The sequence below is a fragment of the Streptomyces sp. NPDC097595 genome (genome assembly GCF_044761525.1).
In the GTDB taxonomy this organism is placed as follows: Bacteria; Actinomycetota; Actinomycetes; order Streptomycetales; family Streptomycetaceae; genus Streptomyces; species Streptomyces drozdowiczii_A.
Map to the genome: position 1 here is coordinate 453,462 of NZ_JBIWCN010000002.1, position 57,671 is coordinate 511,132.

Genomic DNA, 57,671 nt, shown 5'->3' on the forward strand with positions numbered 1-57,671 from the left:
GCTCGGCCCGGACGACGCCTACGACGTCGTCATCCGCATCGGCGACCCCGCGTCCCTGCACGACTTCGACCTGTATGGCGGCACCACCGACCCGGACGAGGCCGCGGCGGCCCTCGCCGAGGGGCTGGCCGGGGACATCCCCGCCCTGGAGACCCGGCGCGCCGCGACTGCCCTCGGACAGCTGCTCGGCCCGTTCCGCACGGTCCACGGCCGCTTCCCCTCCGTACCCGAACTCCGCGAACTCCTCGAAGGCTCCGCCGCCGCGCTCGACGCGCTGCGCGAGGCCCTGGCGGCCGGCGGACACCAGGCGATGCTGCGCGAGCTGGAGGCCAGGGCCCGCCAGGCGGGCGGCGGCGCCGACCCGGCCGCCGTCCTGGCCGACCGGATCGCCGCGCTCGACCGGCCCGCCTTCGCGGGATTCTTCGCCACCGGCGAGGACGCCCGGCCGTTCTCGCTTCGCTCCCTGGGCCGGCACCCGCTCCGGGTCCGCGTCGACCTGCCGGAGCGCGCGCACGCCGAGGCGTCCCGCATCCTGGCCCGCCTGGTGCTCGCCCAGTTCAACGCCGTCACCGCGGCCCGCACCGACCGCTCGCTGTTCGTCTGCCTCGTCCTGGACGACGCCACCCACACCGTCACCGCCGACACCGTCCGGGGCATCCGCCGCCTCCGGTCCGTCAACGCCGGGGCGGTCCTCGCCCTGCGCACCCTGGACGACGTGCCGGAGGGGCTGCACACGGCGCTGCTCGGGGCGTTCGGCTGCACCATGGCCTTCCCCGGCCTCACCACCTGGGACGGCAAGCGCTTCGCGGAGGCGTGGGGGAAGGAGTGGGTGGAGGTCCGCGAGGTCGCCCAGCACGGCGTCTTCGCCGACCAGCCGCTCACCCGCGCCCTGCACTCCCTGCGCAAGATGGCCACCGGCAAGGCCGTCACCACGGACGCGGTGACCGTCCGCCAGGTCGAACGGGAACGCTGGTCCGCCTCCGCACTCGCCTACGAGCTGCCGCACGGCCACGCGGTGCTCTCCCTGACCACCGTGGACGGCGCGCACATGCCCCCGCTGCTCGTGCGGCTGGCCGGCTGAGGCGGGGGAGGCGGCAGAGGCGCGCGGGACGCGAGTGGCAGCGGTGACAGAGACTCTGCCACCCTGGCAGAATCGAAGTGAGCCGTTCATACGGGACGGCGAAATCGCCCCCTGCCGAAGGCCCTCACCCCCATGCCGCCCACGCTCGCCTCGCTCGTCCAGCACTCGGCGCTCAAACTCACGGTGCGCGCGGGGGCGGACCGCCTCGGCACACCGGTGCGCTGGGCGCACGCCAGCGAGCTGACCGACCCCGTCCCCTATATGGAGGGCGGCGAACTGCTGCTGGTCACCGCGACCAACCTGGACGCGGAGAACCCGGAGGCGATGGGCCGTTACGTGCGCCGGCTCGCCGATGCCGGGGTCGCCGGGCTCGGCTTCGCCGTCGGCGTCAACTACGACGAGGTGCCCCGGCCCCTGATCGGCGCCGCCGAGGAAGCCGGGCTGCCGCTGCTCGAAGTGCCCCGCCGCACCCCGTTCATCGCCATCGCCAAGGCCGTCTCCTCGCAGATCGCGGCCGACCAGTACCGCGCGGTCACCGCCGGCTTCGAGGCGCAGCGGGAGCTCACCAGCGCGGCGCTCGCCGGGGACGGCCCCGCCGCCCTCCTCACCCGCCTCGCCGCCCACGTCAACGGCTGGGCCGCCCTCTACGACACCGCGGGGGCCGTCGTGGCCGCCGCCCCCGACTGGGCGGCCCGCCGCGCCGCCCGGCTCACCCCCGAGGTGGAGCGGCTGCGCGCCCGCCCCGCCCCGGCCAGCATGGTCGTCGGCGACACCGACGACCGCGTCGAGCTCCAGTCCCTGGGCACCGGCCGCCGGGTCCGCGGCGCCCTCGCCGTCGGCACCGGGGCGGCCCTCGGCACCGCCGAGCGGTACGCCGTGCACTCGGCGGTCGCCCTGCTCACCCTGACCACCGCCCGCTCCCGCGCCCTCCAGGGCGCCGAGCAGCGCCTCGGTGCGGCGGTGCTGCGGATGCTCCTCGCCGGCCAGCCCGACCACGCCCGCGCGGTCGCCGGGGACCTCTACGGCGGACTGCTCGACGCCCCCTTCCGGCTGCTCATCGCCGAGGGCCAGGACCCCTCGGCCACGGCGCTCCTGGCCGACGCGCTGGACACCGCCGCGGACCGGTCCGGGGAGACCCTGCTGATGGTGCCCGAGGGCGAACGCCTCCTGGTGCTGGCCGCCGACGGCGGCGCGGCGGTGACCGCCTGCCAGGCGTACGCCGAGGCGCAGGACGCGCTGACCCCGCGCGAGCCGGCCGCCGCCCGGGAGAGCGATGTCGTGGTGGGCATGTCCGCACCGGCGGGCCCGGTCGCGGTGTCCGCCGCGTACAAGCAGGCCGAGCAGGCCCTCTCGGTGGCCCGCCGCCGGGGCCGGGCCCTGGTCGAGCACGCCGAGCTGGCCACCGGGTCCGTGCTGCCGCTGCTCGCCGACGACGCGGTGCGGGCCTTCGCGGACGGGATGCTCCGCGCGCTGTACGAGCACGACGCCAAGGGCCGGGGCGATCTGGTCGCGTCGGTGCGCGCCTGGCTCTCGCACCACGGGCAGTGGGACGCGGCCGCCGCCGACCTGGGGGTCCACCGGCACACCCTGCGGTACCGGATGCGGCGGGTGGAGGAGATCCTCGGGCGCTCGCTGGACGACCCGGACGTCCGGATGGAGATCTGGCTCGCCCTGAAGGTCACCGCATCCCCTGGCCAATAAGGCGCACCAGGGCCGCTGTCCGCTCCACCCAGGACAAACGCCAGGCGGTCGTCCCGGCCCTACCGTGGGGGCGGACACACCCCACGCCATCGAAGGGCCGGAACCCCATGACCTCCACCCACGCCTTCTGGCTGGCCGGCCGCCAGGCCACCGGCGAGGAAAGCTTCGACGTCACCAACTCCTGGGACGGGCGCCTCGTCGGGACGGTCTCCGTTCCGACCGAGGCCCAGGTCGAGGAGGCCGTCGCCGCCGCGCACGCCGTGCGCGAGGAGTTCGCCGCGACCCCGGCCCACGTCCGCGCCGCCGCGCTCGACCACGTGGCCCGCCGGCTGGCCGAGCGCACCGAGGAGATCGCCCAGCTGATCTCCGCCGAGAACGGCAAGCCCGTCAAGTGGGCGCGCGGCGAGGTCGGGCGGGCCGTGTCCGTCTTCCGCTTCGCCTCCGAGGAGGCCCGCCGGTTCAACAGCGGCGAGGCCCAGCGCCTGGACACCGACGCCGGCGGCACCGGCCGCCTCGGCCTCACCCGGCGCTTCCCGCGCGGCACCGTCCTCGGCATCGCGCCCTTCAACTTCCCGCTGAACCTCAGCGCCCACAAGGTCGCCCCGGCCATCGCCGTCGGCGTCCCGATCATCCTCAAGCCGGCCCCGGCGACCCCGGTCTCCTCGCTGGTCCTGGGCGAACTGCTGGCCGAGACGGACCTCCCGGCCGGCTCCTGGTCCGTCCTCACGGTCCCCAACGACCGGATGCCCGCCCTGGTCCAGGACGAGCGGCTGCCCGTGATCTCCTTCACCGGGTCCGCCCCCGTCGGCTACGCGATCATGGACTCGGTGCCCCGTAAGCACTGCACGCTGGAGCTCGGCGGCAACGGCGCCGCCGTCGTGCTCGGCGACTACGCCTCCGACGAGGACCTGGACTGGGCCGCGACCCGCATCGCGACCTTCTCCAACTACCAGGGCGGCCAGTCCTGCATCTCCGTCCAGCGCGTCATCGCCGACGCGGCGGTGTACGACCGGCTGCTGCCCAGGATCGTCGCCGCCGTGGAGGCCCAGGTCACCGGCGACCCTTCCGACCCCACCACCGACGTCGGCCCGCTCGTGGACGAGGCCGCCGCCCGGCGCGTCGAGTCCTGGGTCGACGAGGCCGTCGCGGCGGGCGCCCAGCTCCTCGCGGGCGGCAAGCGCGACGGGTCCACCTACGCCCCGACCGTCCTCGCCGGGCTGCCCGGCGGCGTCACCCTCGCCACCGAGGAGGTCTTCGGGCCGGTCCTGTCCGTGCAGAAGGTGACCGGCGAGGCCGAGGCGTTCGCCGCCGTCAACGCCTCGCAGTACGGGCTCCAGGCGGGCGTGTTCACCCATGACATCCAGGCCGCCTTCCGCGCCCACCGCGCGCTGGAGGTCGGCGGTGTGATCATCGGCGACGTCCCCTCGTACCGCGCCGACCAGATGCCGTACGGCGGAGCCAAGCAGTCCGGCGTGGGCCGCGAGGGCGTCCGCTACGCGATGGACGACTACACCTACGAGCGCGTCCTCGTCCTCACGGGCCTCGCGCTCTGACGCCCACGCGGGCGCATGCCGCACCCGGCGGCGGGCAGTGGAGTGGTGGCCGACCCGATCGGCGCCCCGGGGCTGGTCGGGTCGCCGGTAATCGGGTACATACGGACGAGTAGAACCGGACAGGTACGCACGGCGGACGGACCCCGTCCCGACCGTGCGCCTGCCGGGTCCACCCACCCGACGACGCGGCGAGGTGAGCCCTCATGTCCGCTCCATCCGCACAACAGCCCACGCCCAAGGTGACCGAACGCGAAGCGCGCCAGGTCGCCGAGGACGCCCGGGAACAGGACTGGCGCAAACCCAGCTTCGCCAAGGAACTCTTCCTCGGCCGCTTCCGCCTGGACCTGATCCACCCGCACCCGCAGCCCGCCGGCGAGGACGTCCGGCGCGGCGAGGAATTCCTCGCCCGGCTCCGGGAGTTCTGCGAGACCCGGGTCGACAGCGCTCTCATCGAACGCGAGGCGAAGATCCCCGACGAGGTCGTCAACGGCCTCAAGGAACTCGGCGCGCTCGGTATGAAGATCGACGTCAAGTACGGCGGCCTCGGCCTGACCCAGGTCTATTACAACCGGGCCCTCGCCCTGGCCGGCTCCGCGAGCCCCGCGATCGGCGCCCTGCTCTCCGCCCACCAGTCGATCGGCGTGCCCCAGCCGCTGAAGACCTTCGGCACCCAGGAGCAGAAGGACACCTTCCTGCCCCGCCTCGCCCGTACGGACATCTCCGCGTTCCTCCTCACCGAGCCGGACGTGGGCTCCGACCCGGCGCGGCTCGCCACCACCGCCGTCCGGGACGGGGACGACTACGTCCTCGACGGGGTGAAGCTGTGGACCACCAACGGCGTCGTCGCGGACCTGCTGGTCGTCATGGCACGCGTACCGAAGTCCTCGGAGGGCAAGGGCGGCATCACCGCCTTCGTCGTCGAGGCGGACGCCCCCGGCATCACCGTGGAGCACCGCAACGCCTTCATGGGCCTGCGCGGCATCGAGAACGGCGTCACCCGCTTCCACCAGGTGCGCGTGCCCGCCGCGAACCGCATCGGACCCGAGGGCGCCGGGCTCAAGATCGCGCTCACCACGCTCAACACCGGCCGGCTCTCGCTGCCCGCGATGTGCGTCGGCTCCGGCAAGTGGTGCCTGAAGATCGCCCGCGAGTGGTCCGCCGTCCGCGAGCAGTGGGGCAGGCCGGTCGCCCGGCACGAGGCCGTCGGCTCCAAGATCGCCTTCATCGCCGCGACCACCTTCGCCCTGGAGGCCGTGGTCGACCTGGCCTCGCAGATGGCCGACGAGGACCGCAACGACATCCGCATCGAGGCGGCGCTCGCCAAGCTGTACGGCTCCGAGATGGGCTGCCTGATCGCCGACGAACTCGTCCAGATCCGCGGCGGACGCGGCTTCGAGACCGCCGCCTCCCTCGCCGCCCGGGGCGAACGGGCCGTGCCCGCCGAGCAGATGCTCCGCGACATGCGGATCAACCGGATCTTCGAGGGCTCCACGGAGATCATGCACCTGCTGATCGCCCGCGAGGCCGTCGACGCCCACCTCAAGGTCGCCGGCGACATCATCGACCCCGACAAACCGCTCTCCGCCAAGGCGAAGGCGGGCGCCAACGCGGCCGGCTTCTACGCCAAGTGGCTGCCCAAGCTCGTCGCCGGCCCCGGCCAGCTCCCCACCACCTACGCCGAGTTCAACCCGGCCGGCCACCCGGACCTGGCCACGCATCTGCGGTACGTCGAACGCGCCTCGCGCAAGCTGGCCCGCTCCACGTTCTACGCGATGTCCCGCTGGCAGGGCCGGATGGAGACCAAACAGGGCTTCCTCGGCCGGATCGTGGACATCGGCGCCGAACTCTTCGCGATGAGCGCCGCCTGCGTCCGCGCCGAGCACCTGCGCGCCACGGACGAGCACGGCCGCGAGGCGTACCAGCTCGCCGACGCCTTCTGCCGCCAGGCCCGCATCCGCGTCGAGGAGCTGTTCACCCGGCTCTGGTCCAACACCGACGACCTCGACCGGCGCGTCACCGAGGGCGTCCTGTCCGGCACGTACGGCTGGCTGGAGGAGGGCGTGGTCGACCCGAGCGGCGAGGGCCCCTGGATCGCCGACGCCACCCCAGGACCCTCCACCGAGGAGAACGTCCACCGCCCGATCCGCTGAACCGTCAGGCACCGCGGGGCGCGTCCAGTCGCTGGACGCGCCCCGTCGCACGCCCCGGTTCACGGCAGGATGGACGCCCGTGACCGTCATCCATGTCCCCGGCTCCAAGTCCGTCACCGCGCGCGCCCTCTTCCTGGCCGCCGCCGCGAACGGCCGCAGCACGCTCGTACGCCCGCTGCGCTCCGACGACACCGAGGGCTTCGCGGCCGGTCTGACCGCGCTCGGCTACGAGGTCGAGCAGGAGGCGGACGCCTGGCACATCACCGGCCGCCCCGCCGGGCCCGCCGCCACCGAGGCCGACGTCTACTGCCGTGACGGGGCCACCACCGCCCGCTTCCTGCCCACCCTCGCGGCGGCCGGCGCCCGCGGCAGCTACCGCTTCGACGCCTCAGCGCAGATGCGCCGCCGCCCCCTCGCCCCGCTCACCGAGGCCCTGCGCACCCTCGGCGTCGACCTGCGCCACGAGGAGGCCGAGGGCCACCACCCGCTGCGCATCGAGGCCGCCGGCATCAAGGGCGGCGAACTCACCCTGGACGCCGGGCAGTCCAGCCAGTACCTCACCGCCCTGCTGATGCTCGGCCCGCTCACGGAGACCGGGCTGCGGATCACCGTCACCGACCTCGTCTCCGCGCCCTACATCGAGATCACCCTCGCGATGATGCGCTCCTTCGGCGCCCGGGTCACCCGCAGCGGCCCCGACGGCACCGTCTTCACCGTGGAGCCCGGCGGCTACCGCGCCACCACCTACGCCGTCGAACCCGACGCCTCCACCGCGAGCTACTTCTTCGCCGCCGCCGCCCTCACCGGCCGAGGGATCACCGTCCCCGGACTCGCCGAGGGCGCCCTCCAGGGGGACCTGCGGTTCACCGACGTCCTGCGCCGCATGGGCGCCGACGTCACCATGAAGGACGGCGCCACCACGGTCCGCTCGACCGGCACCCTGAGCGGCCTCACCGTCAACATGCGCGACATCTCCGACACCATGCCCACGCTCGCCGCGATCGCCCCCTTCGCCTCGGGGCCCGTACGCATCGAGGACGTCGGCAACACCCGCGTGAAGGAGTGCGACCGGCTGGAGGCGTGCGCGGACAATCTGCGGCGCATGGGCATCACGGTCACCACGGGCCCCGACTGGATCGAGATCCAGCCGGGCGCGCCCAGGCCCGTCGAGATCGAGACGCACGGCGACCACCGCATCGTCATGTCGTTCGCCGTCGCGGGCCTGCGCACCCCCGGCATCACGTACGACGACCCGGGCTGCGTACGCAAGACGTTCCCCGGCTTCCACGAGGCGTTCGCCGCCGCCACCCGCTGACGGGGGAGCGCGGGGACGGGGGACACGGACGGGTCAACCCGGGACACCCTGTCCCCGCGCACAGGGGGAGCGGCCACAATGGGGCGCATGACCGACAGCCCTGCCCCTCTCGCAGACCCGCACCTCGTCTTCGACGCCGTGGAAGGACGCCGGGATCTCGTCATCCTCGGCTCCACCGGGTCCATCGGCACCCAGGCCATCGACCTGGTGCTGCGCAACCCCGACCTCTTCCGCGTCACCGCGCTGTCCGCGGCCGGCGGCCGGGTCGCCCTCCTCGCCGAGCAGGCCCGCCTGCTGAAGGTGCGCACCGTCGGAGTCGCCTCGCCCGAGGCCGTACCCGCCCTGCGCGAGGCGCTGCGCCAGGAGTACGGGGCAGGCGAGCCGCTCCCCGAGATCCTCGCCGGACCCGACGCGGCGACGGAGCTGGCCGCGAGCGACTGCCACACCGTGCTCAACGGGATCACCGGCTCCATCGGCCTCGCCCCGACCCTGGCCGCCCTGAAGGCGGGCCGCACCCTGGCGCTCGCCAACAAGGAGTCCCTGATCGTCGGCGGCCCCCTGGTGAAGGCGCTGGCCGCCCCGGGGCAGATCATCCCCGTCGACTCGGAGCACGCCGCGCTGTTCCAGGCGCTCGCCGCCGGCACCCGCGCCGATGTGCGCCGGCTCGTCGTCACCGCGTCCGGCGGCCCCTTCCGCGGCCGCACCAGGAGCGAGCTGGACGAGGTCACCCCCGAGCAGGCCCTCGCGCACCCGACCTGGGCCATGGGACCGGTCATCACCGTGAACTCGGCCACCCTGGTCAACAAGGGCCTCGAAGTCATCGAGGCCCACCTGCTCTACGACATCCCCTTCGACCGCATCGAGGTCGTCGTCCACCCCCAGTCGTACGTGCACTCCATGGTCGAGTTCACCGACGGCTCCACGCTCGCCCAGGCCACCCCGCCCGACATGCGCGGCCCGATCGCCATCGGCCTCGGCTGGCCGCTGCGCGTCCCCGACGCGGCGCCCGCCTTCGACTGGGCGAAGGCGTCCACCTGGGAGTTCCTCCCGCTCGACACCGAAGCCTTCCCGTCCGTCGGCCTCGCCCGGCACGTCGGCACGCTCGGCGGCACCGCGCCCGCCGTGTTCAACGCGGCCAACGAGGAGTGCGTCGACGCGTTCCTGTCCGGGAAGCTGCCCTTCAACGGCATCATGGACACGGTCACCGCGGTGGTGGGCGAACACGGCACACCGGAATCGGGAACTTCTCTCACCGTCGCGGACGTACTCGAAGCGGAGACCTGGGCGCGGACCCGGGCCCGGGAACTCTCGGCCAAGGCCATTGCGGAGGCACGCGCATGAGCATGACGACGATCCTGCTGACGATCCTCGGCATCGTGATCTTCGCCTTCGGCCTGCTGTTCTCCATCGCCTGGCACGAGCTCGGCCACCTGTCGACGGCGAAGCTCTTCGGCATCCGCGTCCCCCAGTACATGGTCGGATTCGGCCCGACCATCTGGTCCCGCAAGAAGGGCGACACCGAATACGGCATCAAGGCCATCCCGGCCGGCGGCTACATCCGCATGATCGGGATGTTCCCGCCCGGCGCCGACGGCAAGCTGGAGGCGCGCTCCACCTCGCCCTGGCGGGGCATGATCGAGGACGCCAGATCCGCCGCCTTCGAAGAACTGGAACCGGGCGACGAGAAGCGCCTCTTCTACACGCGCAAGCCGTGGAAGCGCGTGATCGTCATGTTCGCCGGACCCTTCATGAACCTGGTCCTGGCCGTGGTGATCTTCCTCGGTGTCGCCATGTCCTTCGGCTTCCAGACCAACACCACCGAGGTCGCCGGCGTCCAGAAGTGCGTCATCCCGCAGAGCGCCAAGCGTGAGACCTGTGAGAAGTCCGACGCCGTCTCGCCCGCGCAGGCCGCCGGGCTGAAGAAGGGCGACAAGATCGTCGCCTTCGACGGTGAGCGGATGGACTCCTGGGACGCCCTGTCCGACCGCATCCGCGAGACCGTCGGTCCCGCCACCATCACGGTCGAGCGCGACGGGCAGGAGAAGGACCTGCACGCGGTCCTCCTGAAGAACGCCGTCGCCAAGAAGGACTCGCACGGCGAAGCGGTCGCCGGCCAATTCGTCACGGCCGGCTACCTCGGCTTCGCCGCCCAGACGAAGATCCTCCCGCTCTCCTTCGGCGACTCGGTCGTCCGCATGGGCGACATGGTGGAGAACGGCGTCGACTCGATCATCGCCCTGCCCTCCAAGATCCCCGCCCTGTGGGACGCTGCCTTCGGCGACGGCGAACGCGCGGCGGACTCCCCGGTCGGCGTCGTCGGCGCGGCCCGCATCGGCGGCGAGGTGATGACGCTGGACGTCCCGGCGGAGAGCCAGATCGCGATGATGCTGTTCCTGCTGGCCGGCTTCAACCTCTCGCTGTTCCTCTTCAACATGCTCCCGCTGCTCCCGCTCGACGGCGGCCACATCGCGGGGGCCCTGTGGGAGGCCCTGCGCCGGAACACGGCACGAGTCTTCAAGCGCCCCGACCCCGGCCCGTTCGACGTCGCCAAGCTGATGCCCGTCGCCTACGTGGTCGCCGGCGTCTTCATCTGCTTCACCCTGCTCGTCCTCGTCGCCGACGTGGTCAACCCGGTCAAGATCACCTGACCGGGGCGCGTCGGACGCGCCCGGTGCACCGCGAGTGACCGGCGGTGTGCGGGGTGCGTCCGACGGGCCGACATTCCGTACGGGGCCGGACGCGGTGTGCTCCCGGCCGCCCCCGGTGACGTAACCTCGAAGGCCGGAGCCCGCCGATACCGGGACCTCGATCCACACCTTGGGGATGCTCAGCGCATGACTGCGATTTCTCTCGGAATGCCCGCCGTTCCGACCAAGCTCGCCGAACGGCGGGTCAGCCGGAAGATCCAGGTCGGATCGGTGGCGGTCGGCGGGGACGCCCCCGTCTCGGTGCAGTCGATGACGACGACCCGTACGTCCGACATCGGCGCGACGCTTCAGCAGATCGCCGAACTCACCGCCTCCGGCTGCCAGATCGTGCGCGTGGCCTGCCCCACGCAGGACGACGCGGACGCCCTGAAGATCATCGCGTCCAAGTCGCAGATCCCGGTGATCGCGGACATCCACTTCCAGCCGAAGTACGTCTTCGCCGCGATCGACGCCGGCTGCGCGGCGGTGCGCGTGAACCCGGGCAACATCAAGCAGTTCGACGACAAGGTCAAGGAGATCGCGCGCGCCGCGAAGGACGCCGGCACGCCGATCCGGATCGGCGTCAACGCCGGCTCGCTGGACGCCCGGCTGCTGAAGAAGTACGGCAAGGCCACCCCCGAGGCGCTGGTCGAGTCCGCGCTCTGGGAGGCGTCCCTCTTCGAGGAGCACGACTTCCGCGACATCAAGATCTCGGTCAAGCACAACGACCCGGTCGTGATGGTCAACGCCTACCGCCAGCTCGCCGCCCAGTGCGACTACCCGCTGCACCTCGGCGTCACCGAGGCCGGACCCGCCTTCCAGGGGACCATCAAGTCGGCCGTCGCCTTCGGCGCCCTGCTCAGCGAGGGCATCGGCGACACCATCCGCGTCTCGCTCTCCGCACCGCCCGCCGAAGAGGTCAAGGTCGGCATCCAGATCCTGGAGTCGCTGAACCTGCGCCAGCGCCGCCTGGAGATCGTCTCCTGCCCCTCCTGCGGCCGCGCCCAGGTCGACGTCTACAAGCTCGCCGACCAGGTCAGCGCCGGTCTGGAGGGCATGGAGGTCCCGCTGCGCGTCGCCGTCATGGGCTGCGTCGTCAACGGCCCCGGCGAGGCCCGCGAGGCCGACCTCGGCGTCGCCTCCGGCAACGGCAAGGGCCAGATCTTCGTCAAGGGCGAGGTCATCAAGACCGTCCCCGAGTCGAAGATCGTGGAGACCCTCATCGAGGAAGCCATGAAGATCGCCGAGCAGATGGAGAAGGACGGCATCGCCTCCGGCGAGCCCGAGGTCTCCATCAGCTGACCCGTCCCGGCCCGGCAGCGCCCCGCGAGGAACCCCTCGGCGGGGCGCTTCCGCGTGCGGGCCCCCGGCGGGTACGCACAGCTGTTCCCGGGCACGGGCGGCGTCACTCAGGCTCTTCGGTTACAGTGCGGAAATCAGCAGACCGCATGGTGAGGCCCCCTCGTGTTGACGCACACCACTACCCGGGTCCTCGAACCCAGCGACCTCGGCGCCGCGCTCGCCGTCCTGGAGAGCGAGCCCGTGGCCAACGCCTTCGTGACGTCCCGCGTCCAGATCGCCGGACTCGACCCCTGGCGCCTCGGCGGCGAGATGTGGGGCTGGTACGCCGACGGCAGGCTCCGCTCCCTGTGCTATTCGGGCGCCAACCTCGTCCCCATCTGCGCCGGCCCCGAAGCCGTCCGCGCCTTCGCCGAACGCGCCCGCCGGGCCGGCCGCCGCTGCTCCTCGATCGTCGGCCCCGCCGAACCCACCGCCGAGCTCTGGCGCCTCCTCGAACCGGGCTGGGGCCCCGCCCGCGACGTCCGGGCCAACCAGCCCCTCATGGTCACCGAGAGCCCGTCCGCCGACGTGGAGCCCGACCCGCTCGTCCGCCGCGTCCGCAAGGACGAGATGGACATCCTGATGCCCGCCTGCGTGGACATGTTCACCGAGGAGGTCGGCGTCTCCCCGCTCGCCGGCGACGGCGGACTCCTCTACCAGGCCCGCGTCGCCGAACTCATCGGCGCCGGCCGCTCCTTCGCCCGGATCGACGACGGCAAGGTCGTCTTCAAGGCGGAGATCGGCGCCACCACCTCGCAGGCGTGCCAGATCCAGGGCGTGTGGGTCGCCCCCGAATTCCGCGGCCGCGGCCTCTCCGAGACCGGCATGGCCGCCGTACTGCGGTACGCGCTGGCCGACGTCGCCCCGGTCGTCAGCCTGTACGTGAACGACTACAACACCCCCGCGCGCAAGGCGTACCGCCGCATCGGCTTCCGGGAGACCGGCGCCTTCATGAGCGTGCTCTTCTGACCGGCCCCCGTCACGACGGCCGCCCGGACAGTAGGGTCGGCCCATGGCAGCAGATTCCGGGGGCGGCCCCCGCACCACCGGCGTCCGGGTCGGGCCGATCGACCTCGCGGCCCGCGTCGACGAGGCACTGGCCGTCCAGGCCGTGGCCTTCGGCCTGAGCGCCGGAGAGATCGAGGTCCGCCGGCACATCGTGCTCCGGCACCTCGACCACCCGCACGCCCGCGCGCTCGGCGCCCTCACCCCCGAGGGCCGGCTCGTCGGCTTCGTCTACGGCATGCCCAACGACCGCGGCCACTGGTGGTCCACCGTCGTCGAGCCGTACCTCCGCGCCACCGGCAGCGCCCACTGGCTGGACGACGCCTTCGTGATCACCGAGCTCCACGTCCACCCGGACTTCCAGAACCGGGGCATCGGCCGCACCCTGATCACCACCATCACCGACGCCGTCGTCCAGCCCCGCTCGATCCTCTCCGCGATCGACACCGAGAGCCCGGCCCGCGGCCTCTACCGCTCCCTCGGCTACCAGGACCTCGCCCGCCAGGTGCTCTTCCCCAGCGCCCCCAAGCCGTACGCGGTCATGGGAGCGCCCCTGCCACTGCGCCGTACGTGAGGGAATGGATTTCCGCCCGCACGGGCCGCCCCGCTAACCTCGGGCCCATCACCCTTTCCGAGCAGGAGTTCACCATGGCCCAGGTCCAGCGCATGTCCCGATTGATGATCAAGACACTGCGCGACGACCCGGCGGACGCCGAGACGCTCAACCACAAGCTCCTCGTCCGAGCCGGCTACGTACGACGCACCGCTGCCGGAATCTGGTCCTGGCTGCCGCTCGGCAAGAAGGTCCTGGAGAACATCACCCGCGTCGTCCGCGAGGAGATGGACGCCATCGGCGGCCAGGAGGTCCTGCTCCCCGCGCTGCTGCCCAAGGAGGCGTACGACGCGAGCGGCCGGTACGACGAGTACGGCGACCTGCTGTTCAAGCTCAAGGACCGCAAGGGCGCCGACTACCTCCTCGGCCCCACGCACGAGGAGATCTTCACCCAGGTCGTCAAGGACATGTGCTCGTCCTACAAGGACCTGCCGGTCATCCTGTACCAGATCCAGACGAAGTACCGCGACGAGGCCCGCCCCCGCGCCGGTGTGCTGCGCGGCCGCGAGTTCCAGATGAAGGACTCGTACTCCTTCGATACCACCGACGAGGGCCTGGTCGAGTCGTACCAGCTGCACCGCGCCGCGTACATCCGGATCTTCGAGCGGCTCGGCCTGGACCACCGCATCGTCTCCGCCGTCTCCGGTGCCATGGGCGGCTCCGCCTCCGAGGAGTTCCTGGCCCCGGCGCCCGCCGGCGAGGACACCTTTGTGGACTGCCCGAACTGCGACTACGCGGCCAACACCGAGGCCGTGACGTTCAACGCCACCGCCGGCGACGCCTCGGGAGTCGGCCCCGTCGAGGAGCTGGACACCCCCGACACCCCCACCATCGAGACCCTGGCCGCCCACCTCGGCGTGGAGGCCTCCGCCACGCTGAAGAACCTGCTGGTCAAGGTCGACGGCGAGATCGTCGCCGTGGGCGTGCCCGGCGACCGCGAGGTGGACCTCGACAAGCTGGGCGAGCACCTGGCCCCGGCCGTGGTCGAGCTGGTCACCGCCGAGGACTTCGTGGGCCGCCCCGACCTCGTACGGGGCTACGTCGGCCCCCAGGGCCTGGAGAAGGTCCGCTACATCGCCGACCCCCGCGTCGCCGCCGGCACCGCCTGGATCACCGGCGCCAACAAGGAGGGCAAGCACGCGAAGAACGTCGTCGCGGGCCGCGACTTCGAGGTGGACGACTACCTGGACGTCGTCGTGGTCGAGGCCGGCGACCCCTGCCCCAAGTGCGGCACCGGTCTCCAGATGGACCGCGCCATCGAGATCGGCCACATCTTCCAGCTCGGCCGCAAGTTCGCCGACGCCTTCCAGCTCGACGTGCTCGGCCAGCAGGGCAAGCCCGTCCGCGTCACGATGGGCTCGTACGGCATCGGCGTCTCCCGCGCCGTGGCCGCGCTCGCCGAGCAGACCGCCGACGACAAGGGCCTGTGCTGGCCCCGCGAGATCGCCCCGGCCGACGTCCACGTCGTCGCCGCCGGCAAGGCCCTCCAGACCGAACTGGCCCTGGAGGTCTCCGACAAGCTGACCGCCGCCGGGCTGCGCGTCCTGGTGGACGACCGCGCCGGTGTCTCGCCCGGCGTCAAGTTCACCGACTCCGAGCTGATCGGCGTCCCCAAGATCCTGGTCGCCGGCCGCCGCTCGGCCGAAGGCGTCCTGGAGCTGAAGGACCGCCGCACCGGCGAGCGCGAGGAGCTGACGGTCGAGGAGGCCATCGCCCGCCTCTCCGAGCAGGACTGACGCTCTCCACGCGTAAGGGCCCCGCACGGAACGTTCCGTGCGGGGCCCTTACGCATCTCCTACAGCCAGCCCGCGAACTCCAGGGTGACTTCGCCCTCCTGACGGCGCCCGGCCGCCAGCGCCCGGGTGCCCGACTCCACGGCCCGGAACAGCGTCCAGCCGTGCAGCCGCTCCTGGTCCACGTCCAGCGAGTCCGCGAGCTTCTTGACCCTGCGCCGGGCCGTCGTCGCCCCGGCGGACGACGCGATCAGGTCCTCCACCCGGTCCCGGACCAGCCGCGCCAGGTCGTACGCCCGCTCACCGACCAGCGGCTCGGGACCGACCGTCAGCCAGGGCGCCCGCTCACCCGCGAGCACCTTGCTCTGCCGGAAGTTGCCGTGCAGCAGCAGTGTCTCGGGGGAGCCGGAGACCAGCTCATCGCGGACCGCCAGCGCGGCGGTGACCAGGGGTTCGAGCGCGGGATCGGACGCGGCGGCGGCGCGCATGGCGTCCACCCGCCGCCCGGTCCGCTCGGCGACCGTCTCGAAGCCGTGCCCGGCCGGCGGGTCGACCCACAGCCGGCGCACCGTCCCGGCCGCCTCAAGGAGCGCCTTCGCCTCCGGCAGCGACCGCAGCGACATCTCGGGGTGCAGCCGCTCCAGGAGCAGCGCGCCCTCCACGGGCCGCCCGCCGTCCTCGGGGTCGAGCAGCCGCACCGCGCCCCAGCCGTTCCAGTGGACCAGCGCCGCCTGTTCGAGCCCCGGCGCGGCACCGGAGGGGGCCAGCTTCAGGGCGGCCGGGGTGCCCTCGGCCCCCCGGACCAGCAGAACCAGACTGCTGCGCCCGCCGGGGGCCGCGACCCGCTCCACGACCGGGGCGCGGCCGGTCGCGGCCAGCGCCTGCTCGGTCAGTGCGGGAAGCCCCGCGAGCCATTCCCCGGCGGCCGTATCCCCGTACGACTCACCGAGCGCTCGCACCAGACGCTGCGGCGGTTCAAAACCCATACGTGCCGTGTTCCCTTTCAGAGCCTTCTCGTGTGCGCCCTTTTTCAGTGCGCGGTGGCGGCCCCGGCCCGCGTGTCCTGGCCGGCCTCGGCACCGGCCCGCTCCGCGAGCCCGGGAAAGGGTACGCCGCTGCCCCGCCAGCGCGCCGCGCGTACCGCGGCCTCCCGCAACGCGTCCGCCGCGCTGCGCCGCAGCGAGCCGTCGGCGGCCCGGACCAGGTCGGAGTACACGTACCCGACGCGGTCCTCAAGCACTGCGGCGAGCCGGACCGCGGCCGCCGCGTCCGGCACCGCGAACGGCAGAGCGTACGCGGCGTCCGAGGCCACCGGCTCACCGCCCAGGTCCCGGACCGTGCGCACCAGGGCGTCGCGGCGGGCCCGGTGGGCGTGGAACGCGGCGGTGGCCTCGGCCCGGCGCCCCGCCGCGACCCGGCCGCCGGCGACCCCGTAGCCGTAGACGGCGGCGTGCTCGGCGGCCAGCGCCGCCTGGGCCGCTTCCAGCGGGCCGTCGTTCTTGGCGTCGCTCATGCCGGGGTCTCCTTGGCCAGTTCGGTCAGCAGGTAGGCGTGCGCCGCGCAGGCGGCGGCGACCGAGGCCAGCAGCCGGGCCAGCTCCCCGGGCGCCTCCAGGAGCAGCGCGGTGTAGGCGTCCGCCGCGGAGCGCTCGGCCGCTGCCAGCTCCTTGACCGCGGCGGCGGGGGTGGCGGCGCGCGAGCGGGCCATGCCGAGCGCGGGGGCCTTCTCCGGGGAGAGCGCCTTGAGATGGGCGCGGACCGCGTCGCGCAGGGGAGTGAGGGCCGACGCCGTCGTCGGGTGGGCCCGGAGCACGTGCTCGTAACCGGCGAGCAGGGTCGCCGTGGTGCGGCCGGCGCCGGCGCGCAGCGTCTTCTCCGCGCGTACCGAGGAGGAAGCACTGTGCGCGGAGCCCTTGGTGCCCCCGCCCGCGCCGTCCCCGTCGCTTCCGCAGCCGGACAGCACCGCCCCGGCGGCCAGCGCGCCGGTCGCCGCGAGCGCGCCCCTGCGCGTCGTCCCCGTACGCCGCACTTGCTCTCCTTCGGGCTGGACCTGTCTTGACTGGATCTGTCCGGAAGTGATCACCGCCTGTGAGCGTACCCGCGCTCGGGGGACCGGCTGACAGCAACACCCCTTGCGACCGGATACCCTTTGACCAGACACGCGAGATCATCACAACAGCACACGCGGCCGAGGAGTCACCCGGATGAGCACCACCCAGAGCGAGAGGCTGCGCGGGCTGGTCGAACCGCTCGTCAGCGCCGAGCAGCTGGAGCTGGAAGAGATCGAAGTCTCCCGGGCAGGCCGCCGCAGAGTGCTGCGGATCGTCGTGGATTCCGATGAGGGTGTCGAGCTGGACACCTGCGCGGAGCTGAGCCGCGCGATCTCCGCGAAGCTGGACGAGACCGATGTGATGGGCGAGGACGAATACGTCCTGGAGGTCAGTTCGCCCGGCGCCGACCGCCCGCTCTCGGAGCACCGCCATTACGTACGCGCCACCGGGCGCCTCGCCAGGCTGACCCTGGGCGACGGCGGCGAGCTGGTGGCCCGCATCCTCGCCGTGGACGAGGACGGTCTCGACCTGGAGGTGCCGGGCGTCAAGGGCCGCAAGCCCACCGCCCGCCGGATCGCCTTCGACGAGATCGCCAAGGCCCGCGTGGAGCTGGAATTCAACCGCAAGGACAAGAAGGAAGAGGAGGCGTAGCCGTGGACATCGACGTGAAGCTGCTGAAGGGCTTGGCGCAGGACAAGGAGATCCCGTTCGACGTCCTGGTCGAGGCGATCGAGTCGGCCCTCCTCATCGCGTACCACCGCACCGACGGCAGCCACCGCAGGGCGCGCGTGGAGCTGGATGAGCGCGGCCATGTGACCGTGTGGGCCAAGGAGGACCCCGCCGATCTGGAGGAGGGGCAGGAGCCCAAGGAGTTCGACGACACCCCGTCGGGCTTCGGCCGGATCGCCGCTACCACCGCCAAGCAGGTCATCCTCCAGCGTCTGCGCGACGCCGAGGACGACCGCACGTTCGGCGAGTACGCGGGCCACGAGGGCGATGTCGTCACCGGCGTCGTCCAGCAGGGCAAGGACCCGAAGAACGTCCTGGTCGACATCGGCAAGCTGGAGGCCATCCTGCCGGTGCAGGAGCAGGTGCCCGGCGAGGAGTACACCCACGGCCTGCGGCTGCGCACGTACGTGGTGCGCGTCGCCAAGGGCGTGCGCGGCCCCTCCGTCACGCTGTCGCGGACCCACCCCAACCTGGTGAAGAAGCTCTTCGCGCTGGAGGTCCCGGAGATCGCCGACGGTTCCGTCGAGATCTGCGCGATCGCCCGCGAGGCCGGCCACCGCACCAAGATCGCGGTCCGTTCGACCCGTTCCGGCCTCAACGCCAAGGGCGCCTGCATCGGCCCGATGGGCGGACGGGTGCGCAATGTGATGGCCGAGCTGCACGGCGAGAAGATCGACATCGTGGACTGGTCGGACGACCCGGCCGAGATGGTCGCCAACGCGCTGTCCCCCGCGCGGGTGAGCGAGGTCGAGGTCGTTGACCTCGGGGCCCGTTCCGCCCGGGTGACCGTGCCGGACTACCAGCTCTCCCTGGCGATCGGCAAGGAGGGGCAGAACGCCCGCCTGGCCGCCCGGCTCACCGGCTGGCGCATCGACATCCGCCCGGACACCGAGACGGACGCCGAGCGCGACGTCGCCGACCGCGAGCGCGCCGAGCGGGCCCGGGAGCGTTCGGACCGGCGCTGACGCGCCTCCGAGCGGCGTCCGGGGAATAGATCCCGTCGGCCGGCCGCTGAGATCACGACAACGTACGTTCGATTTTTGCCCCAAAGGGGTGAGGTCGGTGCGGGGAGGTAGACTTAAGCGTGTCTGGCCGGACGCTCGCCCGCGCTTGCCCTGAGCGAACCTGTGTGGGTTGCCGGGAGCGGGCGGCCAAGAACGAGTTGCTGCGCATCGTCGCGGACGGGGACCACTGCGTCCCCGATCCTCGCGGTACGCTGCCCGGCCGGGGTGCGTACGTGCATCCCGTCCCCGACTGTCTGGACCTGGCGGTTCGCCGCCGGGCATTCCCCCGGGCCTTCAAGGCCAAGGGGCCGTTCGACCCGACCGCGGTACAGCGGTTCGTCGAGCGGGTGACACCGTAAGAAGTGAACGGCACGGGTCCCCGTGCGGTCAGGTACCTCGCGAGTTGGAAGTAGGTCGAGATTGCGATGAGCACTCGATGAGTACGCGATGAGTACGCCCATGAAGTAGCGACGGTCCGGCGGTAACCGGACCTAAAAGGAGCGAAGTGGCTAAGGTCCGGGTATACGAACTCGCCAAGGAGTTCGGGGTTGAGAGCAAGGTCGTCATGGCCAAGCTCCAAGAACTCGGTGAATTCGTCCGTTCGGCGTCCTCGACGATCGAGGCGCCGGTCGTGCGCAAGTTGACTGACGCACTGCAGGGGCCCGGCGGCAACGCCGGCAAGCCCGCTGCCAAGCCGGGCGCGCCTCGTAAGGCCGCCCCCGCCAAGCCCGCGGCGCCGTCTCCGGCCCCCGCGGCACGTCCCGCTGCCCCGAAGCCCGGCGCCCCGGCCCCCAAGTCGGCCGCCGCCGAGGCCCCGAGCAGCACCCCCTCCGCCCCGTCGGCGCCGGCCCCCGGCCCGCGTCCGGGCCCGAAGCCCGCGCCGAAGGCCCCGGTCACGCCGGTGCCCGCCGCGGAGTTCTCGGCCCCGGCCCCGGCCCCGGCCCAGCCGGCCGCGCCGCAGGCACCGCGCCCCGCCGGCGCGACCCCCGGCCCCCGTCCCGCGCGTCCGGCCCCCGCGGCCGGTCAGCGTGACGGCGGTCAGCGTGACGGCGGTCAGCGTGACGGCGGCCAGCGCGGCGGCGACCGCCCCGCGCGTCCCGCCGGCCAGGGCGCCCCGCGCCCCGGTGGCGCCCGTCCGGCCGGTCCCCGTCCGGGCAACAACCCCTTCACCTCCGGTGGCTCGACGGGCATGTCCCGTCCGCAGGCACCCCGTCCCGGCGGCGCACCGCGTCCCGGTGGCGGCCAGGAGCGCCCCGGCGCCCCGCGTCCGCAGGGTGGCCCCGGTGGCGCCCCGCGTCCGCAGGGCCAGGGTGGCGCGCCGCGTCCGACTCCGGGCGGCATGCCCCGGCCGCAGGCGCCCCGTCCGGGCGGCGGTCCCGGTGGTAACCGACCCAACCCGGGCATGATGCCGCAGCGTCCCGCTGCCGGTCCGCGTCCCGGTGGTGGCCCCGGCGGTGGCCGCGGTCCCGGTGGCGGCGGCGGTCGTCCGGGCGGCGCGGGCCGTCCCGGTGGCGGCGGCTTCGCCGGTCGTCCGGCCGGTCCCGGCGGCGGTGGCGGCGGCTTCGCCGGCCGTCCCGGTGGCGGCGGCGGTGGCGGCGCGGGCCGTCCCGGCGGTGGCGGTGGCTTCGGCGGCCGTCCCGGCTTCGGTGGCCGTCCCGGCGGTCCCGGTGGCCGTGGTGGCACGCAGGGCGCCTTCGGCCGTCCCGGCGGTCCCGCGCGTCGTGGCCGCAAGTCGAAGCGGCAGAGGCGCCAGGAGTACGAGGCCATGCAGGCCCCGTCGGTCGGCGGCGTGATGTTGCCTCGCGGCAACGGACAGGCCGTCCGGCTGTCGCGCGGTGCCTCGCTCACCGACTTCGCCGAGAAGATCAACGCCAACCCGGCTTCGCTGGTCGGCGTCATGATGAACCTCGGCGAGATGGTCACCGCCACGCAGTCCGTCTCCGACGAGACGCTGAAGCTCCTCGCGGACGAGATGAACTTCGTCCTGGAGATCGTCAGCCCGGAGGAGGAGGACCGCGAGCTGCTCGAGTCCTTCGACATCGAGTTCGGCGAGGACGAGGGCGGCGAAGAGGCCCTGGTCTCCCGTCCGCCGGTCGTGACCGTCATGGGTCACGTCGACCACGGTAAGACCCGACTGCTGGACGCGATCCGCAAGACGAACGTCATCGCGGGCGAGGCCGGCGGCATCACGCAGCACATCGGTGCGTACCAGGTCGGTGCCGAGGTCAACGGCGAGGAACGCCGTATCACCTTCATCGACACCCCGGGTCACGAGGCGTTCACCGCCATGCGTGCCCGTGGTGCGAAGTCCACCGACATCGCGATCCTCGTGGTGGCGGCGAACGACGGTGTGATGCCCCAGACGATCGAGGCGCTGAACCACGCCAAGGCGGCCGACGTGCCGATCGTGGTCGCGGTCAACAAGATCGACGTCGAGGGTGCCGACCCGACCAAGGTGCGCGGTCAGCTCACCGAGTTCGGTCTGGTGGCCGAGGAGTACGGCGGCGACACGATGTTCGTCGACATCTCCGCCAAGCAGGGCCTCAACATCGAGGCTCTTCTGGAGGCCGTCGTCCTCACCGCCGACGCCTCGCTCGACCTGCGGGCCAACCCGGAGCAGGACGCGCAGGGCATCGCGATCGAGTCCCACCTCGACCGCGGCCGCGGTGCCGTCGCGACCGTCCTGGTCCAGCGAGGCACCCTGCGGGTCGGCGACACGATGGTGGTCGGCGACGCCTACGGCCGTGTCCGCGCGATGCTCGACGACAAGGGCGAGAACGTCGAGGAAGCGGGTCCGTCGACCCCCGTCCTCGTGCTGGGTCTCACCAACGTCCCGGGCGCCGGCGACAACTTCCTCGTCGTGGACGAGGACCGTACGGCCCGCCAGATCGCCGAGAAGCGTGCCGCCCGCGAGCGCAACGCCAACTTCGCCCGCAAGGGTGTCCGGTTCTCCCTGGAGAACCTGGACGAGGCGCTCAAGGCCGGTCTGGTCCAGGAGCTCAACCTCATCATCAAGGGCGACGCGTCCGGTTCGGTGGAGGCTCTCGAGTCCTCGCTGCTCCAGCTCGACGTCGGCGACGAGGTCGACATCCGGGTCCTGCACCGCGGTGTGGGTGCGGTCACCGAGTCGGACATCGACCTGGCGACCGGCTCCGACGCCATCGTGATCGGCTTCAACGTGCGCGCCGCCGGGCGTGCGCAGCAGATGGCCGACCGCGAGGGTGTGGACGTCCGTTACTACTCGGTCATCTACCAGGCGATCGAGGAGATCGAGGCGGCCCTCAAGGGCATGCTCAAGCCGGAGTACGAAGAGGTCGAGCTCGGTACGGCGGAGATCCGCGAGATCTTCCGCTCGTCCAAGCTGGGCAACATCGCCGGTGTGCTCGTCCGGTCCGGCGAGGTCAAGCGCAACACCAAGGCGCGCCTGCTGCGCGACGGCAAGGTCGTCGCGGAGAACCTCACCATCTCCGGTCTGCGCCGCTTCAAGGACGACGTCACCGAGATCCGCGAAGGCTTCGAGGGCGGTATCAACCTCGGAAACTTCAACGACATCAAGATCGACGACGTCATCGCGACGTACGAGATGCGCGAGAAGCCGCGAGGCTGACCCGTACCTCAACAGTCGGGGCCGGTCGACGGGACCTATTTCCGTCGATCGGCCCCGGCCGTTCCGTGTACGGTTCTTGTGTCCCCGCCGATCATCGGCGGGACACGAACCCGAACCGGCGGGACATCCGGGCATACATGTATGTGGGGACACTGTCCTTCGACCTGCTTCTCGGCGACGTACGGTCGCTGAAGGAGAAGCGTTCCGTGGTCCGTCCGATCGTCGCCGAACTCCAGCGCAAGTACGCGGTGAGCGCGGCGGAGACGGGCGACCAGGACCTCCATCGCAGGGCCGAGATCGGCCTCGCCGTGGTTTCCGGGGACACCCGGCACCTCACAGACGTACTCGACCGGTGCGAGCGCCTTGTCGCCGCCCGGCCGGAAGTGGAGCTGCTGTCCGTACGACGGCGGCTGCACAGCGACGAAGACGATTGAGCAAGGCGAGAAGGAGACGGACCAGTGGCCGACAACGCGCGGGCTAAGAAGCTGGCGGACCTCATCCAGGAGGTGGTCGCCGGGAAACTGCAGCGCGGCATCAAGGACCCGCGCCTGGGGACCCACGTGACGATCACGGACGTCCGGGTCACCGGTGACCTGCGGGAGGCCACGGTCTTCTACACGGTCTACGGCGACGACGAGGAGCGGGCCAGCGCCGCGGCCGGCCTGCAGAGCGCCAAGGGCATCCTGCGCTCGGCGGTCGGCTCGGCGGCGGGGACGAAGTTCACCCCGACGCTCACCTTCGTGGCCGACGCCCTCCCGGAGAACGCCCGGGCCATCGAGGACCTGCTCGACCGGGCACGGGCCTCGGACGCCAAGGTGCGCGAGGCGTCCTCGGGCGCCGCGTACGCCGGCGAAGCGGACCCGTACCGCAAGCCGGAGGACGAGACCGACGAGGACACCGCCTCCGAATGACGCAGAACAGGACGCCTCAGGAAGGGGGCGGGAGCGCAGCGACCCCGGGCAAGGGTGGTGGCGGGCGACGGGAGGGCGGACTTGTCATTGTCGACAAGCCGTCCGGCTTCACTTCGCACGACGTCGTCGCCAAGATGCGCGGCATCGCCCGCACCCGCCGCGTCGGCCACGCCGGCACGCTGGACCCGATGGCGACGGGTGTGCTCGTGCTCGGCGTCGAGAAGGCCACCAAGCTCCTCGGCCACCTCGCGCTGACCGAGAAGGAGTACCTGGGCACGATCCGGCTCGGCCAGAACACCGTCACGGACGACGCGGAGGGCGAGATCACCTCCTCCGCCGATGCCTCCGGGGTGACGCGTGAGGGGATCGACGCCGGGGTCGCCGCCCTGACCGGCGCCATCATGCAGGTGCCGTCCAAGGTCAGCGCCATCAAGATCGACGGCAAGCGGTCCTACGCGCGGGTGCGCGGCGGCGAGGAGTTCGAGATCCCGGCCCGGCCGGTGACCGTCTCGTCCTTCCGCGTCTACGACGTCCGCGAGGCCGTCGCCGAGGACGGTACGCCGGTGCTCGACCTGGTCGTCTCGGTGGTCTGCTCCTCGGGGACGTACATCCGGGCCATCGCCCGTGACCTGGGCGCCGGGCTCGGCGTGGGCGGCCATCTGACCGCCCTGCGGCGGACCCGCGTCGGCCCGTACGGGCTGGACGCCGCGCGCACGCTGGACCAGCACCAGGAGGAGCTGGCCGTGATGCCGGTGGCCGAGGCCGCCGCGTCGGCGTTCCCCCGCTGGGACGTGGACGAGAAGCGCGCGAAGCTGCTGCTGAACGGCGTACGCCTGGACATGCCCGCCTATCCGCCGGGGCCGGTCGCCGTCTTCGGGCCGGACGGGCGGTTCCTGGTGCTGGTCGAGGAGCAGAAGGGCAAGGCCAAGAGCCTCGCCGTCTTCGGCTGACCGGGCCCGGCGCACTCGGAACCTCATCGTGGAGCGGGCGGAGCCCCCTTCGCCCGCTCCACGATCCCCCACCCATTCCTGTCCACCGAACGCCCCGGATTCACCCCAACGGGCAGGCGCTCGGAGTGAATCAGGGGGGTGACGGGGGCGCTTTCGCCCGGAGTGGTCCGCGCGGGGATCTTCGGCGGCCTACCGTCTGACCATGGGATGCGGGGACCGGGCGACGCTGGTACGACTGTGTGATCCGGCCGGCCGGCCGCGAGGGACCGGCTTCGTCGCCGACGACCGGGGCACGGTCGTCACCAGCCACGAGGCGGTCGACGGCCTTCCGCACCTCCTGCTGCACGGCACGGACGGCCGCAGCCACCGCGTCGAGGCCGCCGACATCACCGCCGTCCCCGAATGGGACCTCGCCCTCCTGCCCACCGGCGGCCCCGACACCCTCGGCGTCCGGCCGCTGCCCCTGTGCGTACGGGAGCGCATCGACCCCGGTACGTATGTGACGGTCGCCGCGCACGGCCTGCGCGAGGCGCGCATCCTGGGCCGCACCCCGGTCACGTACACCAGTCGCGGCCGCACCCACCGGATCGACCGGGCCCTGGAACTGGCCCTCGGCACGGACGGCAGCGACGCGCTCCGGCTGGGCGGCGCGGCGGTGGGCGGGCCCGTGCTCGACCCGGACAGCGGGGCCGTCATCGCCGTCCTCGGGCTCGCCCTGCGCGCCTCCCACGCCACCGCCGGCTGCGCGGCACCACTGGCCGGGGCACCCGCCGACGGGCCGCTGGGCGAGCTGCTGCGGCGCAACGCCGCGACCGTCCCCGGCTACGGCCCCGATCTCAACCTCGCCGGGGCCCTCCAGCTCACCGCCATGTCCGTCGGCTCGGCGGGCGGCCCGGGCGAGCGTCACGAGCCGGTGGAGCGGCCCGACATCCGCGCCGAGGCCGAGGCGTTCGCGGCGGCCGGACCTTTCGCGGCGGCCGGACCCGACGAGCCAGCCGTGGTCCTCGCCCTCGTCGGCGAGCCGGGCACCGGCCGCACCACCGAGCTCGCCGCCATCGCCGCGCGCCGGGCGACCGGCCCGGTGCCCGCGCCCACGCTGTGGCTGCGCGGCGCCGACCTCCTCGCGGACGACACCTCCGTCGCCGACGCCGTCGCGCGCACCCTCCAGCAGGCCGGGCGCATCGTCGGCGCGGCCGGGGCCCCGGGCGACATGGCGAGCGCCACACCCGAGCGGGTCGCCCGGCTGGCCGCGGGCTCCGGAGTGCCGCTGCTCGTCCTGCTGGACGCCCCCGAGGAGATGCCGCCCGTCCTGGCCCACCGGCTCGCCGACTGGACCACCGGCACGGTCGGCTGGCTCCGCGAGAACGGTGCCCGGCTCGTCGTCGGCTGCCGCCCCGAGCACTGGGAGACGGCCGGCGCGCTCTGTCCGCCCGAGGCCCTGCACCGGCCCGCCAGGCCCGCCCGGCGGCTCCCCCCGGCGGTCCGCGTCACCGACTTCACCGCCGGCCAGGCCGAACGCGCCCGGGAAGGACTCGGCCTCCCGCCCGACGCCCTCGCCGCCGGCCACGACCGCCACCCGCTGACCCTCCGCCTGCTCGCCGAGGTCCGCGAGGCCCTGCCGCCGGACACACCCGGGCGCCCCGGCACCGAGGAGGTCTTCGCCGCCCACCTCGACCTGATGTGCCTGCGCATCGCCGTCCGCATCGCCGCCGGCAGCCGCCCCGGGCCCACGGCGGTGCGGCGCCTGGCGGCCCGGGTGGCGGGACAGGTCCACGAGGCCGCCCGCCGCTGCCTCGGCCCAGGACAGGGCGAGCTGGACCGGGCCGCCTTCGAGGAGCTGTTCCCCTGGCGTACGGGGTGGGCCCCGGCGGTCCTCACCGAAGGGCTCCTCGTCCCGGCCGGCGCCGGCTACCGCTTCGCCCACGAGGAGGTGGGGGACTGGATCCAGAGCACGCACCTCGATCTGGACGCGGCCCTGCGGGCCCTGGTCCACCGGTGGCACGCGGAGCCGGCGGAGGACGACGGCCGGGTGCCGCGCCCCCGCCGGGCCGGACCGGCCGGGGACGCGCTTCCGGACGGACACCCGCTTCCGGCCGGGGACCCGCTCGCGACCGGACCGCGCAGCCTGCCCGTGCCCCGGCACCGGATCGGCCCGGTGATCCAGGCCCTGCTCCTCCTGGCCCGCCGCCACGGCACGGCCGCCCTCGCCCACCGGCTCGCCGACCTCATCGAGGCGCTGGACCGGCTGCCGGAGGGCGCGGCCGACGACGACCGGGCCCGGCCTCTCTCCGACCCGCGTTGGTGGGCCGCCCGGCTGCTCGGCGAGACACTGCTCCGGGTCCCCGACGCGCGGCCGTATCTCGGGGTGCTGCGGCTGCTCGCCGGGCGCGTCGTGCGGAGTTCCGGTGAGGAGGGCGGTGCGGGTGGGGCGTACGCCGAGTTCGGGCCCTGGTTCTGGCGGGGGCTGCGGCTGCCCGAGGCGGACCGGATGGACCTGTTCCGGCGGCTCGTTCCCGCCGACGGGCCGCCCGGGGACGGGACCACGAGCGGCGAGGCGCGGTTCCTGGAAGCCGTCGACCGGCGGCTCGCCGACCGGCCCCGGACCGTCATGCCGCTTCTGTGCGCCTGGTTCACGGACGACCGGGTGCTCGCCGCGGCCCCGGACACGGCGGTGCGGCCGACCGTCGCCGCCGCCGCGCAGGCGCTGCTGTACGCCCGCCGGGACCTCGCCGTCGACGACCTGGCCGACGCGCTCGTCGCCGCCGGGCATCCCCGGGCCGAGGAGCTGCTCGCCGCGCTCGCCGAGGACGAGCCCGCCGCGCTCGGCCGGGCCGTCGAGCGGTGGGCCGGGGACGAGGACCGGCGCGCCCGCCGGGTCGCCGCCGTCTCGTACGCGACGCTCCTCGCCCCCCGCCTGACCCTCGACGCGGACCGTGACCGGGTGCGCCGGGCCGCGCTCGCGGTGCTGGCCCGCCCGGCCGACAGCGAGCTGCACGGACCGGTCCTCGCCTTCCTCGTCGCGGACCCCCGGACCCGGGCCCGCTATCTCCCGCAGGCCGTCCGGGCCTTCGTCGCCCAGGGCCCGCAGGACGTGCGGGTGCCCGCCGCCGCGCTCGCCGCCGCCCTGCCCACGCACGCGGACATCGTGGTGACCGCCTACCGGGACCGGCTCGCGCGGCCGGACCAGGGCGCGGGCGAGGTGCTGCGGGCCCTGGCCGGGATCGACGCTCCGGAGCTCGCGCTGCACGCCGCCGGACTCGTACGCGCCTACGCCGAGGGCCACCCGGAGGACACGGCGCACACCGCCGCGTATCTCGACCGCCGCCTGGAGCACGGGCCCGCCGCGCGCGCCCTGCTGCTGCCGCTGCTCACCGGGCTGCTCCGGGACCGCGCCGCTGCCGCGCCGGTCCGGGGATCGCTGGCCGCGGTGCTCGCCTCGCCCGGCAGCCCCGCTTCGCAGCCCACCCGCGACGAGCTCCTGGAGGTGCTGCTGGACGCCGAGCAGCGCGGGGGGATCCCGGACCCGGTGGTCCTGGAGGCCCTGCTGCGGGCCGCCGCGGCCGGATGTGCCGGGCGGTCGCCGGTGCGCACCAGGGCGCTGGTGCACCGGACCGGGATGCTCCTCGTGCGTACCCCCGAAGGGGCCGCGCTGTTCGACCGGCGGCTCGTCGCGCTGGTCCGCGAGGTGCCCGGGTTCGGCGCGCTGGTCGCGGGCTGGCTGGCCGAGGCGCCGCAGGAGTGGGCGGCCGTCGTCGGCCCCAGCGCCCGGCGCACGGTGGAGGCGCTGGAGGCTCCGATGACCATGCCGATGCGGGCCGCAGGGCGTGAGCATGGCAGTCTTAGACCTGCGTAATCGAGATATCCACGTACACAGGTTCGGGCGAGGAGCGGTCAGAGTGCAGCGCTGGCGAGGCTTGGAGGACATCCCCCAGGACTGGGGGCGCAGCGTCGTCACCATCGGCTCGTACGACGGGGTGCACCGTGGTCACCAGCTGATCATCGGCCGTGCCGTCGAGCGGGCCCGCGAGCTCGGCGTGCCGTCGGTCGTCGTCACCTTCGACCCGCACCCCAGCGAGGTCGTCCGGCCCGGCAGCCACCCCCCGCTGCTCGCCCCGCACCACCGGCGCGCCGAGCTGATGGCGGAGCTGGGCGTGGACGCGATGCTGATCCTGCCGTTCACCACGGAGTTCTCGCGGCTCGCCCCGGCGGACTTCATCGCCAAGGTGCTCGTGGACAAGCTGCACGCCCAGCTGGTCATCGAGGGCCCCAACTTCCGTTTCGGCCACAAGGCCGCGGGGAACGTCGAGCTGCTGGCCGAGCTGGGCGCCGAGCACGACTACCGCGTCGAGGTCATCGACCTGCGGGTGAGCGGCGCGGCGGGCGGCGGCGAGCCGTTCTCCTCCACGCTGACCCGGCGCCTGGTCGCCGAGGGCGATGTGGCCGGGGCCGCCGAGATCCTGGGCCGCCCGCACCGCGTCGAGGGCGTCGTCGTCCGGGGCGCGCAGCGCGGCCGCGAGCTCGGTTTCCCCACCGCGAACGTCGAAACCCTCCCGCACACCGCGATCCCCGCCGACGGCGTCTACGCGGGCTGGCTGCACGCGAACGGCGAGGCGATGCCCGCCGCGATCTCGGTCGGCACCAACCCGCAGTTCGACGGCACCGAGCGCACGGTGGAGGCGTACGCGATCGACCGCGTCGGCCTCGACCTGTACGGCCTGCACGTGGCCGTGGACTTCCTGGCGTACGTACGCGGGATGCTGAAGTTCGACACGATCGACGACCTGCTGGTGGCGATGGCCGCCGACGTGAAGCGGTGCAGCGAGCTGATCGCCGCCGCCGAGGCCGGACAGGACTGACCGCGCGGGGTTTCCCGGCCGGCCCGGCCGGGAAACCCGTACCGCCCGTCAGACAGTCGGCGCGGTCACCTTCGCCGTGGCCCAGTGGCACGCCACCTGCGTCTCCCCGCCGCCCGACAGGACCGGCAGGTCCTGCGTACGACAGGCGTCCGCGACGCCCGCCCGCTCCGCCTCGCCCGAGGCCAGCACCTGGCAGCGGGCGTGGAAGCGGCAGCCGGACGGCACCCGCGACGGGTCCGGCGGCTCGCCCGTGAGCACCACCGGATCGCCCGGCGCCTCCGGCAGCACCGACAGCAGCGCCTGGGTGTACGGATGGCGCGGAGCCGTCAGGATCTGCTCGACGGCGCCCGTCTCCACGATGCGGCCCAGATACATGACCGCGACCCGGTCCGCGATGTTCCACGCCAGACCGAGATCATGCGTCACGACCAGCGCGGAGAGCCCCAGCTCCTCGCGCAGCCGCAGCAGCAGCGCCAGGATCTCGCCGCGCACCGATGCGTCCAGCGAGGCCACCGGCTCGTCCGCCACGATCAGCTCCGGCTCCAGGACCAGCGCCCCCGCGATCACGACGCGCTGGCGCTGACCGCCCGACAGCTCGTGCGGGTAGCGCAGGAAGAACCGCTCCGGCGGACGCAGCCCGGCCCGGGACAGCGCGTCGTGCACCGCCTGCCGCTCGTCGCCCGCGTAGCCGTGGATGCGCAGCCCCTCGGCCACCGCGTCGTACACCGTGTGACGCGGGTTCAGCGAGCCGCTGGGGTCCTGGAGGACCAGCTGGGCGCGCTTGCGGTACGCCTTGAGGGACCGGCTCCCGTAGTCCAGCGGCTTCCCGTCGAACATGATCCGACCGGCCGTCGGCGGGACCAGCCCCAGCAGGGAGCGGGCCAGCGTCGTCTTGCCGCACCCCGACTCGCCGACCAGGGCCACGATCTCGCCGGGCCGGATGTCCAGGTCGACCCCGTCCACCGCACGCGCCGGTTCGGCGCCGTGCCGGCCGGGGAAGGTGATCCGGAGCCCCTGCGCGCTGAGCAGGTCCACGGGGGTCGTCGTCATGATGTGCTCCTTGCTTCCTCGGCGCCCGGCAGGACCGGCGCCGCCGCCCCCTCCGGACCCACCAGCACGCACGCGGCCTGCCGCCCCGGGCCCGCGTCCCGCAGCTCCTGGTCCTGCGTGGCGCAGGAGTCCAGGGCCAGGGCGCAGCGCGGGTGGAAGGTGCAGCCGGCCGGCAGCGCCGACGGGTCGGGCGGGTCGCCGGGCAGGCCCCGCGGCGCGAACCGGGACGTCGGGTCCCCGATGCGCGGGAAGGCGCCCGACAGGGCCCTGCTGTACGGGTGGTGCGCGCCCTCGTAGACCTCGGAGGCGGGGCCCTCCTCCACGACCCGGCCCGCGTACATCACGGCGAGCCGGTCGCAGGTGTCGGACAGCACCGCGAGGTCGTGGCTGATCATGATCAGGCCGAGGTCCTGCTCGGAGACCAGCTGTTCGATCAGGCGCAGGATCTGGGCCTGGATCATCACGTCCAGGGCCGTCGTCGGCTCGTCGGCGATGATCAGGCCCGGGTCGCAGGCCAGCGCCATCGCGATCATCACACGCTGCCGCTGACCGCCGGACAGCTCGTGCGGATAGGCGTCCACCCGGGCGGCGGGCAGTCCCACCTGCTCCAGCAGCTCACCGGCCCGCTTGCGCGCGGCGGCCTGGGTGACCTTCTTGTGCAGCAGGATCGGCTCGGCGATCTGGTCCCCGATGCGGTGCACGGCGTTCAGCGAGTGCATCGCGCCCTGGAAGACGATGGACGCGCCCGCCCAGCGGACGGCCCTGACCTGGCCCCACTTCATCGCGAGGACGTCCTCGCCGTTCAGCAGGATCTCGCCGGTCACCTTCGTGCCCGCGGGCAGCAGCCGCAGCAGGGCCAGCGCCAGCGTGGACTTGCCGCAGCCGGACTCCCCGGCGATGCCCAGCTTGCGCCCGGCCTCCACCTGGAGGTTCACGCCGCGGACGGCCTGCGCCCCGCCGGCGTACGTCACCGTCAGGTCGCGTACCTCCAGAAGAGGCGTCTTGCGGATGCTCGTCGTGCTCAACGGGCCACCCCCAGCTTGGGATTGAGGACGGACTCGATCGCGCGGCCGCACAGCGTGAACGCCAGGGCCACCAGGGCGATGGCGATGCCGGGCGGTGCCAGGTACCACCAGTCGCCGGCGCTCACCGCCCCAGCGGCGCGCGCGTCCTGGAGCATGCTGCCCCAGGAGGCGATGGTCGGGTCGCCGAGGCCGAGGAAGGCCAGCGTGGCCTCGCTCAGGATCGCGCTGGAGATGGCCAGCGTGGTCTGGGCGAGCACCAGCGGCATCACGTTCGGCAGGACGTGCCGGAGCATGACGTGGCCGTGGCCGCCGCCCAGCGCGCGGGCGCGCTCGATGTACGGGCGGGACTCCACGGCGAGGGTCTGCGCGCGCACCAGGCGTGCGGTGGTCGGCCAGGTCGTGACGCCGATCGCGATGATGATGGTCCACAGGGAGCGGTCCATCACCGAGGCGAGGGCGACCGCGAGGACCAGCGTGGGCATCACCAGGAACCAGTCGGTCACCCGCATCAGCACCGTCGAGTACCAGCCGCGGAAGTGGCCCGCGACGATCCCCACGATCGTGCCGATGGCGACGCACAGGAACGCCGCGAGCAGCCCCACGGTCAGCGAGACGCGCGCGCCCCACACCAGGAGCGCGAGCACACTGCGCCCGAACTGGTCGGTGCCGAGCGGGAACTCGCCGCTCGGCGCTTCGAGCGCGCCGCCGGACGCCTCGGTGACGCTCTCCGAGTCGGCGCCGACGAGCTGGGGCGCGGCCAGGGCGATCAGGGCGATCACGATCAGGCCCGCCAGACCCCACATGCCGCCCTTGTGACGGCGGTACTCCCGCCAGAAGCGGGCCGCGGACTGGCGTTTACGGGCCCGGGCCAGGGCGCGGGCGCTCCGGACGGGCTCGGGCGGGGCCGACGCCGGGGTCGGCGTGGGCATGGAATCGGTCGTGGTCATCGGCCCACCCGGGGATCGAGCAGCGGATACAGCACATCGGCAAGGGTGTTCGCCAGGATCACCGCGGTGGCGAAGACGAAGAACAGGCCCTGGACGAGTGGCAGGTCGGGGGTGCTGAGGCCCTGGTAGAAGAGGGAGCCGAGGCCCGGCCAGGAGAACACGGTCTCGACCAGGATCTGCCCGGCGACCACATGCCCCAGGTTGACGAACATCAGCGTGAAGGTGGGCAGCATCGCGTTGGGCACGGCGTGCTTGCGGCGTACGACGTCGTCCCGCAGCCCCTTGGCGCGGGCGGTCGTCAGATAGTCGCTGCCCATCTCGTCCAGCAGCGAGGACCGCATCACCAGCAGCGTCTGCGCGTATCCGACCGCCACCAGCGTGATCACCGGGAGCACCATGTGATGCGCCACGTCGATGACGTAACCGAATCCGCTCGTGTCGCCCGACGACATCCCGCCCGTCGGGAACATGCCGGGGATCGGGCCGACGCCCACCGAGAAGACGATGATCAGGAGCAGCCCGAGCCAGAACGACGGCACCGAGTACAGGGTGAGCGCGAGCGCGGTGTGGAACCGGTCGCTCGTGGAGCCGTTGCGCCAGGCGGTGCGGGTGCCGAGCCAGAGGCCGATGAGGCTGTAGAGGACGTAGGCGGTGCCGGTGAGCAGCAGCGTCGCCGGGAGCTTCTCGACGATCTTGTCCATGACCGGCGCGTGGTACGCGAACGAGGCACCGAAGTCGCCGGTGAACGCGTCCCCGATGTAACTGGTGAACTGCTGCCACATCGGCTGGTCGAGCCCGAGCTGGTGGCGCAGCGAGTCCAGCTGTTCGGCCGATACGGGCCGCCCGCCCGTCATCTGCTTGACGGGGTCGCTCGGAATGAGCCGGAAGAGGAAGAAGCTGGTGACCAGAACCGCGAACAGCGAGACGACGGCGCCCGCGATCTTGGCGGCCACATATTTCAGATAGGCCGTGGTGTTGCGCGCCCGTGGACCGCGTGCGGCCGAGGGGCCGGCCGGAGGGCCGTCCGTGGCCGCGTCCGCCTGTTGCACGAGCGCCGGAGTGCTGTCAGCTGTCATGGGGAACTCTCGTTACTCGTGTCGTTCCTGGAAAGAACCGGCCGGCGCGGGTCTGGTACCGCACCCGCGCCGGCCGGTTCCTCGCATCCCGTTCGAGAACCTACTCGCGATCGTCCGCGGTGGTGCGGCGGCGCCGCGAGATCAGGAAGCCGCCACCTGCGAGGACCACGACCGCCACCACGATTCCGATGATCACACCGGTGGAGGAGCCGGAGCTGTCGCTGTCCGAGCTGCCGTCGCCGCTCGCCGGCACGGCCGACCACCAGCTCCAGTAGCCGTCCTGGCCGTAGATGTTGCCGGCCGCCTCGGGCATGGTCGTGATCGACTTGATCTGGTCGGTGCGGTACGCCTCGACCGCGTTCGGGTACGCCATCACGTTCATGTACCCGGAGTCGTACAGCCACGACTGCATCTGCCCGACGAGGTCGGCGCGCTTCGCGGGGTCGTACTCGGCGAGCTGCTTCTTGTACAGCTCGTCGTACTTCTTGTCGCAGATGAAGTTGTCCGTGGTCGCGCTGGCCTTGGCCTTCGTCGGCAGGGCCGCGCAGGTGTGGATGCCGAGGACGAAGTCCGGGTCCGGGTTGACCGACCAGCCGTCGAAGGCGAGGTCGTACTCACCGGCGTACCAGGGCACGGAGACGTCGTCCAGGCAGTCGACCTTCAGCCCGATGCCGAGCTTGCCCCACCACTCCTTGAGGTACTTGCCGACCGCCTTGTCGTTCGGGTCGGTGGCGTGGCACAGGAGGCGCAGGTCGAGCGGCTTGCCGTCCTTGCCGACACGCTGGTCGCCCTTGAGCTTGTACCCCGCCTCGTCCAGCAGCTTCGCCGCCTTGTCGGGGTCGTAGTTCAGCGCCTGGTCGGCGGAGGGTTCCCAGGAGTACGCCGAGAAGCGCGGCGGGATGTAGCCCTTGCCCTCGACGGCGTGGCCCTGGAAGACCTTGTCGATGATCGTCTCGCGGTCGATCGACAGGAACAGCGCCTGGCGCACCTTCTGGTCCAGCAGGGCCTTGTTGCCGTTGCCGAACTTCTTGCCGTCCTTGGTCTGCGCGCCGGGGTTGGTGGCCAGTGCGTAGAAGCGGCGGCCGGGGCCCTCGTTGACCTTGATGTTCTTGTCGCCCTTGAGCGAGTTCGCCTGAGCGGGCGTCAGCGCGGGCGAACCGGCGACGAAGGAGACCTCACCCTTGCGCAGGGCGGCGACGGCGGCGTCCTGGTCCTTGTACGTCTTGAAGACCAGCTCGTCGAACTTCGGCTTCCCTCGCCAGAAGTCCGGGTTGGCCTTGAGCTTCACGTACTGGTCGACCTTGTAGTCCGTCAGGATGAACGGGCCGTTGCCGACGACGGGGAACTTCGTGTCGTTGTTGAACTTCGAGAAGTCCCCGACCTTCTCCCACACGTGCTTCGGCACTATCGGCACGTCGAGCGCGGCCATGGTGGCCTGCGGCTCCTTGAGCTCGATGACCAGCTTGGTGGGGCTGGGGGCCGTGACCTTCTTGAAGTTGGTGACGAAGCTGCCGTTGGCCTGGGCCGCGGCCTCGTCGTCCATCATCTTGTTGAACGTCCAGGCGGCGTCCTCGGCGGTCGCCTGCTGCCCGTCGGACCACTTCGAATCGGACCGAATGGTGTACGTCCACGTCAGCTTGTCGGCGGAGGGCTCCCACTTGGTCGCCAGGCCGGGGATGGCGTGGTTGTCCTTGGCGTCGTAGTTCGTCAGGAAGTCGTACATGAGCCGCGAGACGCTGGTGCTCAGCAGCTTCTGGGCGAGGAACGGGCTCAGGGAGTCGACGCTCTGCGCGACCGCGACGGTGAGCGTCTTGTTGCCGCTGTCGGCGGCCTGCGCCTGCTGGGGCGCGGCGCCGAGGGGCATTCCCGGCACGACGGACCCGGCTGCGAGAGCGAGGGCGGCGGCACCGGAGGCCAGGAGCACACGCAGACGTGAGCGTGGCGGGGCGGAGGAGGACGGAACTCTTACGACCATGGTCTGGGACCTCGTGTCATGACTCGCACGGGAAAGGCGTGTTGAACTTCGGTTCGCCGGCTGGTGTTGCGAAGGTTTATCAGCGGTGGTCGAGCCGCGTCAACGGTCGTCGAAACGGCGTGTGGTCTGCGGATATGCCAAAAGGGTCCGCATCGCGGAGGCGATGCGGACCCTCATTGGTTTAGACCTCTGACGCCCTACTGCTGAGGCGCTGGCGGCGACTGCTGCTGCCATCCGGCGGGCGGTACGGGGCCGTGCAGCTCGGGGTGCGCGGGCTGGCCGGGCTGACCTGGCTGGTCGCCCTGCGGATGGGGCTGCGGCTGGCCCTGCTGGTACGGCTGCTGGGCCTGCGGCTGCTGCCAGCTCTGCCCGGCGCCGGGGCCCGGCTGCGGGGGATGGGGCTGCTGCTGGCCGCCGTACGACTGCGGCTGCTGCGGATAGGGCTGACCGGGTTGCTGTGGCGCGTACGGCTGTCCGGGGTACTGGGGGTGGCCGGCGGGGCCGGGCTGCTGCGGCTGCTGGGGTGCGTACGGCTGCTGGCCCGGGGCCTGCTGGCCGGGGATCTGCTGTCCGGGGATCTGCTGGCCCGGCAGCGGCGGGGCGTACTGCGGCGGTGGGCCGCTGCCGTCCGACGTCCAGAGCCCCTGCTGCTGCTGGGCGCGCGCGAAGTCCTCGGCGACCAGGGCGGAGAGGTTGAAGTACGCCTCCCGGGTCTTCGGCCGCATCATGTCGAGGTCGACCTCCGCGCCGGCCGACAGGTGCTCGTCGAACGGCACCGCGACCACCCCGCGGCAGCGCGTCCGGAAGTGCTGCACGATGTCGTCGACCTTGATCATCTTGCCGGTCTCGCGGACGCCGGAGATCACGGTGATGGACCGCTGGACCAGCTCCGCGTACCCGTGCGCCGACAGCCAGTCCAGGGTCGTGGACGCACTGGAGGCGCCGTCGACCGAGGGCGTCGAGACGATGATCAGCTGATCGGCCAGGTCCAGCACACCGCGCATCGCGCTGTACAGCAGACCGGTGCCCGAGTCGGTGAGGATGATCGGGTACTGCTTGCCGAGCACGTCGATCGCGCGCCGGTAGTCCTCGTCGTTGAAGGCCGTGGAGACCGCCGGGTCCACGTCGTTGGCGATGATCTCCAGACCGGAGGGCGCCTGCGAGGTGAACCGCCGGATGTCCATGTACGAGTTGAGGTGCGGGATCGCGTGCACCAGGTCGCGGATGGTCGCCCCGGTCTCGCGGCGCACCCGGCGGCCCAGCGTGCCGGCGTCCGGGTTGGCGTCGATGGCGAGGATCTTGTCCTGCCGCTCGCTGGCCAGGGTCGCGCCGAGCGCGGTGGTGGTCGTGGTCTTGCCGACACCGCCCTTGAGGCTGATCACCGCGATCCGGTAGCAGGACAGCACCGGCGTACGGATGAGCTCCAGCTTGCGCTGCCTCTCCTGCTCCTCCTTCTTGCCGCCCAGCTTGAAGCGCGAGGCGCCCGAGGGGTTACGGCTGCTCCGGGTCTTCTGCTTGCCCCGGATGAGCCGGTCGGAGGTGAGCTCCACGGCCGCCGTGTACCCCAGCGGGGCACCGCCCGAGGAACGCGGATCGCGGGGGGCGGGGGTGGGCCAGGAGCTGCCGGCCCGGGGGTCGACGGGCTGCGGGGGCTGCGGCTGCGGCTGGACCTGCGCGGGGAGGTTCGGGGTGCCGGCGTCGGGCGTGGGGGTGGGTGTGCCTTGGGCCGGGGTGCCTTGGGCCTGGGTGCCTTGGGCCTGGGGCTGGGCGCCCTGCGGGAAGCCGTAGCCGCTTTGGGGCTGAGGCTGGGGCTGGGCCGGCTGGGGCTGCTGCTGTGCGGACCAGGGGGCCTGCGGCTGCGGGGCCTGCGGGACCTGGGGCGCGGGCGGCTGCGGGCGCTGCGCCGGGAGGTTGGCGGCCGGGAGGGGCTGCTGGGGCGCCGGCTGCTGCGGCTGCGGTGTCTGCTGGGGGAAGCCGTAGCCGGACTGCGGGGCGGGGGGCTGGGGCTGCGCCGCCTGGGGCTGAGCGGGCTCGGGCTGCGGGGCCTGCGGCTGCTGCGCGGCCGGCTGGAAGGCGGGCGGCAGCGGCGGGAGACCGCCCTGCGAGGGCGCGGCCGGCGCCCAGGGGGACGACGAGGCGTCCTGCGGCGCGCTGTCCGCCGGTACGTCGCGGGGCGCCGCGTCCGGGGCGGCGTCGCTCACCGGAGCCTTGTCGTCCGGCTCGGGGGAGTCCGTCTCGGCGGGGGCGGCAGGGACCTCGGCGGAGGGCACGGGGTCGGACGGTTCCGCGTCGAATGACTTCAGGCTGTACGGCTCCGAGGACGCGCCGGCCGACGCGTCGTCGTCGCCCTCCTCGCTGTCCCCGGTGGCCGGGGCGTCGCCGGTGTCGTCCGAGGGCTTCGGCGTCGCCGCCGCCTCCTCCTCGGGCTCGAAGTCGAAGACCCTTCCCAGGACGTCGTCCCAGGACTCCTCCTGATCGGCGCCGGTCGTACCCGCCTCCGCGTCGTCCGAAACGGCACCGGCGGCCTCGGACGCGTCGTCGTCGCCGGCACCGGACGGCGCATCGCCGCCCGCCGCCCCGGCGTCCGGCTCCGCCTCGCGCTCCGCGCGGTCCCGCTCCTCGATCTCCCGCTTCAGCGCGGAGGCCGAGAACCGCATGGTGGCGCCGCTGTCGAGGTCGCCGGTGACCGGCGTAGCGGCGTCCGAGGGCTCCGCCGGGGCGGGGGTCCAGTCGGGGTCGAAGCCGCGCTGCGCCGGGGGCGGAGGCAGCGGCACCGGGTCCCCGCTCGGCGGCGGGGGCGATACCGGCGGCGTACCGGCGCCGCCCAGGGAGTCGCCCGGCGCGTTCTGCGTGTACCAGGCGGGCGGGGTGTAGTCGATGGTGAACTCACCCGTCGTCTCGGCGGGCTCCGCGTCGGACGACTCGTCGACGGGCTTGTCCCAGCCCCCGCGCATCTCGTCCCGATCGCCGTTCACTTTGCCTCCTGGTGTGGTCGAGCACCCTTGTGCCGTGGTGGGTGGGGGCCGTTCCCGTAACGCGAACCGCCCGGCTCTCCCCCTGGGACGCACATGGCCTGCCCTCAGGTTCTCCGCCGCGTCCGGACCCAGCCTAAACGCCATGGGGCCCGCCACGGCAGGCCGTACGGTGCCGCGAACGCTGTCCCGTACGTCACGTACTGCACCCAAGTGGACTGCGTGCGACAGGGAGTGAAACCCAAAGCGGTCAAATACGTACAACTGCACCGTGAATCGCGTCCGTCGCACCCTCGGACCGCACAGCGGTGACCCCCAGGCGTACGCGCGTCAGTCCACCCGGCGCGCGGCGCCCAGCAGCCCCGTCTCGGCGTCGGTCGCCCGGGTCGTCACCAGCCGGCTCTCCCGCCGTGTGCACCAGAGGGTGGCCCCGTCCGCCAGGGCGGGCAGTGCGCGGACCGCACCGGCCGGCAACCTCAGGAGTCGCCCGGCCTCCTCCGCCTCGTCGGGCGACACCCGCTGCACGCCCACCAGCGACGCCTTCTCCACAAGACCTGACGCGGCCGGGCCCAGATAAGGCAACAGAGTCAGCACCGACTGCCACGGCCCGGACACGGCCCGACCGGGCGGCGGACGCATGCCGCAGTCCCGTACGACGAGGACCGGCGAGGCCGCCGAGGGGCCCAGCGGCGGCACCCGGCCGACCTCGTGCAACGCGAGGCACCCGCTGTCGCCGCCGGCCCGGGCCAGACCCGCCCAGGCGTGCGTCCGACCCGTCTCCACCGCGATCCGCGCACCCGTCGCAGCCGCCCGCAGCGCGAACACCTGCGCCGTCCACAGCCCGCCGATGAGCGTGATCTCGTACGGGCAAGGGCGGTTGAGGCCCAGCACGGCGGGGAAGCCCTCGTCGTCCTCGCCGATCACCACCCCGTCGTCGCCCACCGGCAGGTGCAGCGAGGCCAGTTGCTCGGGCCCGATGGTGTACCGCCGCCGGCGCGGACCGACCGGCCCGAACCCCAGTCGGCCCCGCACCCGCCCGGGCGCCGCCATCAGCGGGCCCCGCCCAGCGGCAGTGTGGCGAGCACCCCGGGCAGCTGCTCGCGGTCCAGCCGTACGAGCGAGACCCGCACCCCGCGCGCCACCCGTTCCAATTCGCGCCGTGCGGTCCGGAGTTCCTCGCCGGTGCGCGCGCTGATCCGCAGGTGTCCCGCCGCGGCGACCTCCTGCCGGTCGCCCCGCGCCAGCGTCAGGCTGAACGTCGTGGCCAGCGCCGGGGCCGAGGTGAGCAGCGCGACCAGCCGGGGCATCGGCGCATCACCGGAGCGCGGCCACCGCCGCACCCAGTACACGGTGTGCCGGCGCCCGTCGCAGCTCCACGTCCGCGAGGTCTCCCGGGTGCGACGGGCGGGCCGCGCGGACCCCTCGTCACGGGGTGCACCGGTCGCGTCCGCGCAGGCCGCGGTGGTCAGCGCGGCCCCGAGCTCCTGCTCCGTCAGCACCGTCGCACCGAACCCCGCCCCGGCCAGCCGGCCGGACAGCTGGTCGGCCGCCCGCAGCAGGCACCGCTGTGCGCCGATCAGGCCGCCGCCACGGATGCGGACGGCCTCCGGGCAGAGCTCCGGGTCGAGCGTCAGCGTGACCCAGGTCAGCCGCACCGCCGGTGACCCCGTACGGGCCTGAAGGGGTGCGTAGTTGAGCGTGGCGACCGCGTCGCCGGAAAGATGCGGGGCCGGGGCGGGCCGCGTGTGCTGCACGATCCGCGCCGATTCCAGGCGAATGCCGTCGACGTCCATCACCTCCCGGACGAGCCCCGGCGGCAGCGGCCGTGCGGTCCGGTCCGCCCGCAGCACCGTGTCCTCCGCGTCCACCCGCACCACCACCGTGAGGTGCGTACCGTCGCCGACCATGCCCACCGGCCGCCGGTCCCGGTGCGTGAACGAACAGGTGCGCAGGGCCGGTACGCACTCGGCCAGCGGGGCCACCGGGGACTCGGCGGCCGGCATCCGCGAGGCGGCTCTCCGGTTCCGCAGCCGGAACGCGACGACCGTGGCCAGCCAGGCCGGCAGGGAGCGGCGGCGCCTGCGCACGACTGCGAGGACGACGAGCAGCGCGGCCGTCGGCCCCGCAGGACCCAGGAGCGCGGGTCCGACGACCCAGGCGCACAGCAGGACCGCCACCGCGACTTCGAACAGAACCAGCTGTTGCAATCGAAAAGTCCCGATCGGCCCAGCACGCCGGTTCAGCCGCGCTCCACCCCTGTCCGCCATCGTGCCCCGCCCCCGTCCGCGCCGTCCCGGCCCGTTCCGCAACCGTCCCGCCGAGCTCTCCGGCGGAAGCGCACAGCGTACCGTTCCTCGGCCAACCACCAGGTGCAGGCGGCATAGTGGTCGCCGACAGCGGAAGGCCCCGCCGAAGCGCAGGCGGTGGGTGTCCGCAGGTGTGCGGCGCGGGCGGAGAGGGAAGGCGGGCTGGGCCATGGTGACCCGACGGGACGAGCTGAACGCGTACACATTTGCGAAGAGAAGGGCTCTTGGTGCCTTCCTCCAGCCCTCACCGGCAGGCTCGGACGAGGGCGCCCCGCGCCCGCTGCGCGCCGTCCTCCCCGGTGTGCTCACCGGCGCCCTGCTGCTCGCTGGGTTCGGCGCGTACGGCATGTTCCGCCCGGTCGCGCCCAAGGGCTGGGACCGTCCCGGTGCCAAGGTCGTCGTCGGCCGGACGTCGACCACGCGCTATGTCGTGCTCACCACCGGCCGGGGCGCCCATCGCCGTACCCGGCTGCACCCCGTCCTGAACCTCGCGTCCGCCCGGCTGCTGCTCGACCCCGGCGACTACGGCGTCGTCCAGGTCGCCGACGACGTCCTCGACGCGGGCGGGCCCCCGCGCGGACCGGTCATCGGCATCCCGTACGCCCCCGACCGGCTTCCCGGCGAGCGGGACGCGGGCACCGCCAAGCGGTGGGCCGTGTGCGTACGGCCGGGAGGCGGGGGAGCCGGTGTGCAGAGGGCCGGCTTCGTCCTCGCCGCGCGCGACCAAAGGCTGACGGAGGGCCCGAACCGGCTCACCGGCGGCCAGGTCCTCTACGTCCGGGACCCGCACGGCACCCGGTACCTCGTGGACGCCCGGGGCACCAAATACCGCGTGGACGAGCGGCCCGCCGACCTCGGACACCTCACCGACGCCCTGGTCGGCCGCGCCCGGCCGCAAGCCGTCACCGGCGACTGGCTCGCCACCCTGCACACCGGCAGCCCCGTCGCCTTCCCCGTCGTCCCGGGCGAGATCGGCGCCCCCGCCCGCGTCGAGGGCCACCTCTCCGCCCGCGAGAACCGCGTCGGAGCGGTGCTGCGGACCAGGACCGGCGCGGGCACCGCCTACCACGTGGTGCTCGACGGGAGGGTCCGGCCGGTCTCCGAGTTCACCGCCTGGCTGATCGTCAACTCCCCGCAGACCGCCGCCCTCGACCAGGCCGGTACCGCCTACCCGGCGGGGCTCCAGGACTTCGTGCCCGACCCGGCGCCCTTCGCCGGGCAGGCCGCGCACTGGCCCGCCCGCAAAGCCGTCCGCGTCGACACCGCGCACCGCGGCACCGTCTGCTCCGTGCTGCGCGCGACGGACGGCAAGGGCCGCACCACCCTGAGCACCTGGGCCGGCACCACCTACCCCGCCGCCGTCGGCGCCGGCGGCACCCGCACCTATGTCACCCCCGGCAGCGGACTCCTCTACACCCAGGTCCGGGGCCGCCAGACCAGGCCCGACGGATCACTCTTCCTGGTGACGGACACCGGATTGAGGTACGCGGTTCAGGGGAACGGCGACGGCGACCCCGGGCACTCCGCCCTCCCCACCGGCACCACTCCGCGCGGGCCGGTGCGGGCCAACGAGGCGCAGACCAGGCTCGGCTACGAGGACGTGCGACCCGCCCTCGTGCCGGCCGAGTGGTCGGAGTTCCTTCCCCGCGGACCGCGGCTCGACACCACCGGCGCGCGCCGCCCGCAGGGCTCCTGACGTGGCGGCGATCCGGCCGGTGGCGGCCCTCGTCGCGCTGGCCGTCCTCGCCGTGGCCCAGCCCGCGTGCGCGGCCACCGGACCGGAAGGCGGTGCGTGCGTCCTCCCGGCGAACCGGCCGTTCGAGGGCCGCCCCTGGTCTTTGCAGCGCGTGCTCCTGGACGAGCTGTGGCACGACACCCGGGGCGCGGGCGTCCGCGTCGCCGTCATCGACACCGGGGTGGACGGCACCCATCCCCAGCTCGCGGGCGCGGTCGCCCCCGGCGCCGACACACTGGCGCCCGGCGGCGACGGCACCGGCGACACGGTGGGCCACGGCACCCTGGTCGCCGGCATCATCGCGGCCCGCCCCCGCGGAGGGACCGGCTTCGTCGGGCTCGCGCCCGGAGCGACCGTCATCCCGGTCCGCCAGAACGACGCGCGCGACCACGGCACCGACGCGTCGCTGGCCGCCGCGATCCAGTACACCGTCGCCCGGGGCGCCCAGGTCATCAACATCTCGCAGGAGACGGTCCGCCCGCAGGCCCCCGGCTCCGCCCTGGGCCGCGCGGTGGCCGAGGCCGTCCGCCGGGACATCGTGGTCGTCGCCTCCGCCGGCAACAACGGCGCCGACGGGAGCCCTGCGTCCACCTACCCGGCCGCGTTCGACGGGGTCCTCGCCGTCGCCGCGTCCGACCGCGACAACGAACGCGCCCCCTTCTCCCGGCCCGGGAGCTTCGTGGACATCGCCGCGCCGGGCGTCGACATCGTCTCCACCGCCCCCGGCCGCGGCCACTGCGCCGACAGCGGCACCAGCTTCGCCGCCCCCTACGTGAGCGCGGTCGCCGCACTGATGCGCGCCAAGTACCCGCACTGGACGGCCGCGCAGATCGCCGCCCGTATCGAACAGACCGCGGAACGCTCCGTCAACGGCCGTGACGACTTCGTCGGATGGGGTGTAGTCGACCCGGTCCGCGCGCTGTCCGGCGACGACGCCCCGCAGGACGCCCCGCACCCCGACGAGCCCCCCGCCGGAGCCCGCGCACCCGACCCCGCGCCGCTGCCGGCGGCCGACACCCCGCAGCGCCGCGACCGCCGCCACGCCGCCTGGGCCATGGCCCTCACGGTCCTCCTGACCGGCGCGGTGGCGGGCGGGGCGGCCGTCGCGCGGGAGCTGCGCCGACGCCGTACGGGATGAGCCGGAGGGCCCCCGGGAGCCGGCTCCGTACACCTGCGAGGCGCCTTCGCGGCGGCCGGGAGCGGACCCCGGACTGGCTAGCCTGAGCGGCCTGAACGGCCCAGAGAGAGGACCTCGTATGACCAGCCCCACGGGTGGATTCGCGCTTGCCGACGATCCGGTCGTCCAGGCCAGGAACAGGATCGTCCACACTGCCGAGGCGGTGTCCCGGCAGGCCCGCGAGCTGGCCGACGTCCTCGCGACGGTGGGGGCCGGCTGGACCGGTGCCGGCGCCTCGGGGTTCACCTCCGCGCAGCTCGTGGTCAACGAGGACCACGACGAGATCCGGCGCCTCCTCGGCGTACTGCTCCATGCCGTCGACGGCACCCGGAACCTCAGCAACGCCAACGACGAGGAGGTCCGCGCGGCCTTCAAGGCGGTACGGGAACCGGCTTCCGCGGGCGGCACCTCCGCCCTGAACGGCGTCTGATCCCGGCGCCGTTCCCCCGACACGACCAGAGGAAACCCGATGGGGCACGACCCGCACACCAAGGTCAGGTACGAGAGCGTCCAGGAGGTCGCCAACCGCATCCGCGCGGTCTCGCGGAACATCTGCCAGGACCTGGAGGAGATGGACGGCGCGCTCAAGGTCGTCACCGACACCTGGGACGGCCAGGCGCATGCCGAGTACGTGACGCTCCAGCACAAGTACCGGAACAAGGCCGACCACATGAGGGCCAGGCTCGAAGAGGTCGCGAGGCTCATCGAGACCGGCAAGGACCACTACCGGGCCACCGACCTCCGGTCCTCACGCCTGTTCACCGAGGCTTACTGACCGGGGCGCGGGGTACCGGCCCGGACCCGCCCGGACGTACGAAGGGGCACGTTCACCCGAACGTGCCCCACCGCGTACCCGGCGACCCCTACGGAAGGTCGAACTCGCCGTCCCTGGCGCCCAGAACGAACGCGGTCCACTCGGCCTCCGTGTACCTGAGCACCGTGTCCGGGTCCAGAGAGGACCGCATGGCCACCGCGCCGCCGGGAAGGTGCGCGATCTCGACGCGCTCCTCCTCCTGCTCGGTCCCGGGAGCACACAGCCACTCCACCCCCGAGATGTCGAGTGCGTACAGCTCGTCCTTCTCCGCCTGCGTGCCCATCGTGAAGGGCTCCTTTCGTACCTGGCTCTGCACGGCACCGTACAGGCAACACGGCGGCCGGGGATCCGCTCCGCCAAACCCTGGCGGCCGTCCCCGTGCTCAACCCCGTTCGGGCAGCCAGCCGGTCTGCACGAGGCTCTTCCCACCGCGCCGGGTCGCCATGCACGCGCGCCCCGGCTCCATCGGACGCGCACGCACCGAGCCGACCAGATCGCCCTCCGCCGGATCGCCCGACAGCACCACGCCCTGCGCGCCCAACTCCTTGATCCGTTGCAGGAACGGCTCGTACATCGCCCGCGAGGCACCGGCACAGTTGCGCGCGACGATGAAGCGCACCCCGGTGTCCCGCGCGAACGGCAGCCAGTCTGTGAGGACGGCGAGCGGGCTGCCCGTACCCGTCGCGACGAGGTCGTAGTCGTCCACGACGACGAAGATCCGCGGACCCGTCCACCAACTGCGCTCCCGCAACTGCCGGGGCGTGACATCCGCCGGCGGCCGGCGCCGCGCGAACACCCCGGCCAGCGCCTCCATATGCGTCGCGAGCGCGTCCGGCGTCGGCGCGTACTCCAGCAGATGGCTCTCCGGCAGGGCGCCCAGCAACCCCCGCCGGTAATCCCCGACGACGAGCTTCGCCTCGTCGGGGGAGTAGCGGCGGGCGATCTGCCGGGCCAGCAGCCGCAGCAGCGCCGTCTTCCCCGACTCGCTCTCCCCGAACACCAGCAGGAAGGGATCGGCGTCGAAGTCCACGAACACCGGATCGAGATCGGCCTCGGCGATACCGATCGCGACACCCCGCTCCGGGAATTCGTCCCCCTTCGGCAGCCGCTCGGCGGGGAGCACGGCGGGCAGCAGCCGTACGGGAGGGGCCGGCGGACCCGCCCAGTCGGCCCGGACCCGCCCGGCCAGCGCCGCCGTACGGTCCGGGAGTCCGGCCGCGTCCTCCACCGGGCCGAGGCACGGCGACGCGGCCAGGAAGTGCAGCCCCTCCGCCACCTGGCCCCGGCCCGGCACACCGGCGGGCACCTGCGCGGCGGCCCTCCGGTCGAACTCGGAGTCCGACACGTCACCGAGCCGCAGTTCGAGCCGCCCGGTCAGCTGGTCCTTCAACGCGGCCCGCACCTCCAGATAACGGGCGGCGGTGAGCACCACATGCACCCCGTAACCGAGCCCCCGGGCCGCGATGTCGGTGACGACCGGCTCCAACTCCTCGTACTCCGTACGGAAACCGCCCCAGCCGTCCACCACGAGGAACACATCGCCCCACACCTCGCCGGGCAGCCCGCCTCCGGCCCGTTCCCGCCGGTACGCGGCCATGGAACCGATGCCCCGCGACCGGAACAGCTCCTCCCGGGCCCGCAGCACCCCGGCCACCTCCGCGACCGTACGCCGCACCCGCTCGGGATCCAGCCGCGAGGCGACCGAGCCCACGTGCGGCAGGCCCGACAGAGACGCCAGCGCGCCACCGCCGAAGTCGAGGCCGTAGAACTGGACTTCACACGGGGTGTGGGTGAGCGCGAAGGACATCACCAGCGTGCACAGCACCGTCGACTTGCCGGACTGCGGCCCGCCGACCACCAGCATGTGGCCCGCCGCCCCCGAGAAGTCCTGGAACAGCACCTCCCGCCGCTGCTCGAACGGCCTGTCCACGAGCCCGAGCGGAATGACCAGCCCACCGGGTTTGCCGTCCCCCGCTACGGTGAAGCCGCGTTCCGGGTCCGTACCGAGGCCCGGCAGCAGCGCGTCCAGACCCGGCGACCGGTCCAGCGGCGGCAGCCACACCTGGTGAGCGGGCACGCCCTGCCCCTCAAGCCGCCGCACCACCACGTCGAGCACGGACTCCGCGACGGCGTCATCCCCGCGCTTCGGGGAAGCGGCAGCTGGAGCGCGGGGAGCATCCGGCACAGCCACCGGCAACGCGCTGAACAGCGCCGCCGCAACCCCTCCCGGACCCTCCCCGGAAGCCCGCCCGGGCCCGCCCGGCCGGTACGGCCCCGAGACATACGCGGCTTTGAAGCGGGTGAGTTCCCGCGTACCGGTCTTCAGAAACCCCGACCCCGGCACCGGCGGCAGGTCGTACGCGTCCGGCACACCCAGCGCGGCCCGCGACTCCTCCGCCGAGAACGTACGCAGCCCGATCCGGTACGAGAGGTAGGTCTCCAGGCCCCGCAGCCTGCCCTCCTCCAGGCGCTGGGACGCCAGCAGCAGATGCACACCCAGCGAACGGCCGATGCGCCCGATCCGGATGAACGTGTCGATGAAGTCGGGTTTCGCGGTGAGCAGTTCGGAGAACTCGTCGATGACCAGCACCAGCGTGGCCAGCGGCTCCAGCGCGGCGCCCGCCGCCCGCGCCCGCTCGTAATCGTGGACCCCCGCGAAGTTGCCCGCCGCCCGCAGCAGTTCCTGACGGCGCTGGAGCTCGCCGCGCAGCGCGTCGCCCATCCGGTCGACCAGCGCCAGGTCGTCGGCCAGGTTGGTGATGACGGCGGCCACGTGCGGCATCCCCGCCATCCCCGCGAACGTCGCCCCGCCCTTGAAGTCGGCGAGCACGAAGTTCAGCGTTTCGGAGGAATGAGTGACAGCAAGACCGAGAACCAGCGTCCGCAGCAGCTCGGACTTACCCGAACCGGTCGCGCCCACACACAGCCCGTGCGGCCCCATCCCGTCGAGCGCCGACTCCTTCAGATCGAGCACCACCGGGACACCGTCCTCACCCACCCCGATGGGCACCCGCAACCGCTCCGCGACCGGCCGGGGCCGCCAGGTCCGCCCCACCTCCACCGCACCCGCGTCGCCCAGCTCCAGCAGATCCGTGAAGTCCAGCGCGGCCAGCAGCGGCTCGTCCCCGTCCCGCCCACCGGCCCGCAACGGAGCGAGCCGCCGGGCCAGCGCCTCCGCCGCCGGCAGCGAAAGCCCGTCCGGCACACCCACCCCGCACTCCGCCTCCAGCACCCCGGCACGCACCCGCGCACACAGAGCACCGCGCGGCCCCTCCGCGTCACCCGGCGCCACCTCGACCAGCGTCACCCCCTCCACGCCCCCCGCCGCACCCAGCACCGAACCCGGAGCCACCCCCGCCCCGTCCAGCACCACGACCACATGCGGCCGGTCCGGCAGCGGCGCCCCCTCCGGTACGAAACGCCCCCGCCCCTCCAGCAGCGCGCCGAGCAGCGGCTCCAGCCCAGCCGTATCCCGCGCGAACAGCCTCTTCGCACCGGCCCCGTCCACCGCACCGGGCACCTGGACATGCGGCAGCCACTTCACCCACTCCCAGCACACCGCCGCATCCCGCGCGGCCACCACCGCCACCACCAGGTCACGCGGCGAGTGCAGCGTCACCAACTGCGCCACCAACGCCCGCGCCGCCGCCCTGACCGGCTCCGCCGAACCACTCAGCCGCACCCGGTACGCCTCCCGCAGCGGAACGCACAACGGCAGGCCGTCCAACGAGCCGTGCACCGCCACGAACCGCCGCACCGCGTCCGCGCACACCGGCTCCGGCTCACCCGGAGCGTGCTCCGGCACAGCCAACGGCGTCGCGAGCCACTGCCTGCCGAGCCCGATCCGCACCACCCCGAAGTCCGCGTCGCCGGGCCGTCGCTCCCACACCCGGCTCCCCCCGGCGACCACCGACCACAGCTGCCCGGGGGAGGGATGCGTGAACAGCAGGCCGTCGCGCTGGGCCCGCGCCGTCCGCCGCACCGCACGGCGGGACCGCGCCAGCCGAGCCAGGTAATCGCGCCGCACATCCGCCGCCCGCCCCTGCGTACCGCGCCGGAACCGCACCACCTGGGCCACCACCATCGCCAGCGTCGACACCAGCATCAGCACACCCATGACCCGCATGAACGGCGGCGCCTGCGGCGAGAAGAAGAACACCACCGACGACGCCATGCCCAACACCGGCAGAAGCTGCATCAGCACCCCCTCGCGCTGCCCGCGCGGCAGCACCGGAGGAGGCTCCAACAACACCTCTTTCGTGGGAACTTCCGGCGGCAGCAAACGGGGCGGACGCTTCACGACGATCTGACTCACCGGTGCATCGATCCTTGGGTGCGGGCGGGTGTGGGACGGGGCGGAACGGGGAACAGCGCGCCGACGCGTGCGCATATCAAAAGGACACCCCCCGCCCCGAAGCGCCCGTGATCCTACGCACTGTCAGCCTTCGCCCCGATCCGCCCGATAGGGTGGCCCGCCCATCCTGCGGACACCGCCGACCAGCGACGAACAGGGGCCCCCGACACGTGAGTCCGACCGCAACGACAGGCTTCCGCCGCGTCACCGTCGTCACGCCCGACAGCCGCATCGACGTCGCCCTGCCCGAGGACATCGCCGTCGCCGACATCCGGCCCGAGATCCTGCGCCTCACCGGACCGGCCGCACCCGACACCGCACCCCCCGGCCACCACCTCGTGCGGCTCGACGGAACGGTCCTGGACGGCGACCGCACCCTCGCCGCACAACGCGTCCTCGACGGCGAGATCCTCACCCTGCGCCCCTTCGCCGCCTCGCTCCCCCCACCCGTCTTCGACGACGTCGCCGACGCCATCGCCTCGGCCACCGGCCGCGACCGCCACCTGTGGAGCGACGACCTGCTGCGCGGCGCGGCCCCGGCCGCCGGCGCGCTGCTCCTCCTCCTGGCGGCCCTCGTCCTGTGGCGGGCCGACCCCGTCCGCCACGACCTGCACGGACCGCCCGGAGCCGTCGCCGGCGCCGCCGGACTCCTCGCGGCCACCGTCGCCGCCGTACGAGCCCGGGTCTACGCCGACCGCGTCACCGCCGCCGCGCTCGGCCTGGGCGCCCTGCCCCTCGTCCTCCTCGCCGGCTCCGGCCTCATCGCCCCGGACCCGGGCGGGGGAGCGGGCCGCATGCAGCTCCTGCTCGGCTGCGCCGCCGTCCTCGTCGTCTCGGCCGCCCTCACCGCGCTCGCCCCGTGCGGCGACGCCCCCTTCGCGGGCGCCGCCCTCCTCGCCGGCGCCGGTGCGCTGGCCGCTTTCGCCGCGATCCTCACCGAGGCGTCCGCCACCGCCACGGCCGCCGTCTGCGCCCCCGCGGCCCTCGGCCTCATCGCGTTCCTGCCCGGCCTCTCCGCCCGTTTCGCCCGGCTCCCGATCGGGTACGCCGCGCCCCGGCCGACGGGCCCCTACGACGACGAGCGCGAGGACCCGGCCGCCCCGGACGCCACCCCCGTCGACACCCGCCTCGTCGCGGACCGCGCCCGGCGCGGCCATGAACTGCTGCTCGGCCTCGCCGGGGGCTGCGCGGGCCTCGCCGCCTGCGCGGCCGCCGTACTCGGCGCGTCGGACAACACCTGGGCCCGCCTCCTCGCCCTCGCCACCGGGCTCGCGCTGCTGCTCCGCGCCCGCCTCTTCCGCTACACCGCCCAGGTCGCCTGCCTGCTGGTCGCGGGCATCGGGGCGCTCGCCGCCCCGGTCACCGGCCTCGCCCTCACCGCTCAGGGAGACGACCCGGCCCTGTATCCCCGTACGACCGGACTGTGCGCGGCGCTCGTCGCCGGCGCCGTACTCCTCGCCGCCGCCGGGGCGACGGTCCCGCGCAAGGGCCTCTCCCCGTTCTGGGGCAGATTCCTGGACCTGGCCGAGAGCGCCCTCCTGCTCTCCCTCGTCCCGCTCTGCCTCGCCGTCCTGGACCTCTACGCGCGCGCGAGGGCGCTCACCGGCTGACGACCGGCAGGGTCAGGTCCGGGCGGCTGGTATTCTGGCGGTGGCCGTTTGTGTACGCGTTCCCGGTTCGCTCTGGGAACTGCGCTCATCGGACCCTCGCTCCCGAGTCACCCAAGCTCCCCTGAGAACCAGACCAGGGGCACTCGTGGGCGCATCGAACACCAAGAGGAGTACCGCGTGCCGCTCGACGCCGCTACGAAGAAGCAGATCATGACCGAGTTCGCGACGAAGGAGGGCGACACCGGTTCCCCCGAGGTCCAGGTCGCCATGCTCTCGCGCCGCATCTCGGACCTGACGGAGCACCTCAAGACGCACAAGCACGACCACCACTCCCGTCGTGGTCTGCTGATCCTGGTCGGCCAGCGTCGCCGCCTCCTGCAGTACCTGGCCAAGAAGGACATCCAGCGCTTCCGTGCGCTCGTCGACCGCCTCGGCATCCGCCGCGGTGCGGCCGGCGGCGCCAAGTAAGACCGCTGCGCAAGGGAGCGGTTCCCTCACTCAGGGAGCCGCTCCCTTTGCCGTACGTGCGGTACCGGGGGCAACCTCAGTAACCTGGACGTACAACAACAGACGAGGAGAGGCGCCGCACGGCCGCCGCCGGTCCTCGGTAGTGGCCCCCGGGACAACGCCCGGGAGCTTCGATCGAAGACCGGCCCCGCACAGACGGCACGCCTCTCCGCTCCGTCCGGCGCCACACGGGCGCCCGGACGAAAGACGACGAGTATGGAGAATTCACTAGTGGAGAACGAGACCCACTACGCCGAGGCCGTCATCGACAACGGCACCTTCGGCACCCGCACCATCCGCTTCGAGACGGGCCGCCTGGCCAAGCAGGCCGCCGGTTCCGCCGTCGCGTACCTGGACGACGACACCATGGTGCTGTCGGCCACCACCGCTTCCAAGCGGCCCAAGGACAACCTCGACTTCTTCCCCCTCACGGTGGACGTCGAGGAGCGGCAGTACGCAGCCGGCAAGATCCCCGGCTCCTTCTTCCGCCGGGAGGGCCGCCCCTCCGAGGACGCGATCCTCACCTGCCGCCTGATCGACCGGCCGCTGCGCCCCTCCTTCAAGAAGGGCCTGCGCAACGAGATCCAGATCGTCGAGACGATCATGGCGCTCAACCCCGACCACCTGTACGACGTGGTCGCGATCAACGCCGCCTCCGCCTCCACGATCCTGGCGGGCCTGCCCTTCTCCGGCCCGATCGGCGCCACCCGCGTCGCCCTGATCAAGGGCCAGTGGGTCGCCTTCCCGACGCACACCGAGCTTGAGGACGCCGTCTTCGACATGGTCGTCGCGGGCCGCGTCCTGGAGGACGGCGACGTCGCGATCATGATGGTCGAGGCCGAGGCCACCGAGAAGACCATCCAGCTCGTCAAGGACGGCGCCGAGGCCCCGACCGAAGAGGTCGTCGCCGCCGGTCTGGAAGCCGCCAAGCCCTTCATCAAGGTGCTCTGCAAGGCCCAGTCCGACCTCGCCGCCAAGGCCGCCAAGCCCACCGGCGAGTTCCCGGTCTTCCTCGACTACCAGGACGACGTCCTGGAGGCCCTCTCCAAGGCCGTCAGCACCGAGCTCGCCAAGGCACTCACCATCGCCGGCAAGCAGGAGCGCGAGGCGGAGCTCGACCGCATCAAGGAGATCGCGGCCGAGAAGCTCCTCCCGGCCTTCGAGGGCCGCGAGAAGGAGATCTCCGGTGCCTACCGCGCGCTGACCAAGAAGCTGGTCCGCGAGCGCGTCATCAAGGACAAGGTCCGCATCGACGGCCGCGGCGTCACGGACATCCGTACGCTCGCCGCCGAGGTCGAGGCCATCCCGCGCGTGCACGGCTCCGCCCTGTTCGAGCGTGGCGAGACCCAGATCCTGGGCGTCACCACCCTCAACATGCTCCGCATGGAGCAGCAGCTGGACACCCTCTCCCCGGTGACCCGCAAGCGCTACATGCACAACTACAACTTCCCGCCGTACTCCGTCGGCGAGACCGGCCGCGTGGGCTCGCCCAAGCGCCGCGAGATCGGCCACGGCGCGCTCGCCGAGCGCGCGATCGTGCCGGTCCTCCCGTCCCGCGAGGAGTTCCCCTACGCGATCCGCCAGGTCTCCGAGGCGCTGGGCTCCAACGGCTCGACGTCCATGGGTTCGGTCTGCGCCTCCACCATGTCCCTGCTGAACGCCGGTGTGCCCCTCAAGGCCGCCGTCGCCGGCATCGCCATGGGCCTGATCTCCCAGGAGATCGACGGCAAGACCCACTACGTCGCCCTCACCGACATCCTCGGTGCCGAGGACGCGTACGGCGACATGGACTTCAAGGTCGCCGGTACGAAGCAGTTCGTCACCGCGCTCCAGCTCGACACCAAGCTCGACGGCATCCCCGCCTCGGTCCTGGCCGCCGCGCTGAAGCAGGCCCGCGACGCCCGCCTCCACATCCTCGATGTGATGAACGAGGCCATCGACGTCCCGGACGAGATGTCCCCGAACGCCCCGCGGATCATCACCGTCAAGATCCCGGTGGACAAGATCGGTGAGGTCATCGGCCCCAAGGGCAAGATGATCAACCAGATCCAGGAGGACACCGGCGCCGACATCACGATCGAGGACGACGGCACCATCTACATCGGTGCCCAGCAGGGCTCGCAGGCCGAGGCCGCCCGCGCCACGATCAACGCGATCGCCAACCCGACCATGCCGGAGGTCGGCGAGCGCTACCTGGGTACGGTCGTCAAGACCACCACCTTCGGTGCGTTCGTCTCGCTCATGCCGGGCAAGGACGGCCTGCTGCACATCTCGCAGATCCGCAAGCTGGCCGGCGGCAAGCGCGTGGAGAACGTCGAGGACGTTCTCGGCGTCGGCGCCAAGGTCCAGGTCGAGATCGCCGAGATCGACTCCCGCGGCAAGCTCTCCCTCATCCCCGTCATCGAGGGTGAAGAGGACGAGAAGAAGGACGACACCGACAAGTGACGTCCCGTAGTTCCGCGACGACGGCCCGCCCCTCCTCGGAGGGGCGGGCCGTCGCCCGTACCCAAACGCTTATCAAGGGCAGCAACGGCATCGGCACGGTCCGCCGTACGGTCCTCCCCGGCGGCCTCCGCGTCGTCACCGAGAGCCTGCCCTCCGTACGCTCCGCCACCTTCGGTATCTGGGCGAACGTCGGCTCGCGCGACGAGACGCCCGCCCTGAACGGCGCGACGCACTACCTCGAACATCTCCTCTTCAAGGGCACCGCCCGGCGCAGCGCCCTCGACATCTCCTCCGCCATCGACGCGGTCGGCGGCGAGATGAACGCCTTCACGGCGAAGGAGTACACGTGCTACTACGCGCGGGTCCTCGACACGGACCTGCCGCTCGCCATCGACGTCGTCTGCGACATGCTGACCGGCTCGCTGATCGCCCCCGAGGACGTCGACGCCGAGCGCGGTGTCATCCTCGAAGAGATCGCGATGACGGAGGACGACCCGGGCGACTGCGTGCACGACCTCTTCGCGCACACCATGCTCGGCGACACCCCGCTCGGCCGCCCCGTCCTCGGCACCGTCGACACGATCAACGCCCTGAACCGCGGCCAGATCGCCCGCTTCTACAAGAAGCACTACGACCCGACCCGCCTCGTCGTCGCCGCCGCGGGCAACATCGACCACGCCACCGTCGTACGCCAGGTCCGCAAGGCGTTCGACAGGGCCGGCGCCCTCTCCCGTACGGACGCGGTCCCCACCGCGCCCCGCGAGGGCTCCCGCGCCCTGCGCACCGCCGGCCGGGTCGAGGTGCTGGGCCGCAAGACCGAACAGGCCCATGTGGTCCTCGGCATGCCCGGCCTGGCCCGCACCGACGAACGCCGCTGGGCCCTGGGCGTCCTCAACACCGCCCTCGGCGGCGGCATGAGCTCCCGCCTCTTCCAGGAGGTACGGGAGAAGCGCGGCCTCGCCTACAGCGTCTACTCGTACACCTCGGGCTTCGCGGACTGCGGCCTGTTCGGCGTGTACGCGGGCTGCCGCCCGAGCCAGGTGCACGACGTCCTCAAGATCTGCCGCGACGAGCTCGACCGGGTCGCGTCGGACGGGCTGAGCGACGAGGAGATCAGCCGCGCCATCGGCCAGCTCTCCGGCTCCACCGTCCTCGGCCTGGAGGACACCGGCGCGCTGATGAACCGCATCGGCAAGAGCGAGCTGTGCTGGGGCGAGCAGATGTCGGTGGACGAGATGCTGGCCCGTATCGGCGAGGTGACACCGGACGACATCCGCTCCGTCGCCGGCGAGCTCCTCGGACACCGCCCCTCGCTGTCCGTCATCGGACCGCTCAAGGACAAGCAGGCCGCCCGTCTCCACGAAGCGGTCGCGTAAAACTCCTAAGGAAGCAGAGCAATGAGCAAGCTGCGCGTGGCCGTTCTCGGCGCCAAGGGCCGTATCGGCTCCGAGGCGGTACGAGCCGTCGAGGCCGCCGACGACCTGGAGCTGGTGGCCGCACTCGGTCGGGGCGACAAGCTGGAGACCCTCGCCGAGACCGGCGCCCAGGTCGCCGTCGAGCTGACCAACCCCGCCTCGGTGATGGAGAACCTCGAGTACTGCGTCGGCCACGGCATCCACGCGGTGGTCGGCACCACCGGCTGGACCGACGAACGGCTCGCGCAGCTCAACGGCTGGCTCTCCGCCTCCCCGGAGACCGGTGTGCTCATCGCACCGAACTTCTCCATCGGCGCGGTCCTCACCATGAAGTTCGCCCAGCAGGCGGCCCGCTACTTCGAGTCCGTCGAGGTCATCGAGCTCCACCACCCCAACAAGGCCGACGCCCCCTCGGGCACCGCCGCCCGCACCGCCCAGCTCATCGCCGCGGCCCGCCGTGAGGCGGACTGCGCCCCCCAGCCGGACGCCACCAGCACGGCGCTGGACGGGGCGCGCGGCGCCGATGTGGACGGCGTCCCGGTCCACTCGGTACGCCTCCGCGGCCTCCTGGCCCACCAGGAGGTGCTGCTCGGCGGCGAGGGCGAGACCCTCACCATCCGGCACGACTCCCTGCACCACAGCAGCTTCATGCCCGGCATCCTGCTCGGCGCCCGCCGCGTGGTGACCACTCCCGGCCTCACGTTCGGCCTGGAACACTTCCTCGACCTGAACTGACTGGCCCCGCCATGCGCGCAAAGATCACTTACGTCGTCACCGCTGCCGTCCTGGTCTTCTACTTCGTCCTGGTCGGCAGCCGTGGCGTCCTGCTCATCAAGCACGGCACCCTCATCACGGTGACCTTCGGGATCGCCGTGCTGGTCCTGCCGGCGATCGGCGTGTGGTTCCTGTGGAAGAACACCCAGTTCGTCCGCCGGGCCAACGCCCTGGCCGCCGAACTGGACGCGGAGGGCGGCCTCCCCGTCGACGAACTGCTGCGCACACCCAGCGGCCGCATCGACCGCGCCTCCGCCGACGCGGTGTTCGAACGCCGCCGCGAGGAGACGGAGGACACCCCGGACGACTGGCGCTGCTGGTTCCGCCTGGCAGTCGCCTACCAGGATGCCCGCGACACCCCCCGAGCCCGCAAGGCCATGCAACGAGCCATCGCACTGCACCGGGCGGACGCTGCTTCCAGCCCATCGGGCGACCACCCCAGCCGATCGGGCGACCACCCCAGCCCGTCCGGCGTTTGAGGACAAAGAAAGAGCCGTCCGGCGATTGAGGACACCTCACTCACCGGACGGCTCGCACCACGAAACCGCTACTGCGGCCGATACTCGTCCCCCCACGCCTCAATCGTGTCCGCGGCCCGATCGAACGCCTCCCCCCGCGCAAGGAAATCCGCGTTGGAGTCCGTGAGCAGCGGCGGCACCGCGTCCCCGCCCTTGCGGACGACGATCAGCGCCTGACCCTGCACGGTCCGGGGGAACCCGAGCCACTTCACCGGTTGCTGCACCGTACGTACGGCAGTGGCGCGGCTCCACGGAACGGTCGTCGTACGGAAGAAGCCCACCCGGCGCACACCGTGCCGGCTCACCCAGGCGCCGATGCGCAGCATCCGCAGGGCGCACAGGATCATCGCGAGGCCGAGCGCGAGACACGCCCCCGCCCCGGGCAGCGCTCCGGCGAACGCGATGATCATTCCCGCGAAGAGGATGAACGAGGCGAGCAGCAGCAGACCGGCCGCGGCGGCGACCCGCCACGGACCGGGACGGTAGGGCCGCCGCCAGCTGTCGTGGTCGTCGAACGGCAGCGCGACGTCCTCCGCGTTCGCGTCAAACGCGCGGTCGGCCGTCAGAAAGGGCAGGGGCACGACTGATCCTCACTCACAAGCACGCTCGATTGCTGTGCCCGGTGAGGCTACCGAGGAGATGCCCGGACCGACCACCCCAGGGGGTCCGTCCGGGTCACCGCCCGTGCGCGGCCTCGGTCTGCTGGGTGTGCCCCGGCGCCTGCTCGGGCCCCAGAGCGGGCAGGCCGAGGAGCAGCGACCCTGCGATCCCGCCGGCGACGACGAGGCCGATCAGGGCGCGTCCCATCCGCTCGGAGACCGTACTGCGGGGGCGGGGAGGCGGGGTGACGTTACTGCGGAACCGGTCGGCCTCGGCTACGAACGAGAACGGGACGGATTCACGCCGGCGGAACATGGGGTGGCTCTCCTTGGAGTCTCTTTCGGGTGGTGCTATCCAGTCAGACGCACGACTACCCCGTTCGGTGCCCCGAATCGCCCGATGAAATCAGAAAAAACCGGAAAGACGTTCCCCACCCACGCCGCCGTCAAACGTCCTGAGCCCGGCCCGTAGAGTGGTCGCCGCCCGCGCGACACCATTGGAAGGACCCTGTCGGTGACCGACGACACCCCCGAGCCCACGAAGGCCCATTTCCGCAGCGACGTCACCGTCGACCTGGTGAAGTCCGCCGCCGGCGACGCCGACGTGCTGTTCGCCGCCCGTGTGTCCACGGCCGGTGAGCAGTCCCTGGAGGAGATCACCAAGGACCCCGAGCGCTCGAAGGGCCTCATCAACTACCTGATGCGGGACCGGCACGGCAGCCCGTTCGAGCACAACTCGATGACCTTCTTCATCAGCGCCCCGATCTTCGTGTTCCGCGAGTTCATGCGGCACCGCGTCGGCTGGTCGTACAACGAGGAATCGGGCCGCTACAGGGAGCTGCAGCCGGTCTTCTACGTCCCCGACACGTCCCGCAAGCTCATCCAGCAGGGCCGCCCGGGCAAGTACGAGTTCGTCGAGGGCACGCCGGAGCAGCACGCGGTCACCACCCGCGCCATGGAGGACTCGTACCGGCAGGCGTACGAGGCATACCAGGAGATGCTGGCGGCGGGTGTGGCCCGCGAGGTGGCCCGCGCGGTGCTCCCGGTCGGCCTGTTCTCCACGATGTACGCCACGTGCAACGCGCG

The 57,671-nt window shown here is 72.9% G+C and carries 46 protein-coding genes (2 of these 46 cut by a window edge); 31 read left to right on the forward strand and 15 right to left on the reverse strand.

What is annotated here, in order from left to right:
* The 11 genes from ACIQZN_RS04695 to ACIQZN_RS04745 form a co-directional block, all read left to right on the forward strand.
* A protein-coding gene (locus ACIQZN_RS04695; RefSeq protein WP_403988342.1) for an ATP/GTP-binding protein crosses the window boundary here: on the forward strand, positions 1 to 1,081 show its final stretch. It extends 1,346 nt beyond the left edge of the window; only the last 1,081 of its 2,427 coding nucleotides appear in the window; the start codon falls outside the window, past its left edge; the stop codon is at positions 1,079 to 1,081.
* 132 nt (positions 1,082 to 1,213) lie between these two features.
* Positions 1,214 to 2,782 carry a PucR family transcriptional regulator gene (locus ACIQZN_RS04700; protein WP_403988344.1) on the forward strand — a complete coding sequence of 523 codons (1,569 nt, stop codon included), beginning with the start codon at positions 1,214 to 1,216 and terminating at the stop codon, positions 2,780 to 2,782.
* 107 nt (positions 2,783 to 2,889) lie between these two features.
* Complete coding sequence (locus tag ACIQZN_RS04705; protein ID WP_403988346.1) at positions 2,890 to 4,335, forward strand: aldehyde dehydrogenase family protein; 1,446 nt, start codon at positions 2,890 to 2,892, stop codon at positions 4,333 to 4,335.
* A 203-nt stretch (positions 4,336 to 4,538) separates the two neighbouring features.
* Entirely contained in the window at positions 4,539 to 6,485 is a 1,947-nt protein-coding gene (locus tag ACIQZN_RS04710) for an acyl-CoA dehydrogenase family protein (protein WP_403988348.1), read from the forward strand.
* Positions 6,486 to 6,564: 79 nt separating this feature from the next.
* The gene (gene aroA / locus ACIQZN_RS04715) at positions 6,565 to 7,800 is read left to right on the forward strand and encodes a 3-phosphoshikimate 1-carboxyvinyltransferase (protein ID WP_403988350.1); all 1,236 of its coding nucleotides are present in this window, start codon (positions 6,565 to 6,567) and stop codon (positions 7,798 to 7,800) included.
* Between the two features lie 78 nt (positions 7,801 to 7,878).
* The gene (gene dxr, locus ACIQZN_RS04720; RefSeq protein WP_403988352.1) at positions 7,879 to 9,141 is read left to right on the forward strand and encodes a 1-deoxy-D-xylulose-5-phosphate reductoisomerase; all 1,263 of its coding nucleotides are present in this window, start codon (positions 7,879 to 7,881) and stop codon (positions 9,139 to 9,141) included.
* Entirely contained in the window at positions 9,138 to 10,448 is a 1,311-nt protein-coding gene (locus tag ACIQZN_RS04725) for a M50 family metallopeptidase (protein ID WP_403988354.1), read from the forward strand. Before dxr ends, ACIQZN_RS04725 begins: the two co-directional genes overlap by 4 nt.
* A 186-nt stretch (positions 10,449 to 10,634) precedes the next feature.
* On the forward strand, positions 10,635 to 11,789 hold the full coding sequence (gene ispG, locus ACIQZN_RS04730; protein WP_403988356.1) for a flavodoxin-dependent (E)-4-hydroxy-3-methylbut-2-enyl-diphosphate synthase: 1,155 nt from the start codon (positions 10,635 to 10,637) through the stop codon (positions 11,787 to 11,789).
* A 162-nt stretch (positions 11,790 to 11,951) separates the two neighbouring features.
* Positions 11,952 to 12,797 carry a GNAT family N-acetyltransferase gene (locus tag ACIQZN_RS04735; RefSeq protein ID WP_403988358.1) on the forward strand — a complete coding sequence of 282 codons (846 nt, stop codon included), beginning with the start codon at positions 11,952 to 11,954 and terminating at the stop codon, positions 12,795 to 12,797.
* A 43-nt stretch (positions 12,798 to 12,840) separates the two neighbouring features.
* Positions 12,841 to 13,407 (forward strand): GNAT family N-acetyltransferase, encoded by a 567-nt coding sequence (locus tag ACIQZN_RS04740; RefSeq protein WP_403988360.1) that lies wholly within the window; start codon positions 12,841 to 12,843, stop codon positions 13,405 to 13,407.
* A 74-nt stretch (positions 13,408 to 13,481) separates the two neighbouring features.
* Positions 13,482 to 15,182: a proline--tRNA ligase gene (locus ACIQZN_RS04745; protein ID WP_403988362.1), complete on the forward strand. Its 1,701-nt coding sequence runs from the start codon at positions 13,482 to 13,484 to the stop codon at positions 15,180 to 15,182.
* Between the two features lie 59 nt (positions 15,183 to 15,241).
* Here ACIQZN_RS04745 and ACIQZN_RS04750 read toward each other — a convergent pair whose 3' ends face one another.
* Genes ACIQZN_RS04750 through ACIQZN_RS04760 form a run of 3 tightly spaced genes read right to left on the reverse strand, consistent with a single transcriptional unit; the run spans position 15,242 to position 17,207 of the window.
* Positions 15,242 to 16,165, reverse strand: coding sequence for an aminoglycoside phosphotransferase family protein (locus tag ACIQZN_RS04750; RefSeq protein ID WP_403988364.1), 924 nt, complete (start codon positions 16,163 to 16,165; stop codon positions 15,242 to 15,244).
* Between the two features lie 44 nt (positions 16,166 to 16,209).
* Entirely contained in the window at positions 16,210 to 16,692 is a 483-nt protein-coding gene (locus ACIQZN_RS04755) for a ferritin-like domain-containing protein (RefSeq protein WP_403988366.1), read from the reverse strand.
* Positions 16,689 to 17,207: a hypothetical protein gene (locus tag ACIQZN_RS04760; RefSeq protein WP_403988368.1), complete on the reverse strand. Its 519-nt coding sequence runs from the start codon at positions 17,205 to 17,207 to the stop codon at positions 16,689 to 16,691. The genes ACIQZN_RS04755 and ACIQZN_RS04760 overlap by 4 nt, the downstream gene beginning before the upstream one ends.
* A 175-nt stretch (positions 17,208 to 17,382) precedes the next feature.
* Between ACIQZN_RS04760 and rimP the strand changes: the two genes are divergently transcribed.
* From rimP to ACIQZN_RS04805, 9 genes are all read left to right on the forward strand, one after another.
* Positions 17,383 to 17,880 (forward strand): ribosome maturation factor RimP, encoded by a 498-nt coding sequence (gene rimP, locus ACIQZN_RS04765; protein WP_403988370.1) that lies wholly within the window; start codon positions 17,383 to 17,385, stop codon positions 17,878 to 17,880.
* A 2-nt stretch (positions 17,881 to 17,882) separates the two neighbouring features.
* Positions 17,883 to 18,923: a transcription termination factor NusA gene (gene nusA, locus ACIQZN_RS04770; protein ID WP_018102330.1), complete on the forward strand. Its 1,041-nt coding sequence runs from the start codon at positions 17,883 to 17,885 to the stop codon at positions 18,921 to 18,923.
* A gap of 119 nt (positions 18,924 to 19,042) precedes the next feature.
* Complete coding sequence (locus tag ACIQZN_RS04775) at positions 19,043 to 19,321, forward strand: YlxR family protein (RefSeq protein ID WP_403988372.1); 279 nt, start codon at positions 19,043 to 19,045, stop codon at positions 19,319 to 19,321.
* A gap of 146 nt (positions 19,322 to 19,467) precedes the next feature.
* Positions 19,468 to 22,569 carry a translation initiation factor IF-2 gene (infB, locus tag ACIQZN_RS04780; protein WP_403988374.1) on the forward strand — a complete coding sequence of 1,034 codons (3,102 nt, stop codon included), beginning with the start codon at positions 19,468 to 19,470 and terminating at the stop codon, positions 22,567 to 22,569.
* Between the two features lie 137 nt (positions 22,570 to 22,706).
* A complete protein-coding gene (locus tag ACIQZN_RS04785; protein WP_073863182.1) occupies positions 22,707 to 23,003 on the forward strand; it encodes a DUF503 domain-containing protein in 297 nt (98 codons plus the stop codon).
* 24 nt (positions 23,004 to 23,027) lie between these two features.
* Entirely contained in the window at positions 23,028 to 23,480 is a 453-nt protein-coding gene (gene rbfA / locus ACIQZN_RS04790; RefSeq protein ID WP_328902684.1) for a 30S ribosome-binding factor RbfA, read from the forward strand.
* The gene (gene truB, locus ACIQZN_RS04795) at positions 23,477 to 24,430 is read left to right on the forward strand and encodes a tRNA pseudouridine(55) synthase TruB (protein WP_403988377.1); all 954 of its coding nucleotides are present in this window, start codon (positions 23,477 to 23,479) and stop codon (positions 24,428 to 24,430) included. The genes rbfA and truB overlap by 4 nt, the downstream gene beginning before the upstream one ends.
* Positions 24,431 to 24,632: 202 nt before the next feature.
* Positions 24,633 to 28,283, forward strand: a complete 3,651-nt coding sequence (locus tag ACIQZN_RS04800; RefSeq protein ID WP_403988379.1) for a trypsin-like peptidase domain-containing protein — start codon at positions 24,633 to 24,635, stop codon at positions 28,281 to 28,283.
* Between the two features lie 43 nt (positions 28,284 to 28,326).
* Complete coding sequence (locus ACIQZN_RS04805) at positions 28,327 to 29,286, forward strand: bifunctional riboflavin kinase/FAD synthetase (RefSeq protein ID WP_403988381.1); 960 nt, start codon at positions 28,327 to 28,329, stop codon at positions 29,284 to 29,286.
* A gap of 48 nt (positions 29,287 to 29,334) precedes the next feature.
* Here the strand turns inward: ACIQZN_RS04805 and ACIQZN_RS04810 are convergent, their stop codons facing one another.
* The 8 genes from ACIQZN_RS04810 to eccE all read right to left on the reverse strand — a co-directional run bounded on the left by ACIQZN_RS04810 (position 29,335) and on the right by eccE (position 40,538).
* The gene (locus tag ACIQZN_RS04810) at positions 29,335 to 30,336 is read right to left on the reverse strand and encodes an ABC transporter ATP-binding protein (RefSeq protein WP_403988383.1); all 1,002 of its coding nucleotides are present in this window, start codon (positions 30,334 to 30,336) and stop codon (positions 29,335 to 29,337) included.
* A complete protein-coding gene (locus tag ACIQZN_RS04815; RefSeq protein WP_403988385.1) occupies positions 30,333 to 31,361 on the reverse strand; it encodes an ABC transporter ATP-binding protein in 1,029 nt (342 codons plus the stop codon). The genes ACIQZN_RS04810 and ACIQZN_RS04815 overlap by 4 nt, the downstream gene beginning before the upstream one ends.
* Positions 31,358 to 32,308 (reverse strand): ABC transporter permease, encoded by a 951-nt coding sequence (locus ACIQZN_RS04820; protein WP_403988387.1) that lies wholly within the window; start codon positions 32,306 to 32,308, stop codon positions 31,358 to 31,360. The genes ACIQZN_RS04815 and ACIQZN_RS04820 overlap by 4 nt, the downstream gene beginning before the upstream one ends.
* On the reverse strand, positions 32,305 to 33,384 hold the full coding sequence (locus ACIQZN_RS04825) for an ABC transporter permease (protein WP_403988389.1): 1,080 nt from the start codon (positions 33,382 to 33,384) through the stop codon (positions 32,305 to 32,307). Before ACIQZN_RS04825 ends, ACIQZN_RS04820 begins: the two co-directional genes overlap by 4 nt.
* 100 nt (positions 33,385 to 33,484) lie before the next feature.
* Positions 33,485 to 35,359, reverse strand: a complete 1,875-nt coding sequence (locus ACIQZN_RS04830) for an ABC transporter substrate-binding protein (protein ID WP_403988391.1) — start codon at positions 35,357 to 35,359, stop codon at positions 33,485 to 33,487.
* A gap of 197 nt (positions 35,360 to 35,556) precedes the next feature.
* Positions 35,557 to 38,334, reverse strand: a complete 2,778-nt coding sequence (locus tag ACIQZN_RS04835) for an SCO5717 family growth-regulating ATPase (protein WP_403988393.1) — start codon at positions 38,332 to 38,334, stop codon at positions 35,557 to 35,559.
* Between the two features lie 327 nt (positions 38,335 to 38,661).
* Positions 38,662 to 39,381, reverse strand: a complete 720-nt coding sequence (locus tag ACIQZN_RS04840) for a hypothetical protein (protein ID WP_403988395.1) — start codon at positions 39,379 to 39,381, stop codon at positions 38,662 to 38,664.
* Positions 39,381 to 40,538: a type VII secretion protein EccE gene (eccE, locus tag ACIQZN_RS04845; RefSeq protein WP_403988397.1), complete on the reverse strand. Its 1,158-nt coding sequence runs from the start codon at positions 40,536 to 40,538 to the stop codon at positions 39,381 to 39,383. The genes ACIQZN_RS04840 and eccE overlap by 1 nt, the downstream gene beginning before the upstream one ends.
* 268 nt (positions 40,539 to 40,806) lie before the next feature.
* On the opposite strand from eccE, the gene eccB reads away from it, so the two are divergent.
* From eccB to ACIQZN_RS04865, 4 genes are all read left to right on the forward strand, one after another.
* Positions 40,807 to 42,333, forward strand: a complete 1,527-nt coding sequence (gene eccB / locus ACIQZN_RS04850; RefSeq protein ID WP_403988399.1) for a type VII secretion protein EccB — start codon at positions 40,807 to 40,809, stop codon at positions 42,331 to 42,333.
* A 1-nt stretch (position 42,334) separates the two neighbouring features.
* Positions 42,335 to 43,510, forward strand: coding sequence for a type VII secretion-associated serine protease mycosin (mycP, locus tag ACIQZN_RS04855; protein WP_403988401.1), 1,176 nt, complete (start codon positions 42,335 to 42,337; stop codon positions 43,508 to 43,510).
* Between the two features lie 118 nt (positions 43,511 to 43,628).
* On the forward strand, positions 43,629 to 43,979 hold the full coding sequence (locus ACIQZN_RS04860; RefSeq protein ID WP_403988403.1) for a hypothetical protein: 351 nt from the start codon (positions 43,629 to 43,631) through the stop codon (positions 43,977 to 43,979).
* Between the two features lie 39 nt (positions 43,980 to 44,018).
* Entirely contained in the window at positions 44,019 to 44,324 is a 306-nt protein-coding gene (locus ACIQZN_RS04865; protein ID WP_265540568.1) for a WXG100 family type VII secretion target, read from the forward strand.
* 88 nt (positions 44,325 to 44,412) lie between these two features.
* On the opposite strand, the gene ACIQZN_RS04870 is transcribed toward ACIQZN_RS04865, so the two are convergent.
* Both ACIQZN_RS04870 and eccCa read right to left on the reverse strand, forming a co-directional pair.
* A complete protein-coding gene (locus ACIQZN_RS04870) occupies positions 44,413 to 44,646 on the reverse strand; it encodes a DUF397 domain-containing protein (protein WP_073963635.1) in 234 nt (77 codons plus the stop codon).
* 99 nt (positions 44,647 to 44,745) lie between these two features.
* Entirely contained in the window at positions 44,746 to 48,678 is a 3,933-nt protein-coding gene (eccCa, locus tag ACIQZN_RS04875) for a type VII secretion protein EccCa (protein WP_403988405.1), read from the reverse strand.
* Between the two features lie 209 nt (positions 48,679 to 48,887).
* Here eccCa and eccD point away from each other — a divergent pair, with 209 nt between their 5' ends.
* From eccD to ACIQZN_RS04905, 6 genes are all read left to right on the forward strand, one after another.
* The gene (gene eccD / locus ACIQZN_RS04880; RefSeq protein ID WP_403988407.1) at positions 48,888 to 50,327 is read left to right on the forward strand and encodes a type VII secretion integral membrane protein EccD; all 1,440 of its coding nucleotides are present in this window, start codon (positions 48,888 to 48,890) and stop codon (positions 50,325 to 50,327) included.
* Between the two features lie 177 nt (positions 50,328 to 50,504).
* Positions 50,505 to 50,795 carry a 30S ribosomal protein S15 gene (gene rpsO, locus ACIQZN_RS04885; protein WP_018102307.1) on the forward strand — a complete coding sequence of 97 codons (291 nt, stop codon included), beginning with the start codon at positions 50,505 to 50,507 and terminating at the stop codon, positions 50,793 to 50,795.
* Between the two features lie 270 nt (positions 50,796 to 51,065).
* The gene (locus ACIQZN_RS04890; protein ID WP_403988459.1) at positions 51,066 to 53,279 is read left to right on the forward strand and encodes a polyribonucleotide nucleotidyltransferase; all 2,214 of its coding nucleotides are present in this window, start codon (positions 51,066 to 51,068) and stop codon (positions 53,277 to 53,279) included.
* Complete coding sequence (locus tag ACIQZN_RS04895) at positions 53,276 to 54,655, forward strand: M16 family metallopeptidase (RefSeq protein WP_403988409.1); 1,380 nt, start codon at positions 53,276 to 53,278, stop codon at positions 54,653 to 54,655. The genes ACIQZN_RS04890 and ACIQZN_RS04895 overlap by 4 nt, the downstream gene beginning before the upstream one ends.
* A 21-nt stretch (positions 54,656 to 54,676) precedes the next feature.
* Positions 54,677 to 55,429, forward strand: a complete 753-nt coding sequence (dapB, locus tag ACIQZN_RS04900) for a 4-hydroxy-tetrahydrodipicolinate reductase (RefSeq protein WP_403988411.1) — start codon at positions 54,677 to 54,679, stop codon at positions 55,427 to 55,429.
* Between the two features lie 11 nt (positions 55,430 to 55,440).
* On the forward strand, positions 55,441 to 55,947 hold the full coding sequence (locus ACIQZN_RS04905) for a hypothetical protein (protein ID WP_403988413.1): 507 nt from the start codon (positions 55,441 to 55,443) through the stop codon (positions 55,945 to 55,947).
* A gap of 68 nt (positions 55,948 to 56,015) precedes the next feature.
* Here ACIQZN_RS04905 and ACIQZN_RS04910 read toward each other — a convergent pair whose 3' ends face one another.
* Positions 56,016 to 56,567: a hypothetical protein gene (locus ACIQZN_RS04910; RefSeq protein ID WP_403988415.1), complete on the reverse strand. Its 552-nt coding sequence runs from the start codon at positions 56,565 to 56,567 to the stop codon at positions 56,016 to 56,018.
* A 94-nt stretch (positions 56,568 to 56,661) separates the two neighbouring features.
* Complete coding sequence (locus ACIQZN_RS04915) at positions 56,662 to 56,901, reverse strand: hypothetical protein (RefSeq protein WP_403988417.1); 240 nt, start codon at positions 56,899 to 56,901, stop codon at positions 56,662 to 56,664.
* Positions 56,902 to 57,099: 198 nt separating this feature from the next.
* Between ACIQZN_RS04915 and thyX the strand changes: the two genes are divergently transcribed.
* Positions 57,100 to 57,671, forward strand: the 5' portion of a protein-coding gene (gene thyX / locus ACIQZN_RS04920) for an FAD-dependent thymidylate synthase (RefSeq protein ID WP_403988419.1). 169 nt of this gene lie beyond the right edge of the window; only the first 572 of its 741 coding nucleotides appear in the window; its start codon is at positions 57,100 to 57,102; its stop codon lies beyond the right edge, outside the window.

Excerpts from the sequence above, each read along its gene's own strand:
- ACIQZN_RS04700 (WP_403988344.1), top strand. The coding sequence starts at position 1,214 with ATGCCGCCCACGCTCGCCTCGCTCGTCCAGCACTCGGCGCTCAAACTC.
- ACIQZN_RS04705 (WP_403988346.1), top strand. The coding sequence starts at position 2,890 with ATGACCTCCACCCACGCCTTCTGGCTGGCCGGCCGCCAGGCCACCGGC.
- ACIQZN_RS04710 (WP_403988348.1), top strand. The coding sequence starts at position 4,539 with ATGTCCGCTCCATCCGCACAACAGCCCACGCCCAAGGTGACCGAACGC.
- dxr (WP_403988352.1), top strand. The coding sequence starts at position 7,879 with ATGGGGCGCATGACCGACAGCCCTGCCCCTCTCGCAGACCCGCACCTC.
- ACIQZN_RS04725 (WP_403988354.1), top strand. The coding sequence starts at position 9,138 with ATGAGCATGACGACGATCCTGCTGACGATCCTCGGCATCGTGATCTTC.
- ispG (WP_403988356.1), top strand. The coding sequence starts at position 10,635 with ATGACTGCGATTTCTCTCGGAATGCCCGCCGTTCCGACCAAGCTCGCC.
- ACIQZN_RS04740 (WP_403988360.1), top strand. The coding sequence starts at position 12,841 with ATGGCAGCAGATTCCGGGGGCGGCCCCCGCACCACCGGCGTCCGGGTC.
- ACIQZN_RS04745 (WP_403988362.1), top strand. The coding sequence starts at position 13,482 with ATGGCCCAGGTCCAGCGCATGTCCCGATTGATGATCAAGACACTGCGC.
- ACIQZN_RS04750 (WP_403988364.1), bottom strand. The coding sequence starts at position 16,165 with ATGGGTTTTGAACCGCCGCAGCGTCTGGTGCGAGCGCTCGGTGAGTCG.
- ACIQZN_RS04755 (WP_403988366.1), bottom strand. The coding sequence starts at position 16,692 with ATGAGCGACGCCAAGAACGACGGCCCGCTGGAAGCGGCCCAGGCGGCG.
- rimP (WP_403988370.1), top strand. The coding sequence starts at position 17,383 with ATGAGCACCACCCAGAGCGAGAGGCTGCGCGGGCTGGTCGAACCGCTC.
- ACIQZN_RS04785 (WP_073863182.1), top strand. The coding sequence starts at position 22,707 with ATGTATGTGGGGACACTGTCCTTCGACCTGCTTCTCGGCGACGTACGG.
- truB (WP_403988377.1), top strand. The coding sequence starts at position 23,477 with ATGACGCAGAACAGGACGCCTCAGGAAGGGGGCGGGAGCGCAGCGACC.
- ACIQZN_RS04800 (WP_403988379.1), top strand. The coding sequence starts at position 24,633 with ATGGGATGCGGGGACCGGGCGACGCTGGTACGACTGTGTGATCCGGCC.
- ACIQZN_RS04810 (WP_403988383.1), bottom strand. The coding sequence starts at position 30,336 with ATGACGACGACCCCCGTGGACCTGCTCAGCGCGCAGGGGCTCCGGATC.
- ACIQZN_RS04820 (WP_403988387.1), bottom strand. The coding sequence starts at position 32,308 with ATGACCACGACCGATTCCATGCCCACGCCGACCCCGGCGTCGGCCCCG.
- ACIQZN_RS04825 (WP_403988389.1), bottom strand. The coding sequence starts at position 33,384 with ATGACAGCTGACAGCACTCCGGCGCTCGTGCAACAGGCGGACGCGGCC.
- ACIQZN_RS04830 (WP_403988391.1), bottom strand. The coding sequence starts at position 35,359 with ATGGTCGTAAGAGTTCCGTCCTCCTCCGCCCCGCCACGCTCACGTCTG.
- ACIQZN_RS04840 (WP_403988395.1), bottom strand. The coding sequence starts at position 39,381 with ATGGCGGCGCCCGGGCGGGTGCGGGGCCGACTGGGGTTCGGGCCGGTC.
- eccB (WP_403988399.1), top strand. The coding sequence starts at position 40,807 with ATGGTGACCCGACGGGACGAGCTGAACGCGTACACATTTGCGAAGAGA.
- ACIQZN_RS04860 (WP_403988403.1), top strand. The coding sequence starts at position 43,629 with ATGACCAGCCCCACGGGTGGATTCGCGCTTGCCGACGATCCGGTCGTC.
- ACIQZN_RS04865 (WP_265540568.1), top strand. The coding sequence starts at position 44,019 with ATGGGGCACGACCCGCACACCAAGGTCAGGTACGAGAGCGTCCAGGAG.
- ACIQZN_RS04870 (WP_073963635.1), bottom strand. The coding sequence starts at position 44,646 with ATGGGCACGCAGGCGGAGAAGGACGAGCTGTACGCACTCGACATCTCG.
- dapB (WP_403988411.1), top strand. The coding sequence starts at position 54,677 with ATGAGCAAGCTGCGCGTGGCCGTTCTCGGCGCCAAGGGCCGTATCGGC.
- ACIQZN_RS04905 (WP_403988413.1), top strand. The coding sequence starts at position 55,441 with ATGCGCGCAAAGATCACTTACGTCGTCACCGCTGCCGTCCTGGTCTTC.
- ACIQZN_RS04915 (WP_403988417.1), bottom strand. The coding sequence starts at position 56,901 with ATGTTCCGCCGGCGTGAATCCGTCCCGTTCTCGTTCGTAGCCGAGGCC.